The organism is Amycolatopsis thermalba (assembly GCF_023376025.1).
In the GTDB taxonomy this organism is placed as follows: domain Bacteria; phylum Actinomycetota; class Actinomycetes; order Mycobacteriales; family Pseudonocardiaceae; genus Amycolatopsis_E; species Amycolatopsis_E thermalba.
On sequence record NZ_CP091196.1, the window covers coordinates 1 to 57,671 of the forward strand.

At 70.6% G+C, this 57,671-nt stretch carries 50 protein-coding genes and 1 tRNA gene; 17 read left to right on the top strand and 34 right to left on the bottom strand.

The annotated features are described in order from the left end of the window. Positions 1-68: 68 nt before the first annotated feature. Entirely contained in the window at positions 69-1,073 is a 1,005-nt protein-coding gene (gene bagA, locus L1857_RS00005; RefSeq protein ID WP_094005559.1) for an ATPase BagA, read from the top strand. Then, positions 1,073-2,188, top strand: a complete 1,116-nt coding sequence (bagB, locus tag L1857_RS00010) for an ATPase BagB (RefSeq protein ID WP_116110177.1) — start codon at positions 1,073-1,075, stop codon at positions 2,186-2,188. Before bagA ends, bagB begins: the two co-directional genes overlap by 1 nt. Here bagB and L1857_RS00015 read toward each other — a convergent pair. Continuing rightward, positions 2,185-2,475, bottom strand: a complete 291-nt coding sequence (locus L1857_RS00015; protein ID WP_094005557.1) for a WhiB family transcriptional regulator — start codon at positions 2,473-2,475, stop codon at positions 2,185-2,187. The two genes, bagB and L1857_RS00015, sit on opposite strands and share 4 nt — an antisense overlap. Positions 2,476-2,687: 212 nt before the next feature. Between L1857_RS00015 and L1857_RS00020 the strand changes: the two genes are divergently transcribed. Beyond that, positions 2,688-4,853 (top strand): transglycosylase domain-containing protein, encoded by a 2,166-nt coding sequence (locus tag L1857_RS00020; RefSeq protein ID WP_116110176.1) that lies wholly within the window; start codon positions 2,688-2,690, stop codon positions 4,851-4,853. A 41-nt stretch (positions 4,854-4,894) separates the two neighbouring features. Here the strand turns inward: L1857_RS00020 and L1857_RS00025 are convergent, their stop codons facing one another. Next, entirely contained in the window at positions 4,895-5,362 is a 468-nt protein-coding gene (locus L1857_RS00025) for an SH3 domain-containing protein (protein WP_162831007.1), read from the bottom strand. A gap of 311 nt (positions 5,363-5,673) precedes the next feature. Between L1857_RS00025 and L1857_RS00030 the strand changes: the two genes are divergently transcribed. The 4 genes from L1857_RS00030 to L1857_RS00045 all read left to right on the top strand — a co-directional run bounded on the left by L1857_RS00030 (position 5,674) and on the right by L1857_RS00045 (position 11,299). Further along, positions 5,674-9,861, top strand: a complete 4,188-nt coding sequence (locus L1857_RS00030) for a golvesin C-terminal-like domain-containing protein (protein WP_116110175.1) — start codon at positions 5,674-5,676, stop codon at positions 9,859-9,861. Positions 9,862-9,932: 71 nt separating this feature from the next. Next, on the top strand, positions 9,933-10,241 hold the full coding sequence (locus L1857_RS00035; protein ID WP_116110174.1) for a hypothetical protein: 309 nt from the start codon (positions 9,933-9,935) through the stop codon (positions 10,239-10,241). Further along, complete coding sequence (locus tag L1857_RS00040) at positions 10,225-11,196, top strand: metallophosphoesterase (RefSeq protein WP_094005555.1); 972 nt, start codon at positions 10,225-10,227, stop codon at positions 11,194-11,196. The genes L1857_RS00035 and L1857_RS00040 overlap by 17 nt, the downstream gene beginning before the upstream one ends. Before the next feature lie 29 nt (positions 11,197-11,225). Beyond that, positions 11,226-11,299: transfer RNA gene (locus tag L1857_RS00045), tRNA-Pro, on the top strand. Between the two features lie 434 nt (positions 11,300-11,733). Here L1857_RS00045 and L1857_RS00050 read toward each other — a convergent pair. Next, positions 11,734-12,480: a methyltransferase domain-containing protein gene (locus tag L1857_RS00050; RefSeq protein WP_116113089.1), complete on the bottom strand. Its 747-nt coding sequence runs from the start codon at positions 12,478-12,480 to the stop codon at positions 11,734-11,736. Positions 12,481-12,518: 38 nt separating this feature from the next. Here L1857_RS00050 and L1857_RS00055 point away from each other — a divergent pair, with 38 nt between their 5' ends. Then, positions 12,519-14,348: a prolyl oligopeptidase family serine peptidase gene (locus L1857_RS00055; RefSeq protein WP_249464239.1), complete on the top strand. Its 1,830-nt coding sequence runs from the start codon at positions 12,519-12,521 to the stop codon at positions 14,346-14,348. A 48-nt stretch (positions 14,349-14,396) separates the two neighbouring features. Here the strand turns inward: L1857_RS00055 and L1857_RS00060 are convergent, their stop codons facing one another. From L1857_RS00060 to L1857_RS00070, 3 genes are all read right to left on the bottom strand, one after another. Beyond that, entirely contained in the window at positions 14,397-14,873 is a 477-nt protein-coding gene (locus L1857_RS00060; RefSeq protein WP_094005552.1) for a Dps family protein, read from the bottom strand. 31 nt (positions 14,874-14,904) lie between these two features. Beyond that, the gene (locus L1857_RS00065; protein WP_094005551.1) at positions 14,905-15,324 is read right to left on the bottom strand and encodes an organic hydroperoxide resistance protein; all 420 of its coding nucleotides are present in this window, start codon (positions 15,322-15,324) and stop codon (positions 14,905-14,907) included. Between the two features lie 65 nt (positions 15,325-15,389). Further along, on the bottom strand, positions 15,390-15,935 hold the full coding sequence (locus L1857_RS00070) for an NADPH-dependent FMN reductase (RefSeq protein ID WP_094005550.1): 546 nt from the start codon (positions 15,933-15,935) through the stop codon (positions 15,390-15,392). 126 nt (positions 15,936-16,061) lie between these two features. On the opposite strand from L1857_RS00070, the gene L1857_RS00075 reads away from it, so the two are divergent. Further along, a complete protein-coding gene (locus L1857_RS00075) occupies positions 16,062-17,108 on the top strand; it encodes an alpha/beta hydrolase (protein ID WP_094005548.1) in 1,047 nt (348 codons plus the stop codon). 61 nt (positions 17,109-17,169) lie between these two features. On the opposite strand, the gene L1857_RS00080 is transcribed toward L1857_RS00075, so the two are convergent. The 6 genes from L1857_RS00080 to L1857_RS00105 all read right to left on the bottom strand — a co-directional run bounded on the left by L1857_RS00080 (position 17,170) and on the right by L1857_RS00105 (position 23,445). After that, positions 17,170-17,541 carry a hypothetical protein gene (locus tag L1857_RS00080; RefSeq protein WP_346731861.1) on the bottom strand — a complete coding sequence of 124 codons (372 nt, stop codon included), beginning with the start codon at positions 17,539-17,541 and terminating at the stop codon, positions 17,170-17,172. 1,176 nt (positions 17,542-18,717) lie between these two features. Further along, positions 18,718-19,215: a hypothetical protein gene (locus L1857_RS00085; RefSeq protein WP_094006298.1), complete on the bottom strand. Its 498-nt coding sequence runs from the start codon at positions 19,213-19,215 to the stop codon at positions 18,718-18,720. 172 nt (positions 19,216-19,387) lie between these two features. Next, entirely contained in the window at positions 19,388-20,830 is a 1,443-nt protein-coding gene (locus L1857_RS00090; RefSeq protein ID WP_116113102.1) for a catalase, read from the bottom strand. Further along, on the bottom strand, positions 20,827-21,276 hold the full coding sequence (locus L1857_RS00095) for a Fur family transcriptional regulator (protein ID WP_094006300.1): 450 nt from the start codon (positions 21,274-21,276) through the stop codon (positions 20,827-20,829). Before L1857_RS00095 ends, L1857_RS00090 begins: the two co-directional genes overlap by 4 nt. Before the next feature lie 77 nt (positions 21,277-21,353). After that, positions 21,354-21,953: an acyl-CoA-like ligand-binding transcription factor gene (locus tag L1857_RS00100; RefSeq protein ID WP_094006301.1), complete on the bottom strand. Its 600-nt coding sequence runs from the start codon at positions 21,951-21,953 to the stop codon at positions 21,354-21,356. Beyond that, on the bottom strand, positions 21,934-23,445 hold the full coding sequence (locus tag L1857_RS00105; protein ID WP_116113104.1) for a DHA2 family efflux MFS transporter permease subunit: 1,512 nt from the start codon (positions 23,443-23,445) through the stop codon (positions 21,934-21,936). Before L1857_RS00105 ends, L1857_RS00100 begins: the two co-directional genes overlap by 20 nt. 103 nt (positions 23,446-23,548) lie before the next feature. Here L1857_RS00105 and L1857_RS00110 point away from each other — a divergent pair, with 103 nt between their 5' ends. Both L1857_RS00110 and L1857_RS00115 read left to right on the top strand, forming a co-directional pair. After that, on the top strand, positions 23,549-24,736 hold the full coding sequence (locus L1857_RS00110) for an MFS transporter (protein WP_249464241.1): 1,188 nt from the start codon (positions 23,549-23,551) through the stop codon (positions 24,734-24,736). Between the two features lie 59 nt (positions 24,737-24,795). Further along, positions 24,796-25,356 carry a P-loop nucleotide/nucleoside kinase family protein gene (locus tag L1857_RS00115; RefSeq protein ID WP_094006304.1) on the top strand — a complete coding sequence of 187 codons (561 nt, stop codon included), beginning with the start codon at positions 24,796-24,798 and terminating at the stop codon, positions 25,354-25,356. 88 nt (positions 25,357-25,444) lie between these two features. On the opposite strand, the gene L1857_RS00120 is transcribed toward L1857_RS00115, so the two are convergent. The 5 genes from L1857_RS00120 to L1857_RS00140 all read right to left on the bottom strand — a co-directional run bounded on the left by L1857_RS00120 (position 25,445) and on the right by L1857_RS00140 (position 31,732). Further along, a complete protein-coding gene (locus tag L1857_RS00120; protein ID WP_116113108.1) occupies positions 25,445-26,317 on the bottom strand; it encodes an aldo/keto reductase family oxidoreductase in 873 nt (290 codons plus the stop codon). 253 nt (positions 26,318-26,570) lie between these two features. Continuing rightward, positions 26,571-26,924 (bottom strand): hypothetical protein, encoded by a 354-nt coding sequence (locus L1857_RS00125; protein ID WP_167481542.1) that lies wholly within the window; start codon positions 26,922-26,924, stop codon positions 26,571-26,573. Between the two features lie 18 nt (positions 26,925-26,942). Next, positions 26,943-29,273: an SdrD B-like domain-containing protein gene (locus L1857_RS00130; RefSeq protein ID WP_249464243.1), complete on the bottom strand. Its 2,331-nt coding sequence runs from the start codon at positions 29,271-29,273 to the stop codon at positions 26,943-26,945. A gap of 127 nt (positions 29,274-29,400) precedes the next feature. Further along, positions 29,401-30,468: an aspartate-semialdehyde dehydrogenase gene (locus L1857_RS00135; protein ID WP_094006308.1), complete on the bottom strand. Its 1,068-nt coding sequence runs from the start codon at positions 30,466-30,468 to the stop codon at positions 29,401-29,403. A gap of 1 nt (position 30,469) precedes the next feature. Beyond that, a complete protein-coding gene (locus tag L1857_RS00140; RefSeq protein WP_020420288.1) occupies positions 30,470-31,732 on the bottom strand; it encodes an aspartate kinase in 1,263 nt (420 codons plus the stop codon). A 122-nt stretch (positions 31,733-31,854) separates the two neighbouring features. Between L1857_RS00140 and L1857_RS00145 the strand changes: the two genes are divergently transcribed. From L1857_RS00145 to L1857_RS00155, 3 genes are read left to right on the top strand one after another with little or no spacing between them, the layout of a single operon-like run. After that, positions 31,855-33,057 (top strand): hypothetical protein, encoded by a 1,203-nt coding sequence (locus L1857_RS00145; protein ID WP_116113113.1) that lies wholly within the window; start codon positions 31,855-31,857, stop codon positions 33,055-33,057. A gap of 14 nt (positions 33,058-33,071) precedes the next feature. Next, positions 33,072-33,398, top strand: a complete 327-nt coding sequence (locus tag L1857_RS00150; protein WP_116113116.1) for a hypothetical protein — start codon at positions 33,072-33,074, stop codon at positions 33,396-33,398. Positions 33,399-33,406: 8 nt separating this feature from the next. Beyond that, entirely contained in the window at positions 33,407-33,997 is a 591-nt protein-coding gene (locus L1857_RS00155) for a nitroreductase family protein (RefSeq protein WP_116113118.1), read from the top strand. On the opposite strand, the gene L1857_RS00160 is transcribed toward L1857_RS00155, so the two are convergent. The 6 genes from L1857_RS00160 to L1857_RS00185 form a co-directional block, all read right to left on the bottom strand. Beyond that, a complete protein-coding gene (locus L1857_RS00160) occupies positions 33,994-37,011 on the bottom strand; it encodes an AfsR/SARP family transcriptional regulator (protein WP_249464245.1) in 3,018 nt (1,005 codons plus the stop codon). The two genes, L1857_RS00155 and L1857_RS00160, sit on opposite strands and share 4 nt — an antisense overlap. A gap of 272 nt (positions 37,012-37,283) precedes the next feature. Next, complete coding sequence (locus tag L1857_RS00165; protein ID WP_249464247.1) at positions 37,284-38,990, bottom strand: ATP-binding cassette domain-containing protein; 1,707 nt, start codon at positions 38,988-38,990, stop codon at positions 37,284-37,286. Then, positions 38,987-40,636: an ABC transporter ATP-binding protein gene (locus tag L1857_RS00170; protein WP_249464249.1), complete on the bottom strand. Its 1,650-nt coding sequence runs from the start codon at positions 40,634-40,636 to the stop codon at positions 38,987-38,989. The genes L1857_RS00165 and L1857_RS00170 overlap by 4 nt, the downstream gene beginning before the upstream one ends. Before the next feature lie 69 nt (positions 40,637-40,705). Beyond that, positions 40,706-40,855, bottom strand: a complete 150-nt coding sequence (locus L1857_RS00175) for a SapB/AmfS family lanthipeptide (RefSeq protein ID WP_094006314.1) — start codon at positions 40,853-40,855, stop codon at positions 40,706-40,708. A 32-nt stretch (positions 40,856-40,887) separates the two neighbouring features. Then, positions 40,888-43,470 (bottom strand): class III lanthionine synthetase LanKC, encoded by a 2,583-nt coding sequence (gene lanKC, locus L1857_RS00180; protein ID WP_116113130.1) that lies wholly within the window; start codon positions 43,468-43,470, stop codon positions 40,888-40,890. 108 nt (positions 43,471-43,578) lie between these two features. Beyond that, positions 43,579-43,962, bottom strand: a complete 384-nt coding sequence (locus L1857_RS00185; RefSeq protein WP_116113133.1) for a hypothetical protein — start codon at positions 43,960-43,962, stop codon at positions 43,579-43,581. A gap of 225 nt (positions 43,963-44,187) precedes the next feature. Here L1857_RS00185 and leuA point away from each other — a divergent pair, with 225 nt between their 5' ends. Next, positions 44,188-45,963 (top strand): 2-isopropylmalate synthase, encoded by a 1,776-nt coding sequence (gene leuA / locus L1857_RS00190; protein ID WP_116113136.1) that lies wholly within the window; start codon positions 44,188-44,190, stop codon positions 45,961-45,963. Positions 45,964-46,006: 43 nt separating this feature from the next. Here leuA and L1857_RS00195 read toward each other — a convergent pair whose 3' ends face one another. Beyond that, on the bottom strand, positions 46,007-46,492 hold the full coding sequence (locus tag L1857_RS00195; RefSeq protein ID WP_094006318.1) for a carboxymuconolactone decarboxylase family protein: 486 nt from the start codon (positions 46,490-46,492) through the stop codon (positions 46,007-46,009). A 77-nt stretch (positions 46,493-46,569) separates the two neighbouring features. After that, the gene (locus L1857_RS00200; RefSeq protein ID WP_094006319.1) at positions 46,570-47,475 is read right to left on the bottom strand and encodes a LysR family transcriptional regulator; all 906 of its coding nucleotides are present in this window, start codon (positions 47,473-47,475) and stop codon (positions 46,570-46,572) included. Positions 47,476-47,546: 71 nt separating this feature from the next. Between L1857_RS00200 and L1857_RS00205 the strand changes: the two genes are divergently transcribed. Next, positions 47,547-48,446: an EamA family transporter gene (locus L1857_RS00205; protein ID WP_116113141.1), complete on the top strand. Its 900-nt coding sequence runs from the start codon at positions 47,547-47,549 to the stop codon at positions 48,444-48,446. On the opposite strand, the gene L1857_RS00210 is transcribed toward L1857_RS00205, so the two are convergent. From L1857_RS00210 to L1857_RS00250, 9 genes are all read right to left on the bottom strand, one after another. Then, positions 48,410-49,045 (bottom strand): DedA family protein, encoded by a 636-nt coding sequence (locus L1857_RS00210; protein ID WP_094006321.1) that lies wholly within the window; start codon positions 49,043-49,045, stop codon positions 48,410-48,412. The genes L1857_RS00205 and L1857_RS00210 overlap by 37 nt on opposite strands. Before the next feature lie 52 nt (positions 49,046-49,097). Further along, positions 49,098-50,198 (bottom strand): ABC transporter ATP-binding protein, encoded by a 1,101-nt coding sequence (locus L1857_RS00215; RefSeq protein ID WP_116113144.1) that lies wholly within the window; start codon positions 50,196-50,198, stop codon positions 49,098-49,100. Then, positions 50,198-51,193, bottom strand: a complete 996-nt coding sequence (locus tag L1857_RS00220) for an ABC transporter ATP-binding protein (RefSeq protein WP_094006323.1) — start codon at positions 51,191-51,193, stop codon at positions 50,198-50,200. Before L1857_RS00220 ends, L1857_RS00215 begins: the two co-directional genes overlap by 1 nt. A 4-nt stretch (positions 51,194-51,197) precedes the next feature. Beyond that, positions 51,198-52,124, bottom strand: coding sequence for an ABC transporter permease (locus L1857_RS00225; RefSeq protein WP_094006324.1), 927 nt, complete (start codon positions 52,122-52,124; stop codon positions 51,198-51,200). After that, entirely contained in the window at positions 52,121-53,125 is a 1,005-nt protein-coding gene (locus tag L1857_RS00230) for an ABC transporter permease (protein WP_094006325.1), read from the bottom strand. Before L1857_RS00230 ends, L1857_RS00225 begins: the two co-directional genes overlap by 4 nt. A 67-nt stretch (positions 53,126-53,192) precedes the next feature. Beyond that, the gene (locus L1857_RS00235) at positions 53,193-54,857 is read right to left on the bottom strand and encodes an ABC transporter substrate-binding protein (RefSeq protein WP_205413358.1); all 1,665 of its coding nucleotides are present in this window, start codon (positions 54,855-54,857) and stop codon (positions 53,193-53,195) included. 138 nt (positions 54,858-54,995) lie between these two features. Next, complete coding sequence (locus tag L1857_RS00240) at positions 54,996-55,565, bottom strand: uridine kinase family protein (protein ID WP_116113158.1); 570 nt, start codon at positions 55,563-55,565, stop codon at positions 54,996-54,998. 2 nt (positions 55,566-55,567) lie between these two features. Beyond that, positions 55,568-56,164, bottom strand: coding sequence for a recombination mediator RecR (gene recR, locus L1857_RS00245; protein WP_017985548.1), 597 nt, complete (start codon positions 56,162-56,164; stop codon positions 55,568-55,570). A gap of 9 nt (positions 56,165-56,173) precedes the next feature. Continuing rightward, positions 56,174-56,542, bottom strand: a complete 369-nt coding sequence (locus L1857_RS00250; RefSeq protein WP_026153601.1) for a YbaB/EbfC family nucleoid-associated protein — start codon at positions 56,540-56,542, stop codon at positions 56,174-56,176. A 60-nt stretch (positions 56,543-56,602) separates the two neighbouring features. Between L1857_RS00250 and L1857_RS00255 the strand changes: the two genes are divergently transcribed. Further along, positions 56,603-57,406, top strand: a complete 804-nt coding sequence (locus L1857_RS00255; protein WP_116113156.1) for an N-acetylmuramoyl-L-alanine amidase — start codon at positions 56,603-56,605, stop codon at positions 57,404-57,406. Positions 57,407-57,671: the final 265 nt, after the last annotated feature.

Below are 57,671 nucleotides of genomic sequence, written 5' to 3' on the forward strand. Positions count from 1 at the left end.
GTCAATCTAGTGGTGGTGTGAAGCTCTCCTCGCGGCGGCGGCGTGATCGCTGGCTTACGCTGGATCGTGTGAGCACACCCCTGGCCGGATGGACCGACGAGCTCGCCCGCGCCCGGTTGCACTTCGTCACCGGCAAGGGCGGCACCGGCAAGACGACCATGGCCGCGGCACTCGGGATCGCGCTGGCCAGCCACGGGCGGCGCGTGCTGCTGGTCGAGGTCGAGGGCAGGCAGGGGTTCGCCCAGCTCTTCGACACCGAGCCGCTGCCGTACGCCGAGCAGCGGATCGCGGCGGTGCCCGGCGGCGGTGAGCTGCGGGCCCTGCACATCGACGTGGAAGCGGCGCTGCTCGAGTACTTCGAGATGTTCTACAACCTGGGCTTCGCGGGCCGGACGCTGCGGCGGATGGGCGCGATCGAGTTCGCCACCACGCTCGCGCCGGGCCTGCGGGACGTGCTGCTCACCGGCAAGATCAAGGAGTGCGTCGGGCGGACCGGCCCGGACGGCAGGCACGTCTACGACGCCGTCGTGGTCGACGCGCCGCCGACCGGCCGCGTGGTCAAGTTCCTCGACGTCACCAAGGCCCTGACCGACCTGGCGAAGGCCGGCCCGATCCGCGGCCAGGCCGAGGGCGTGGTGCGGCTGCTGCACTCCGAGGAGACGGTCGTGCACCTGGTGACCCTCCTGGAGGAGATGCCGGTGCGCGAGACCGTGGAGGCGGTGGCCGAGCTGGACGGAGCCGACCTCCGGCCGGGCGCGGTGCTGGTCAACCGGGTGCGGCCGCCGCGGCTGCCCGCCCGGTCGGTGACCCCGGCCGCGGACGGGCGGGTGGACGCCTCCCGGGTGCGCAGCGGGCTGGCCTCGGCCGGGCTCGACCTGCCGGACGCCACGATGGACGCCCTGGTCGCGGAGACCGTCGAGCACGCCATCCGGGTCGCCGCCGAGCAGCGGGCGCGGGAGCAGCTCGCCGAGGCGGACCTGCCGACGCTGGAGGTGCCGGAGGAGTCCGGCGGCATCGACCTCGCCGCGCTCTACGACCTCGCCGAGTCGTTGACCGACCAGGGGGTGCGCTGATGACCGAGCGGCTCGACGTCGACGCCCTGATCGACGACCCGAAGACGCGGATCGTCGTGTGCTGCGGCTCGGGCGGGGTGGGCAAGACCACCACCGCCGCCGCGCTCGCGCTGCGCGCCGCCGAACGCGGACGCCAGACGGTGGTGCTCACCATCGACCCGGCGCGGCGGCTCGCGCAGGCGCTCGGGCTGCGGGAGCTGGGCAACCACCCGCGGCAGGTGTCGGTCGCCGGGTTCGAGCCCAAGGGCGAGCTGTGGGCGATGATGCTCGACATGCGGCGCACCTTCGACGACATGGTGCGCACCCACGCCGGGCCGGAACGCGCCGAGGCGCTGCTCGCGAACCCCTTCTACCAGACCATTTCCACGTCGTTCTCCGGCACGCAGGAGTACATGGCGATGGAGAAGCTGAGCCAGCTCGCGGCCACCGACGAGTGGGACCTGATCGTCGTCGACACCCCGCCGAGCCGGTCCGCGCTGGACTTCCTGGACGCGCCGAACCGGCTGTCCAGCGCCCTCGACGGGCGCATGATCCGGCTGCTCACCGGCCCGGCGAAGGCCGGCGGCTGGGGTATCCGCAAGGTGGTCAGCACCGGGTTCTCGATCTTCGCCAAGGCCGTGTCGACGATCATCGGCGGGCAGCTGCTGGCCGACGCGTCCGCGTTCATGCAGGCCTTCGACAGCATGTTCGGCGGGTTCCGGGAACGCGCCCGCAAGACCGCCGAGCTGCTGCGCTCGGAGGGCACGTCGTTCCTGGTGGTGGCCGCGCCGGAGCCGGACGCCCTGCGCGAGGCGAGCTACTTCGTGGAACGGCTGGGCGGTGAGAACATGCCGCTGGCCGGGCTGGTCGCGAACCGCACCCACCCGGTGCTGGCGGACCTGTCGGCCACGGCGGCGCTGTCCGCGGCCGAGAAACTGGAGTCGACCGCCCCGCTGGCCACCGCGGTGCTGCAGCTGCACGCCGACCGGGTGGCCCTGGCCGACCGCGAGAAGCGGCTGCTGGCGCGCTTCACGCGCGCGCATCCCGGAGTCCCCCTGGTCGAGGTGCCCGCGCTCCCCAGCGACGTGCACGACCTCGGCGGACTCCGGGAGATCGGCGACCGCTTGGCGTCCTAGGACGCCGCTTCGGCGAAGTCCTTCCGAGCCGAATCCAGCAGCTCCGACCACGATTCGACCTCGGGACGGCGGCGCAGCAGCGCGCGCCGCTCCCGTTCGGTCATCCCGCCCCAGATGCCGAAGCTGATGCGGTTGTCCAGCGCCTCGGCCAGGCATTCCGTGCGCACCGGGCACCCCATGCAGACCAGTTTGGCCCGGTTCTGGTCCGCTCCCCGCACGAACAGCTCATCCGGATCCGCGTCCCGGCAGAGGGCGCGGACGCGCCAGCTCTGTGGTGTGGATTCCATCCCCCAAGCTCCCCTCGTGATGTGCCTGCTCACCCGGAGCCTCCCCGGCTCCGCACTACGTGAGACGTTGACGGACTGTAGAGGCCGACGGTTCCCGCCGCCAAGAGCCCGATGGAAATTCGTTACCGGAATACGTCGCGGACCCGGCGTTCCCGTGGTATTCAGCGGACGCGGCCCGGCGGGGGAACGCCGGTTCCCACTACGCTGGTGATGTGCGCAAGACGGATGGTCTGTTCAAACTGCTCGGCCTGTGCCTGCTCGCGGGAATCCTCGTCGCCGGGGTGCTGTTCCCCGTGGTCGGCGCCGCCGGGGTCGCGTCGAACAGGGCGAGCGAGACGGTCGACAGCATGTCCGCCGAACTCGCGAACGTGCCGCCGCCGCTGGTCACCACCATCACGGATTCGGCAGGCAACCAAATCGCCACGCTGTACGACCAGTACCGCATCCCGACGGCCGGTGATCAGATCAACGAGGCCATGAAATGGGCGCTGGTCTCCACCGAGGACCGGCGTTTCTACGAGCACCACGGCGTGGACTGGAAGGGCACGCTGCGCGCCGCGCTGAGCAACAGCGCCGGTGGCGACACCCAGGGCGCGTCGACGCTCACCCAGCAGTACGTCAAGAACTACCTCATCAACGTCATCTACCGGGACGACGAGGTGGGCCAGCAGAAGGCCCAGGAGCAGTCGATCGCCCGCAAGCTGAAGGAAGCGCGGATCGCGATCCAGCTCGAGAACCAGATGAGCAAGGACCAGATCCTCACCAGCTACCTCAACGTCGTCGAGTTCTCGCGCAAGATCTACGGCGTCGGGGCGGCCGCGCAGGCCTACTTCAACACCACCGCGGACAAGCTGTCGGTCACCCAGGCCGCGCTGCTCGCCGGCATGGTCAACAACCCGCCGTTCTACGACCCGTGGAGCCACCCGGACCGCGCCACCGAGCGCCGCAACCTGGTGCTGGACCGCATGGTCGACAACCTGAAGCTGTCGAAGGCCGACGCCGAGCGGATGAAGACCGAGCCGCTGGGCGTAGTGCCGGGCGGGCCGTCCAAGCCGGCCGCCAACTGCGTCGGCGCCGGGCCGGAGAACGGGTTCTTCTGCCAGTACGTCGAGGACTACCTGCTCTCGCACGGCATGGACAAGGACGACCTCTACACCGGCGGCTACACCATCCGCACGACGATGGACCAGCGCGCCAACCACGAGGCGAAGATGTCCGCGCAGACCCAGGTCAGCAAGACGCAGAAGAACGTCGCGAACGTGCTGTCGCTGGTGCGGCCCGGCAAGAACCGGCACGAGGTGGTGGCGCTGGCCGCGAACCGCGACTACGGCACGGACGCCAGCGCCGGGCAGACGACCTACGCGTTGCCGTCGGGCGTCTACAACACCGGCGGTGCCGGGTCGAGCTACAAGATCTTCACCTCGGCGGCGGCGATCCAGAACCGGGTGATGGGCATCTACGACACCATCGAGGTGCCGAACTTCTACGTGTCCAACGTGTTCACCGGTGGCGCCCGGGGGCGGTGCCCGCTCGTGGCGCAAGGGACTTATGCGTACTGCCTGGGCAACGCCACCGACTACGAGGGCGGCACCCGGACCATGACGCTGCAGCAGGCGCTGCAGACCTCGCCCAACACCGCGTTCGTCATCCTCGAGGAGCGCACCGGGATGGCCCCGATCGTCGACATGGCGAGCAAGCTCGGCCTGCGCGAGACGATGACCCGCAACATCGGTGGCGGCGAGGTGAAGCCGGAGTCGAAGAACCAGGGTGAGAACAAGACCCAGACCGCGTACTTCGGGCCCACCGACAAATCGCCCGGGCAGGGTTCGTTCACGCTCGGGGTGTCGGCAACCAGCAACCTGGAGATGGCCAACGTCGCGGCGACCATCCTCAGCGGCGGCGTGTGGTGCCCGCCCACACCGATCGCCCAGGTGCAGGACCGCGACGGCAAGCCGATCCCGATCAACGAGCAGCCGTGCGAGCAGGTGATGGACGAGGCCGCCGCCAACAGCCTCGCGCAGGGCATGAGCAAGGACGACCTGCCCGGCGGAACCGCGGCCGCGGCGGCCGGCCAGGTCGGCTGGAACCGGCCGATGATCGGCAAGACCGGTACCACGCAGAGCAACGGCTCGGCGGCTTTCGTCGGCGGCACGCCGCAGCTCGCGGGCGCCGCGATGGTCTTCCGGCCGGAGGGCGGCAGCGGCGGCCTGTGCGATGGCGGCCCCGGCAACGTCTACACCTGTTCCGAAGGCAACATGTTCGGTGGCAAGACGCCCGCGCGGACCTGGTTCGGCGCGGTGAGCAAGATCCTCGGGCCCAACGACCCGATCCTGCCGCTCCCACCGTCCGACCCACGCTACGAGCGCACCGGACGGTGACATGCGTGGGGTGCCTCACGACCGAGGCACCCCACGTGTGGTCAGCAGTGAACAAGACCCCCGATAGGATCATGCCCTGTGTCGAGGTAGTAGCCCGCGATGTAACCGCGCGGCGCCGGCAGGTCTGCCACCTCCAAATCGGTCATGTACCAGATGTTGTCACCGTTGATGTTCTGACCTTCAGTCCAGCACTCCAAAGCGACGCCGAACCCGGCTGGCACGGTCGTGACGATCGCCGAACTGGTGTTCGGTTGTGCGCGCTGGTTGACGTTGGCCAAAGTCACCGTGCACGTATAACCACGCCACACGTTGCACGGGAACAAGGAACTCGCGGCTGAGTTGGTAGATGCTGATGCGACACCAGATCCGAACACCCCACCGATCAAAGCTGCAGCACCGGCTGCCACCGCCGCGATTCTAGCAGCAAATCTTTTCGACAATTTTCCTCCATTAGAAGAGCACCGAAATTTTTCCGACGGCAACAAAAACAACCGGCGGAAGATCAGCAACGAGCCAGCATTAGCTCAGCAAAGTTAAAAATGAGCACGATAGCGTCGGATCACGAAACCTCCCCAGGTCGCTCGCTGATCCAGAACTAGCCCATCACCTGCAGTGAACCGTGTAAATAGTCCAACAGGGTGGACGTAACAACTGAAACGATCACCCTCACGGACTATTGCCTGACGAGCCTCGATGAAGCTCTGATTGATCGACCGCACTGTCGGTCGGCCATCACGGCCGAGTTCTGAGGTTCGAGGGGACAGGCATGCCTTCACGAAGACGCCTTGCCGTTATCACTGTTCTGACAACTATATTCTCAATGTCCGCATTGCCCGCTTATGCGGCTTCTGCGCCAGATCCTGATATAGACATCCCTGCAATACCGCCGAAAGCACCAATCGCCGTCGAGGTGCCCCCCGGGGAGCGTGATACCACGCTAGGCGCCGGCTGGCAGAACTCTAATGACCGGGCCTGGACCACCTCCGGCGACGCCGATGGATTCCACGTGCTCGTCGCGTCCGCCAGCGAAGGCTACCGCTGGCGCACCGCCGCGACCCTGTCCGAGCCGGGCTTCGATACGGACCAATGGATCGGCAACGCGTGCGTCACGGGTTCAGGGGAACGAGCAGTCGTCAGTTACGCACCCCGAACCTTCACGAACAAGGAAGCACTGGCCGAGCGAGGCGCATTCACGGCCATCGTCGATCTTAAGAACGGCGCAGTGAAGAAGCTGCCGGTGCGATCAAGCCTGGCCTACTTTAGCCCCGGTTGCGGCAGCGGCGAAATAGCCGTACTAACGCAGGAAGGCACTGAGTCACTGGCACGCACTCGCCTTATCAAAGTCGAGGCGGATACCGGCTCGACACAGACGCCAATCGAGGTCGCCGGACAGCTCACCTCATCAATCCCAGTGGGTCCGGACATTCTAGCCGCCGACTCCGGTGCACTCGTCCGCGTTTCGAATTCAGGAGAACGAGACGTGCTCAGTTCCACGGTAGGCGTACCTTTCCGCTTGGCAGCGGATGCCGATCATGGAATCGTTTATCTGGAGCACAACGAGGACAACCAGAATCGCGCCACCGTCAAATACTTCCTCAACGGTCGAACCACCACCGTCGCAACGGGCGATCTCACCTCGCTCGACGTTACAAGCAGCCGAGGTGGACAAGTCTTCGTAACAGGAGTGGTCGATCCAAATCCGAGAATAGTCTCGGACGTCAAGGTCCTCGATGCCCCAAAAGGAGCACGAGTGTCAACTGATGGCCAGCTGGCCGTGGAGGAAGTTCAGAAGACTCAGCACGCTGACCCTCGTGAAGGCGTCGATGAAAGGCTATCTGCGCAGCCCCTGGCCGTCACCGCCAGAGTGATCAAGACCGGAAAGCGCATTGAGCACGTCGCCACACTCGATGTCAATACGCTGCTGTCTCCCGAAAAGGCCGCCGAAGGGCGAATGACAAGCCCTTCCCTCGCCAGCAGTGGAGACGTACACGTGCAGTCCGGAGATCCGAACAATCCGGCAGATTTCGCCGAACGGTACTGCTCGGTGCCACGGAACGATCCACACAACCAGGCAATGCAACCCAAGCCACGTCAGGTGGAATGGGCCGTGGACCAAGCTGTTCGAGACTCGCTCGACGTGCTCCGCCCAGCGAACTGGAAAAACCTCGGCATGCCCGCTTACACCCCGCAGGGACTGTTCCCGTCGATTGGCTTGGCCGGCGGTGGCCAAGTTCCAGCGCAGATCATGCTCGGCATCGCCGCCCAAGAATCGAACATGTGGCAGGCGGCGCGATCCGCAGTGCCCGGAGTTACCGCAAACCCGCTGATCGGCAACTACTACGGTATCGACTACTACAACGACTCCGAGTCCGACGACTGGTCGATCAACTGGTCGGACGCTGACTGCGGCTACGGCATCACTCAGGTCACCGATGGGATGCGACTGCAAGGCCGCGAGAAGCCCGGAGAAACGGCACTCCCCTACGACAAGCAACGCGCGGTTGCGCTCGACTTCGCCGCCAACATCGCCGCCGGCCTTCGGATCTTGCAGACCAAATGGAATGAGACACATCAGGCAGGACTCGTGGTCAACAACGGCGACCCATCAAAGATCGAGAACTGGTTCTTCGCAGTGTGGGCGTACAACTCGGGATTCTACCCGAACAACGGCAGCGGAGCCTGGGGCGTCGGCTGGCTCAACAATCCGGTGAACCCGCGTTACCCAGCGAACCGAGACCCATTTCTCGAATTCAGCTACAGCGATGCCGCACACCCTCAGGATTGGCCTTACCCGGAGAAGGTGCTCGGCTGGGCTGGTCACCCCATAGAGTCGATTGAGACTCCGGGAAACGTGGTTGCTGGTTACCGTCCAGCGTGGTGGAATGGCGATGCGACGACAGGGCCTCTCAACCGTCAGGCAGTCAAACCTCCGGTCAACCAATTCTGCGACTCGAGCAACCAGTGTGAACCCGGTGCGCAGCACCTGCCCACCGATCCGGATGTCGTCGGCGAACCCGCAGGGCCGTGCGCTCATCAGAACAGCGCAGGACAGTACGACCTGAAATGCTGGTATCACCAAGCCAGCACGTGGAAGCCCGATTGTAGTTACTCGTGCGGGAACGAGCTGCTCAGGTTCGATCCCGGGTACGCCTACCAGGAGGACGCAACCAGCTACGCGCCCAACTGCACGCTCGCCGGCCTACCCAACGGAGCCCTTGTCATCGACGATGTCGCTGACGACGTGCCCTCCGTGCGTCCTAACTGTGGGCACCCATGGGCCAATGCCGGAACCTTTACGCTGAGCTATAAGTCGGACGCAAGCGGCTACTACCCAGGCAAGGTCGACACGCATCAGATCGGTGGGGGATTTGGGGGTCACTTCTGGTTCACCCACACCCGCAAGCAGTTTGATGAGCTCGGAAAGCTCGAGGTGAACGCCACCTGGCGCCTCAGTCAGGCTCACACAGGCCCGATGCAGGTCCTGGTCGCCCTGCCGGATCACGGTGCGCATACCAATCTGGCCACGTACACCGTGCGGACATCACGTGGCGATCGCCAACGGGTCGTACGTCAACCTGGAGACACAAACCGTTGGGTGTCACTTGGTACCTTCCTGTTTGACGGCGTTCCCGAGGTCAGTGTCACTTCGGTCACGCCGGATGGCAACGGTGAGCAGGACATCGCCTTCGATGCCCTGGCGTTCGTCCCGATCACCGGGACCTTTCACGAAGAGAGCGTCGAGGCCGTCGCCGTCTTCGACGAGGATCAGAACATTGACACCGCAGCCCCGGGCTCCTGGCTCGGAGGTCCTCTGTCGAATCGCCAGGCTCTGTACGACTGGGCGCTGTCTCGAGCCAACGCTGTGCTCGGTATGCCTGACTGCGACTCGACGGTCGGGGACTGTCTCCTCCCAGCGACCAAGCAAGCGGTGCAAGCGTGGCGTGAGCAGGTGCTCGCTGCCGGCACAGATACGGTTACCCATCCCGACGGCAACAGCATCGCCCGATGGATCGGGTTTGCGAACTCGTATCTCGACCGGCCGATGTCAGACCAACGACCGGCAAGCTTCGACGACGATGGCCGGTACAAGATTCGGACCAAAGCAACTGTGTCATTCGTGACCGACAACGTCGGCAAGATCGTTCCAGGCAGCGAATGGACCGTCTACGAGAATCGAACTGGCGACACGCATCTTCCCCAGTTCGTCCTGGACCTCTTACGCGCCCTCGCCGACGACTATCGAGTGTGGGGCGTGACGGAGCCGGATCTGTCGTATCAAATGCCGAACCTCAACGCGCACGATGGCGCCTGGACCAGCGTCGACCCCATGGTCAACGGCGTCCTACCCGGCAGGGCGTACTCCTATTCGGGTAAAGCCCCGGCCTTGACCACGTACGCAGGTGACACGAGCGATGTAGCAGCGGACTGCGTCGCTGCGCTCACCGTCGCTGGTGGCTCGATCGGCTACCGTCCCATGCTGAGCCAGTCGGGACCGGTCGACGCGATGCAGGCCTTCAGCGACAAGCTATACGGCGACTCCCGGATCGCTAGGCCTGTCGCTGATCTGGTCGAAGACATCCGCGAACTGTTCTTCGACAACGGCCCGGCGATCGGCGCCGAATCCAGCTTGTTCAACGCGGCGCCACCGATCTGGCAAGAGCTGAACTTCCGAGCTTGTGCCGACGGTTCGATAAGGCCGGTTTCCGACATACCGATTCTGCGCGCGAGCTGGATGCCAGATCAGTACCTTTACCACAACAGCAAGGCCATGGACGCGGCCGGCAACTACTCGGGTAGCAGCGCGCCTGTTCTGAAGGGCGACTTCAACAATTTCAGCAAGATCCCGCTACCCGGTGACTCGCCCTATAACCAGTGCGGCCCGGCCTCCGGCCGGTACGGGAACCCGTGGAACATAGCCTTGCTCGACCCTCCAGGAGTGGACCCGAGCCCAGCGAGGTTCTGTCTCGACCCGAACCTGGCTTCGGATCCGTCACACAGCAGTCCCTGACTATTCTGAACACCGTTCTGGCCGGACCGCGACGCCGCGGTCCGGCTAGCGTGTTCAACAGAGGTGACCTCGTGTTCCTGAGCCTGCTTCTCTGCATCTTCCTGCCGACCATGGCCGTGTCAATCGGGCTCACGTTCATACCGTGGCGGCCGCTGTGGTTGCGCGCTGGCATCAACGGCGCACAGTTCGTGGTCTCCGTCTACGCGATTGCAGCACTCCCGGTTCGGTCGAACATCGGCTGGGAGTTCTGGGCCTTCTTCCTCGGCCCCGGGACGATCCTCGCGCTGCTGCAAGCGCTCGCGGCGGCCTTCAACGCTCGCGACGCCCGGCGCGAGCGTCGTACCGACCCGTATCCTGGCGATCGTGAGCACGGTCCGTGACAGCCACCAGCTGACAGCCAAACGCCTCGCCGCCGGGACGGTCGCTCTCGGGGCCGCCGCCGTCGGGTACGCCTCCGGCATCGAGCGGCGGCACTACGTGCTCCGCACCGCCGAACTGCCCGTCCTCGCGCCCGGCGCGCGACCCATGCGCGTCCTGCACGTCTCCGACCTGCACATGCTGCCCGGGCAACAGGCCAAGCAACGCTGGGTCGCCGCGCTCGACCGGCTCGAACCCGACCTCGTCGTCAACACCGGCGACAACCTCGCCCACCCCAAGGCCGTCCCCGCCGTCCTGCGCGCCCTCGGCCCCCTCCTGGAGCGGCCCGGCCTGTTCGTCTTCGGCAGCAACGACTACTACGCGCCCAAACCCAAGAACCCCGCCCGCTACCTCATGCCCCGCGGCAAGAAGAAGCGCATCCACGGCAAGAAACTCCCGTGGCGCGACCTCCGCGCGGCCTTCATCGAACACGGCTGGCACGACCTCACCCACGTCCGGCGCACCCTCACCGTCGCCGGGCAGACGGTGTTCGCCGCCGGCCTCGACGACCCCCACCTGCGCCGCGACCGCTACGGCGAGATCGCCGGCCCCGCCGAAGCCGCCACCCTGCGCCTCGGCGTCACCCACTCGCCCGAACCACGCATCCTGGACCCCTTCGCCGCCGACGGCTACGACCTCGTCCTCGCCGGCCACACCCACGGCGGCCAGCTCCGCATCCCCGGCATCGGCGCCCTCGTCACCAACTGTGAGCTGGACCGCAGCCGCGCCCGCGGAGCCTCCCGCTGGGGCGCCCACATGTGGCTCCACGTGTCGGCCGGGCTGGGCACCTCCCCCTACGCCCCCGCCCGCTTCGCCTGCCCACCCGAAGCGACCCTGTTGACCCTGGTCGAACGCGGCCAGACCACGACGAACGCCTCCAAGGCCACCCCCCGCAAAGCCCCCAGCGACATCCGCTAAACTCTTCTTCGACCCGCTAAGCAGTACATCGGGGTGTGGCGCAGCTTGGTAGCGTGCCTCGTTCGGGTCGAGGAGGTCGTGGGTTCAAATCCCGCCACCCCGACGGAAAATCCGGGGATCCCCTGTCCGCCGTAAAGCTGGCGGACGGGGGATTTTCCTTTGTGTTCTCTGGGGGTCGAACCCCCAGACCCCCGCCAGGGGGCAAGCCCCCTGGACCCCCCGCGATTTGCGTGGTGAGTGGGTTGGGTGCCGCGTGTGGCGCGTGTCGCGGGGCGACATCCGCGCCGGGCGTAGCGGAGCAGAGCCGGTTTTCGCCGTCTCCCTAACCGGCGGCCGTGTGAGGTGGTGTCCGCCTCCTCCAACCACACCCCCTCCGGACCCGATCCCCAGCCTTCTTCGGTTGCCGAGTAGCGGGGTCAAGGTACTCTTTCCCGCCTTGACGCCGCTGCTCGGCAACCGAACAATCGAGATCGGGGCGGGTGGGGGTGCCGGGGCGTAGCGGAGCGAAGCCGGCGCTTTCGGATACCCGCGTAGCGGCTACTTGACGGCCAGCAGCTCTACCCAGTACTGCGTGAAGTCGCCGTCGCCGGTGTGCGACCAGGCCCAGGCGGAGCGGGCGGCGGAGGCCAGCTGGTCGCGGTCCAGCGGGGAGGCGCTCAGCGCGGCGTCCAAGCGTGACTCCACGTAACGCGCCAGCTGGCGGTAGCTCATGTCGGCCCGGAAGCGGCCGTGGGTGCGGACGTCCCGGAAACCAGCCGCGGTGACCCACGACGCCACGTGCTTCCCGGCGAACGGGTCGCCGCCCGCCCGGCGGCAGAGCAGGTAGTGGCCCCGCAGAGCGGCAGCGACGTTCGCCGTGCCCGGGCGCAGCCGCGCGCGCGACCAGTCCGAAGTGGACAACGCCAGGATGCCGCCGGACCGCAACACCCGGCGGATTTCGGCAAGGGCATCGGCGGGACGCGCCAAGTGCTCGAACAACGCGTGCGCGAACACCACGTCCACGCTCTCCTCCGCCACCGGCAACGCGTACACGTCCCCGGCCACGAACTCCACTGTGGACGATTCCGGGAACTGGCCCGGCTCCCGGTCCAGCCCCACCACGTTGCCCGGCCCGGCGATCGTCGCGAAGCCCGCCGTGATCGTGCCCGGGCCGCACCCCACGTCGAGCACGCGCATGCCCGGCCGCAGCAGTCGCAACACGTACTCCGCACGGCCGGTTGCGGTGCGTGACGCCATGATCGACAGCGCGTCCTGCGCGAACCCGGGCGCGTATCCCTCCAGCACACGCACACGGTACGGGCACGAGCTGGCAGGATCGAGGGGTGACTACCCAGCACCCGCCCGCGAACATCCCCGACCGCCTCTTCGACGACCCCGAGGCCGAGTCCCGCTGGCGCGCCCGGTTCCACGCCCCGCGCGTGTCGGTGCCGGACTGGTCCCTCGACGCGCCCGACCGCAACATCTACGTCTCCAACGCCAGCGGCGTGTGGGAGGTCTACTCCTGGGACCGCGCCACCGGCGAGCACCGCCAGGTCACCGACCGTCCCAACGGCACCCTGCACGCCACCACCTCCCCCGACGGCAGCGCCATCTGGTGGTTCAACGACACCGACGGCGACGAGTTCGGCACCTGGATGCGCCAGCCGTTCGACGGCGGCCCGGCCGAGCCCGCCCTGCCCGGCGTCCACGCCGGCTACCCGGCCGGGCTCGAGATCGGTCACCGCGTCATCGCCAGCGGCGTCTCCACCGACGACGGCAGCGAGCTGTTCGCCACCCGCGACGGGCAGACCACCCGCTTCTACGCCAGCGAGCAGGACGCCGGCGTCGCCGCGCTGTCCCGCGACGAGTCGCTGCTCGCCATCTCCCACGCCGAGCACGGTGACTCCCGTCACCCCGCGGTCCGCGTCCTGGACACCACGAACTTCGACGCCGTCGCCGACAAGTGGGACGGCGAGGGCAAGGGCCTCACGCCGCTGGAGTTCTCGCCCGTCGCCGGTGACCAGCGGCTGCTCGTGCTGCACGAGCGCCGCGGCCGCGAGGAGCTGCTGGTCTGGGACGTGGCCGCAGGCACCGAGCAGGAGCTGGACCTCGGCCTGCCCGGCGAGGTCGTCGCCACCTGGTATCCGTCGGCCGACGCGCTGCTCGTCGTGCACTTCCACGAGGCCCGCAGCTCCCTGCACCGCTACGACCTGACCACCGGCGAACTGTCCGCTGTGGACACCCCGCCGGGCCGGATCGGCGGCGCCGGGGTGCGCCCCGACGGCACGGTCGAGTACTCCTGGTCCAGCGCCGCGGAGCCCGCCGTCATCCGCGCCCGGGCGACCGACGGTACCGACACCGTCCTGCTCACCCCGCCCGGCGACCCGGCACCCGGTTCCGCGCCGGTCACCGACGCGTTCGTCGAGGGCGCGGGCGGCCGCATCCACGCGCTGGTCGCCCGCCCGCGGAACGCGCCGGACGGACCGCTGCCCACGGTGTTCACCCTGCACGGCGGCCCGCACGCGGCCGACGAGGACCGCTTCTCCGCCTACCGCGCGGTGTGGCTGGACGCCGGGTTCGCCGTCGTCGAGGTCAACTACCGCGGCTCCACCGGCTACGGCTCGGCCTGGCGCGACGCGATCGAGGGCCGCCCCGGCCTGACCGAGCTGGAGGACGTCGCCGCGGTGTACGACTGGGCCGTCTCCAGCGGCCTGAGCGACCCGGCGCGGATGGTCGTCTCCGGCGCCTCCTGGGGCGGCTACCTGACGCTGCTCGCCGTGGGCACCCAGCCCGACCGGTGGGCGGCCGGGGTCGCGAGCGTGCCGGTGGCGGACTACGTCGCCGCCTACGAGGACGAGATGGAGCAGCTGCGCCAGTTCGACCGGGCGCTGTTCGGCGGGTCACCGGAGGACGTGCCCGCGGTGTACCAGGAGTGCTCGCCGATCACCTACGTCGACGCGGTCAAGGCGCCGGTGCTGGTCCTGGCCGGCGACAACGACCCGCGCTGCCCGATCCGGCAGATCGAGAACTACCTGGAGCGGCTGGCCAAGCGCGACCTGCCGTACGAGTTCTACCGCTACGACGCCGGTCACGGCTCGCTGGTGATCGCCGAGACGATCAAGCAGACCGCGGCGGAGGTGCACTTCGCGATGAAGGCGGTCGGGCTGCGCTGACGCGACGAGGGCCCCGGGAACGCTCCCGGGGCCCTCGTCGTGCGCCGGTCAGGCGGTCTGCGCCTGCCACATCCAGTGGGCCTTCTCCAGCTCGTGCGTGATCTCGATGAACAGGTCCTGGGTGACCAGGTCGCTCTTGTCCGTCTCGTCGATGCGCTTGCGCATGCGCTGGATCAGGTCGGCGAGGATGTTCACGATGTTCTCGATCGTGGACTCCACGCTCTGCCAGTTGTCCGGGTAGTCCTTCAGACCCGAGCTTTCCACGACGGTCTTGGCCTTGCCGTTCGGCGAGATGCCGATCGCGTTGGCGCGCTCGGCGACCTCGTCCACGTAGTTGCGCGCGGTGGCCACCAGCTCGTCGAGCTGCAGGTGCACGCTGCGGAAGTTCGACCCGACCACGTTCCAGTGCGCCTGCTTCGCGATCAGCGACAGGTCGACCAGGTCGACCAGCGCGGCCTGCAGCGCGTTACCGGTGATCTCCTTGTCGGCCGGGCTGAGCGGGCTCTTGATGGGTGCGTTCGCCATCGAAAAAATCCTCCTTGTCGACAACTCTTCGTCAGGTCGTCGCGGTGATCTCGACCTGGATGTTTCCCCTGGTGGCGCGCGAGTACGGGCACACCTGGTGCGCCTGCGCCGCGAGTTCACCGGCCTGGTCCTGCTCCAGGCCGGGCAGGTGGGCCACGAGCTTGACGGCCAGCTCCAGGACGCCGGCGACCCGGCCGATCCCGACCTCGGCGGTGACGGCGGAGTCGTCCAGCTCGACGCCGGCCTTGCGCGCCACCAGCCGGACGGCGCTGTGGAAGCAGGCGGCGTACCCGGCCGCGAACAGCTGCTCCGGGTTGGTCATCTCGCCGCCGGGGCCGCCCATCTCCTTGGGCACGGCCAGCCGTTCGTCGATCACGCCGTCCGACGTCGTGACCTCGCCGTTCCGTCCGTCGCCACGGGCGGTCGCGACCGCTGTGTAAACCGGTTCCACCTGGTTCCCCTCCGCCGACGGCAGGTGTCAGCGGGTGGATACCCCGTGAGCCGGTGGACGAATCCTCAGCGGCGGGCGCGGGCGAAGTCCACGACCTGCCGCCCGATCAGCTTGAGCGTGGTCACGGCCTTCTCCTCGGAGGCGCCGCCGACCTCGTCGAACTTGACCTCCGCGGAGTTGATCGACCCGCCGAGTGGCGTCGGCCACCCGCGCAGCGCGTGGGTGATGGTCCGCAGCTGGTCGAGCGTGGTCACCGCGGCCTGCCACCCGAACGCGACGGCGGCCAGCCCGACCGCGCGGCCGTCCAGGTAGGGGCGCTCGTCCGGCCGCAGGTCCTCGACGTAGTCCAGCGCGTTCTTGATCAGCCCGGACAGCGCGCCGTGGTAGCCGGGCGAGACGATGATCAGCCCGTCGGCCCGGCGGATCGCCTCCACGAAGCGGACCGCCTGCGGCGTGCGTTCCTCGATCGCCGAGTCGTAGAACGGCAGCACCAGGTCGTCGCCGGTGAGGGCGAGCGTTTCGGCCCCGGCCTCGGCCGCGCTGCCCAGCGCGATCCGCAGGGCGCGCTCGGACTGTGAGCCCGGGCGCAGGGAGCCGCCGATACCGACCACGTTGACCGCCGCACTAGTCACGAGTTCGAGGCTAACCCCTCCACCTAGGTGGAGGACCAGGATCTGGGACGGAGGCGGCGGTCACACCCTGGTCAGTTTGCCTACTAGTGAGTAACCTCCCGGGTCATGGCGACCTCACTGCGGAGCCGCGCGGAAGCCCTCGCGGCTCAACTGATCTTCGGGCTCCCCGGGGCCGCGCGACGGCTGATCGCCGGACGCCCCATCCGGCTGGACGGCCAGGAACTCGCGCTCGACGCCCAGCTGCTGCTCCGGCTCCAGCAGCTCAACCGGGTCAGCATGAGCGCGGGCACGCCCGAGGTCGCCCGGCAGCGGATCCTCGAGTCCGGCCACCTGGTCAGCGGCAAGCCGATCGAGCCGGTGCGCACGCAGGAGATCGTCATCCCGGCCGAGCACGGCCCGCTGCCGGCGACGCTGTACGTGCCCGAGGGGCTGCCGTCGCCGTCGCCGCTGCTGGTGTTCTTCCACGGCGGCGGCTGGGTGATCGGCAGCCGCGCGAGCCACGACAACACCGCCCGCTACTTCGCCAAGCACGCGGGCGTCCGGGTGCTCTCGGTGGAGTACCGGCTCGCGCCCGAACACCCGTTCCCCGCGGCCACCGACGACGCCCTCGCCGCGTTCGGCTACGCCCACTCCAAGGCCGCCGACCTGGGCGTGGACCCGGACCGGATCGCGGTGGGCGGCGACAGCGCGGGCGGCAACCTCGCGGCGGTGACCGCCCAGGTGACGACCGCGCGCGGCGGCCCGGCCCCGGCGTTCCAGCTGCTGCTCTACCCCGGGGTGGACGCGAGCACGCGGCGCCGGTCGCGGGAGATCTTCGCCAGCGGCTTCTTCCTCACCGACGCCGACATGACGTGGTTCATCGACCACTACGCGCCGACCGGGGTGGACCGCACGGACACCCGGCTGTCGCCGCTGCTCGCCGAGGACTTCACCGGGCTGCCGCCCGCCTACGTCGCCACCGCCGGGTTCGACCCGCTGCGCGACGAGGGCGAGGCGTACGCGGCCAAGCTGCGGGACGCGGGTGTGCCGGTCACGTTGAGCCGTCAGCGCGATCTCATTCACGGTTACGTCAACTTCCTCGGCGTCGGCAGGCGGTTCCGGGAGGCGACCTCGGAGGCGGCGGGCGCACTGCGCCTGGGACTGCGGGCGTAAAAAGACCGGAATCCGATGTGGACGTCCACATCGGATTCCGGCCCCCCTGCCGGATCGCTGGTCAGGCTGCCGGGATCGGCACCGGCACCGGGAGCGGCGGAGCCGAGCCGAGCAGTGAGGCGAGCAGGCTCGTCACGGTCTTCAGCAGGTTCTTGAGCAGGTTGCTGACGAGGTTCAGCGGCGGTGGCAGGTCGGGGATGTCCGGCACCGGCGGCAGCTGGCGGACCTCGCCGGCCTTCGACGGATCGGCCAGGATGCGGCTCGCCTCGGTGGCGTAGTCGTTGCTCGTGGCGGCAGTCTGCTGCGCGTCGGACTGGATGGAGTACTTCTGCCCGGCGGCGAGGTCGCCGAGCACCGGGCTCATCGCGCCGAGCGACCGCTGGGTGGCGGGCACGTCCCCGGCGTAGGCGGCCCTGGCGAGCTGGTCGCGCAACTGGAGAACCTGTTCCGCGGCGGCCTGCGTGCTGGACGTACCCTTCCCCCGGCCGCGGCGACGCCTGCGCCGCCCACCGCCAGCACGCTGCCGGCCACCGCCACCGCGATGACCCTGGCGAACTTGCCTAACATCTCCCTACCTCCTGGCCTCGGTGGACCTGTCAGGCTCATGCGTACCTGGCGTGTTGATCTCCCACCACTCAGCACCCGAAGGTGACGGTTTCCAACCCTCACGTGCCGGATTCGGTTTCTCGCCGTAGCCCCGCATCGGATGAAACTCGAACGGTTCTCGATCGCCCAGCTGATCAAGGTTTTGGGGAGCGGGGGTTGCGCAGCGTGGTCGCGTCACCCGGCGGTACCCCAAACTCACTCGAAGCGCTGCACTGGAGGGTGGGGGGTGGAAGAACAGTGGACAAGTGGGGGTGACGGAAGTGGGGCGGTAGTGGACCTGGCCGCGCGGCAGCCTGCGAACCGGCGGCCGGCAACGGCGGTGGGCCGACTACGGCCCAGGGCCGCGCGGCAGCCCGGCAAACCGCAAGCCGGCAACGCATCAGCACCGACTACCCCCGGGGCCGCGCGGCAGCCCCGCACAACCGGCGGCCGGCAACGCAGCTGCACCGGCTACCCCAACCAGACCTCCCCCGCCCCCGATCCACAGCCGGTCTTTGGTCGCCGATCAGGCGTGTCAAGGTACTCTTTCCCGCCTTGACACGCCTGCTCGGCGACTGAAACACAATCCGGAATCGGGGGCGGGGGTGGTCGGAAGGTGACCGTTCGGCGCCGTGAGGCGCTCTCCGCCCGCAGGGCGGACCGCCCGCAGGGCGGACTCCCCGCCTGCCCAACGTCACCTCTAAAGATCAAAAGATGTCCTCGCCGGACGGGCAGGCTCCGGGATGACGGGGAATGCAGGAACCTCACCTCGGGCAGGTGGTCGCTGGGTGGTCATCCCGTCGCCTTCCGGTTTGTGTGTATCACCTTGAGCCAGGGCCGCAAGGTTGGCAAGGTCGGCCGCCGGAGAGAGCCTGGGTTGCGGCCCTGGCTCAAGGTGATCGTCACGTGTCAGGCGACGGGATGACCACCCAGCTACCTTGGGTTCACTGCACGGCGCTGGCGCGCCGCAAAAGAAAGGCCGGGCTCCGCTGTGGGTGTCCACAGTGGAGCCCGGCCGTTCTGGTCAGGCTGCGGGCACGGTCAACGCCGGCGGCGGGGTGCCCGTCAGCGCGTTCAACAGCTCCGTCAGCTTCTGGATCAGCGTCTTCAGCAGGTCCGCCACGATGTCCAGGGGCGGCGGCGGGTTCTGCAGCGGCGACGTCGACGGCACCTGCTTGACGGTGCTCGCCTGGGACGGGTCGGCGATGATCCGGCTCGTCGTGTCGGCGTCGTTCTTCGCGGAGGCCGCTGTTTCCCGCGTATCCGACTGCACGGTGTACTTCTCGCCCGCGGCGAGGTCGCCCAGCAGCGGGCTCATCTGGCCCAGCGCGCGCTGGGTGCCGGGCACGTCGGCCGAGTAGGCCGAGTCGACCAGCTCGGTGCGCAGCTGCAGCAACTGCTCACCGGCGGCCTGGGTGCTGGACGTGCCCGATCCGTCGGCCGCGGCGACAGCGGCTCCGGTCAACGCCAGAACGCTGCCGGCCACCACCGCGGCCACGATCCGGGCGAAGTTGCCTCTCATTCCCTACCTCCTGGTGTGGGTGACCTGACGCGCAGCGAGAAGTACCAACACCACCGCCGCTCAACCGTCCTGCCACCCGATCCGGGAGTGATCACCACCCATCGGTGTCACAACCGAAAGCGGCCCGGCGAGCCACAAAGGACTCACCGGGCCGCTGCTCCGTGGTGGGAGACTACTTGCCGAACGCTTCGGCGACCTTGTCGCCGAGGGACTTGTCCACGTTGCGCCAGTACTCGAACACGCGCTCCAGCACCGGCTCGGACACGCCCTTCTTGGCGTGGCCGATGATGTTCTGCGCCAGGCGCTCACGCTGCGCGTCGTCCATCACCTTGCGCACCAGGGTGCCCGCCTGGCCGAAGTCGTCGTCCTCGGCGTGCAGCCGGTAAGCCGACCGGATGACCTCGTCGACCACCCCGTAGGAGGACACCGTCTCGCCGGCGTAAGCCGCGTCGGCGTGCGGGCCGCCGAACGAGTTCGGCGCGTACACCGGGTCGCCCGGGTTCTGGTAGCGCATCGCGCCGTCCCGCGAATAGCTGTTCACCGGCGACTTCGGCGCGTTCACCGGCAGCTGCGCGAAGTTCGCGCCGATCCGGTAGCGGTGCGCGTCCGGGTAGGCGAACAGGCGGCCCTGCAGCATCTTGTCCGGCGACGGCCCGATGCCCGGCACCATGTTGGTCGGCGCGAACGCGGCCTGCTCGATCTCCGCGAAGTAGTTCGACGGGTTGCGGTCGAGCACGTACCGGCCGACCTTGATCAGCGGGTAGTCGCCGTGCGGCCACACCTTCGTCAGGTCGAACGGGTTGAACCGGTAGTCCGCGGCCTCCTCGTACGGCATGACCTGGACGTACAGGGTCCAGCTCGGGTGGTCGCCCCGCTCGATCGCGGTCCACAGGTCACGGATGTAGTAGTCGGCGTCCTCACCGGCGATGCGGTCGGCCTCGGCCTGGGTCAGGTAGCCGATGCCCTGGTCGGTCTTGAAGTGGTACTTGACCCAGAACTTCTCGCCGCCCGCGTTCTCCCACAGGTAGGTGTGCGAGCCGAACCCGTCCATCTCGCGCCAGTTCGACGGGATGCCGCGGTCGCCCATCAGCCAGGTGACCTGGTGGGCCGACTCGGGCCGCAGGGTCCAGAAGTCCCACTGGATGTTGTGGTCGCGCAGGTGGTTGTCGGCGCGGCGCTTCTGCGAGTGGATGAAGTCCGGGAACTTGATCGGGTCCCGGATGAAGAACACCGGCGTGTTGTTGCCGACCAGGTCGTAGTTGCCCTGCGTGGTGTAGAACTTCACGGCGAACCCACGCGGGTCGCGCCAGGTGTCGGGCGAGCCGTTCTCGCCGGCCACCGACGAGAAGCGGATGACGCTCTCGGTGCGGGTGCCCGGCTGGAACAGCGCGGCCTTGGTGAACTGGCTGACGTCCTCGGTGACCTCGAGGAAACCGAACGCACCGCCGCCCTTCGCGTGCACCACGCGCTCCGGGACGCGCTCGCGGTTGAAGTGCGCGTTCTTCTCGATGAGGTAGTGGTCCTGCAGCAGGATCGGGCCGTTGGCGCCCAGGGTCAGCGAATCGTTGTCGCTGGCCACCGGGATGCCCACGTTGTTGGTGGTCGGCTTGGTCACGCCGAGCCCTCCTTCTCGTGGTGGGTGGTGGAACAGGCGGGGCACAGGCCCCAGAAGACGACCTCCGCCTCCTCGACGACGAACCCGGCGGTGTTCGAGGGTTGCAGGCAGGGCGCGGCGCCGTGGACGCAGTCGACGTCCTCGGCCCGGCCGCAGCCGCGGCAGACGAGGTGGTGGTGGTTGTCCCCGGTACGTCTCTCGAACCGGGCCGGATGGCCGGCCGGTTCGATGCGCCGCACCAGTTCGGCGTTCGTGCAGGCACCCAGGACGTCGTAGACCGCCTGGGTGGACACGGAACCGAGCACGTCCCGCACACCGGCCGCGACCTGGTCGGCGGTCGCGTGGGGATGCCCGGCGAGCCACTCGAGAACGGCGACGCGCGGAGCGGTGATCCGCAGGCCGGCGGCCTTGAGCTGGTCCCGCACGGGGCTCGACTGGTGAGGCATCGCAACCAAGCTTGCCCGTTAATCTGGAATGAGTCAAGAAAACTGCCCGGGCGGGTGAGTGACGTTCCCCGCCCGGCCTACAGCGGCAGCCCGTCCTCCAGCAGGGTGACCGCCCTGTCGACCACGCCGGCCAGGTTCTCCGGAGCGTCGGCCGCGCTGAAGTATGCCGCGAAGACCACGCCGACCACCGCTCCGGCCCACACCCGCACGGAGAAGTCACCGGGGTCCCGGCCCACTCGCTCGGCCGCCGCCTCGGCGAGCATGGACACCCCGGCCGCGATCTGCTCCAACATCCGGTTCCGCAACTCGGGGACGGCGAACACCAGCCGCTGCCGGGCACGCTCCAGTTCGGACTCTTCGGCATCCAGCCGCGTGAACACCTCGGCGCACGCGGCCCGCACCGCCTGCAGCGGCGTCAGCTCCGCCGGCTGCGCCACGAAGGCCCGCATCAGCACCGGGTCGAGGCGGTCGTAGAGGACCGTGTCCTCCTTGGTCGGGAAGTAGCGGAAGAAGGTGCTCTGCGAAACCTCGGCGGCCGCGGCGATCTGCTCGATCGTGGTCTCCGCGTAGCCCTGCGCCGCGAACAACCTCAGCGCGTGCCCCTGGATCGCGGCCCGCGTCCGCGCCTTCTTCCGCTCCCGCAACCCGACCGGCTGCTCATCCCGCGACGACCTCATGCCCCGATTCTGCCCCGGCCACGTCCTGCGCCTGCCGCGGCAGGAACAGCGCGGCCAGCACCGCACCCACCAGGGCGAAGCCGGCGCACACCCACAGCGCCGCGGCCATGCCGGACACGAACGACTCGCGCACCGAGCCGAGCAGCGCGGGCACACGCGCCGCGACCTCCACCCCGGCCGCGGCACTGCTCCGGACCGCCGACGCCGCCTCGCCGGGCAGCCCGCTCACGTCGACCCGCGTGCGGTAGGCGGCGTTCAGCACCGTCCCGAGGATCGCAACCCCGAAGGTGCCGCCGACCTGCCGCACGGCCTGCAGTACACCGCCGCCGACCCCGCCGCGTCCTGGACTCAACGCACCCATCGCGACGTCCATCGACGGCGGCAGCGCGAACCCCAGCCCCACGCCGACCAGCGACACCCACACCGCCGGGAAGCCGTACCCGTCGCCGGCGCCGGTGGCCGTGCCGGTGACCAGCCCGGCCGTCATCACCACGAACCCGGCGCTCACCAGGACCCCCGCCCCCAGCCGGGGCCGCAGCCACTCCGCGGTCCGCACGCCGACGAGCAGACCGCCGACCACCGGCAGCAACCGCAACCCGGTCCCCAGCGCGTCGGTCGCCTGCACCGCCTGGAAGTACTGCGGCAGCACGAACAACGCGCCCATCATCGTGAAGGACGCCAGCGTCGCGAGCACGGCACCCCAGCGGAATCCGGGCGAGGCGAACAGCTTCAGGTCCAGCAACGGCTGGTCCACCCGAGCCTGGTGGACGACGAACCCGGCCAGCAGCACCAGCCCGCCGGCGACCGGCCCGAGCGCGGCGGCCGACCCCCAGCCTCGGTCGCCGGCCTCGACCAGTCCGTAGGTCAGCGCGGCCAGGCTCACGCTGGACAGGACGACACCCGGGAGGTCGACGCGCCGGGCGCGGTCGCCGGGCAGGTTCGGCACCAGCCAGGCCAGCAGCACCAGGCCGGCGAGCACCGCGGGCACGTTGAGCAGGAAGACCGAGCCCCACCAGAAGTTGTCCAGCAGCCACCCGCCGACCACCGGTCCGAGCGGGATGCCGACCGCCATCGCCGCCGCCCACACGGCGATCGCCCGCGCCCGGTCGGCACCCGGGAACAGCACGTTGAGCACCGACATCGACAGCGGCACCAGTGCCGCCGCGCCCAGACCGAGGAACGCCCGCGCCGCGATCAGCATCTCGGCCGTGCCGGCGTAGGCGCAGGCCACCGAGGCCAGGCCGAAGAGCGCGAGACCGCCGAGCAGGAACCGCTTGGTGCCGAACTTGTCCCCGAGCAGGCCGGCCGGCAACAGTCCGGCGGCGAGCACCAGCGTGTACGCGTTCGAGAACCACTGCAGCTCGCTCGTGGACGCCTGCAGGTCAACGGCCAGGGTCGGCAGGGCGACCGACAGGACCGTCACGTCGAGCCCGAAGGCCAGCAACGCCACTGCGAGCGCACCCAGCGCCCACCACCGCTTCACGCCGTCCATCGCCCCTCCAAACTGAAAGTCACTGTTTTTTGATAGTAGCTGTCAGTTTGCGTGCGTAGCAAGCGGCGGAAATGGAGTTGCACGGGCGTGCCAAAGTGGGAACATGTCCCTCCAGCCGTATCGCCAGGTCCTCGCCGTGCCCGGGGTCCGCATGGCGATGCTGCTGTTCTTCTTCACGCGCCTGCCGATGACCGCGACCGGCATCACGCTGACCCTGCACGTCGTCAGCGACCTGGGCCGCGGGTACGGCGAAGCGGGGCTGGTCGGGACCGCGACGATGCTCGGCAGCGCGCTCGGCGCCCCGCTCGTCGGGCGGATGATCGACCGCTACGGGCTGCGCCCGGTCACCTCGGTCTGCGGCCTGACCTCGGCGGCGTTCTGGCTGGCCACCCCGCACCTGCCGTACACGGCGCTGCTCGTGGCCGCGCTGCCGGCGGGCGCGCTCGTGCTGCCGGCCAGCTCGATCGCCCGCCAGGTGCTGACCGCGCTGGTGCCGCCGGAGTCCCGACGCTCGGCGTACTCGCTCGACTCGATCCTGCTGGAGACGACCTTCATGGTCGGCCCGAGCGCGGGCATCGCGGTCTCGACGCAGCTGTCGTCGACGCTCGCGCTGAGCGGGATCGGGGGCTGCTTCGCCCTCGGCACCGTGGCGCTGTGCTGGTTCAACCCGCCGATCCGGCACGAGGCCGAGGTGGTCAGCGCGGCGCGGCCGCCCATGCGGGAGTGGCTCACGCCGCGGCTGGTCGGCGCCCTGCTGGTCGCGTCGGGCGCGCTGTTCTGCCTGATCGGCACGGAACTGGCGACGCTCGCCGCGCTGCGCGCCACCGGCGAGGTGGGCTGGACCGGCGTGGTGATCGCCGTGATGTGCGTCGCGTCCGCGGTCGGTGGCATCGTCCACGGCGCGGTGCGGAAATCGCTTTCCCAAACCCGGCTCATGGTGCTGCTGACCGTGCTCGTGATCCCGGTCGGGCTGGCCAGCGGGCTGCCGTGGTGGCTGCTCGCGATCGCCCTGGTGCCGACCAACCTGGCCTGCGCGCCGACCCTCGCCTCGACCGCCGAGGAGGTCACCGGCCTCGCGCCGCCGCGGGTGCGCGGCGAGGCGATGGGCCTGCTCGACGCGGCCACCCGGCTCGGGATGGCCGCCGGCAGCCCGGTGGTGGGGTTCGTGATCGACCACACCACACCCGGGTGGGGCTTCGCGGCGGCGGGCCTGTTCGGGCTCGGATTCGCCGTGGTCGCGTTCGGGCTGCGCCGCCGGTCAGCCCGGGTGCCGGCTGTGGCGTCGCTGTGAACGACCGGTTTGACCGGTAAGTGAGGAACGCGGGCGGTGTGATCACGCGTTGGCCCGGTATGAACAGCACAGCCGGCGCCACCCTGGAGATGACGATCGAACCGCGGGCGCTGCTGGTGATCGCCGGGCTGCCCGGTTCGGGCAAGAGCACCCTGCTGCGCAGCACGCAGGCCAGCCGCCCGGTCGAGGTGCTCGATTCCGACCAGATGCGCGACCGGCTGGCCGCCGCCCTGCCGCCGGGCACGCCGTACCGCCGCTACCGCCCGGCGGTGCACGTCCTGCACCGGGTGCGGGTGATGTTCGCGGCCATCCGCACCCCCGGGCCGGTCGTGGTGCACGACCCGGCGACCGGCGCGGCGACCCGGGCGTGGCTGATGCTGACCGGGCTGGTCACCGGACGGCGACGGCACCTGCTGTGGGTGGACTGCACCCCGCAGGAGGCGCTGGCCGGGCAACGCGCGCGCGGCCGGGTGCTGCGGAAGGCGTCCTTCTGCCGCCACGTGCGCCGCCTGCCCCGGGTGCGCGCGCTGCTGCTCGACGGCCGGCCCCGCGGCTGGAACGAAACCACGGTCATCGACCGGGAAACGGCCGGCCGGGGCCTCCACCTCGTGGTGCGCTGAGCGCGAGTCCCACGCTCCGTCGCGCGAGTCCCACGCTCAGGCACGCGAGTTCCACGCTCAGGCACGCGAGTTCCGCGTTCGCGGTGGGTCAGCCGATCGCGTCCAGTTCGCCGATGGCGTCCGCCGGGAGCTCCAGTGACGCGGCGGCCACGTTCTCCCGCAGGTGGGCCACCGACGACGTGCCGGGGATCAGCAGGATGTTCGGCGAGCGCTGCAACAGCCAGGCCAGCGCGACGGCCATCGGCGTCGCGCCGAGTCGGGCGGCCACCGAGTCCAGCACCTGCGACTGCAGCGGCGAGAACCCGCCGAGCGGGAAGTACGGCACGTACGCGATGCCCTGCGCGGCCAGCGACTCGACGAGCTCGTCGTCCTCGCGGTGGGCCACGTTGTAGGCGTTCTGCACGCACACGACCGGCGCGATCGACTGCGCCTCGGCGACCTGCTCGGCGTTGACCGTGCTGATGCCGAGGTGCTTGATCAGGCCCTCCTGCTGCATCTCGACCAGCGCGGTGAACGGTTCGGCGATCGAACCCGGCACCGCGGAGTGGCCGTCGTCCCCGCCGCCGACGCGCAGGTTGACCACGTCGAGCGCGTCCACGCCGAGGTTGCGCAGGTTGTCGTGCACCTGGGCACGCAGCTGCTCGGGCGAGCGCTGGTGCACCCAGGCGCCCTGGTCGTCGCGCACCGCGCCGACCTTGGTCACCACCACGATCCCGTCGTAGGGGTGCAGCGCCTCGCGGATGATCTGGTTCGTGACGTGCGGGCCGTAGAAGTCGGCGGTGTCGATGTGGTTGACACCCAGCTCGACGGCCTCGCGCAGGACCGCGACGGCGGCGTCGCGGTCGGCGGGCGGCCCGAACACCCCGGGGCCGGCCAGCTGCATCGCGCCGTAACCCATGCGCCCGACGGTGAGCCCGCCGGTGAGGGTGAACGTCCCGCCGGCCAGTGTGTTCGCTGTCATGGAAATCCCTTCTCGACTGCTTGGGCTCCACGATCCGCCGCGCGCCGGGGAACAGGCAGAGCCCCCGCGATCCTAGGAGTCCCGGGGACAGGAAGCCGACGCCCGGGGCAGCGCGAGCCCCTGCGCGTGGGACTCACGCGCCGGAGCGCGGGACTCGCGCGCCCGAGCGTGGGACTCGCGGGCGTGAGTGTGGGACTCGCGGGCGTGAGTGTGGGACTCGCGTGGCGGAGTGTGGGACTCGCGGGGGGTGTGCTTATGTGCAGGCCTGGCGGAGGCGCTCCAGGTTCGCGGTGTTGGTCTGGACCCAGTCGTTGATGTCGCTGATGCCCTGGCTCTTGCGCTGCTCCAGCGCGACGTAGGAGTCGGCGATCGCGAAGAGGTTCTGCTGCAGCGTCTGGTCCGTCACCTGGTTCCCGAGGTTCCGCAGCTCCTCGGCCTTCTGCTGCGCCTGGGCCGCCACCTCCTCGGCCGAGGCGTACGGGTTCAGGTTCGCCAGCCCGAGCGCCTGCGAGCACGCGCTCACCCGGTCCGCCGTCTCCGCGGCCTCCGCACAACCGGCCAGCACGACCGCCATCCCGACAACTCCGAGCACCCGCAGAATTCTCATACCGCCCAAACTACCGAATCACGGTTCCTGCCCGGCGGCCTTCCACCAGCGCACCCCGACGACCAGGCCGATCGCGGCCACGACACCGAACAGCACCCACCCGACCGGGAACCCGCCGCCGCTGACGGACTCCTGCGCCGCGGGCACCACCGCCGGGGTGCCGCTGACCAGGCCGAACCGCGCGGACAGGTCCTCCCGCGGCTTCGGGCCGACGTCGACCGGCCCCGAGCAGCCCGGCTCATCGCTACCGACGAGCCGGAGATCGGGCAGGTCGGTCAGGTCGAAGCACACGCGGAACGAACCGTCCGGCAGATCGTCCAGCAGGTACGAACCGTCCGCGGCGGTGCGCGTCACCGCGACCGGGCGCCCTTCGGCGTCCTTCATCGTCACCGCGACGCCCGCCGCGCCAGGCTCGCCCGCGTCCGGCTCGCCGTTGCCGTTGCGGTCCAGCCAGAGCAGGTCGCCGAGCCGGTTGCGGGCGGGCGCCAGCCCGACGCCGACGCTGCCGTCCCGATGGCCGACCCCGACCACGACCGGCGGGGCGCACCCGCTCACCAGGTCCACATCGGAATCCTTTGTGGACTCCCCAGCACGCGGCCTGGTGAACTGGTACCCGGCCACCGGCGCCGGGAGCGCGCCGCGGTCCACGCACACCTGGTAGGTGCCGTCCGGGATCCCGGTGAACCGGAACTGCCCGTCCGCGCCGGTCGTCGTCGTGGCCTCCTCGCCGCCGTCGGCGCGGAGCAGCTTGACCGGCACCCCGCTCGGGCCCGATTCGGTGTCGTCGGCGATGCCGTTGCGGTTCGTGTCCGCCCACACCCGCTCACCGATGCGGTTGACCGGCGCGGCCAGCCCCGCGTTGAGCGCGGTGTCCTCGCGCTTGCCGAGGCCGAGGGTCACCGCGGAGGTGCACCCGGTGGCCGGGTCGGCGCCGGAGACCGCGCTCTTCTCCACCGGGGTGAAGTCGGCGGCCGACGGCGGCAGGTTGGCCAGGTCGAAGCACACCGCGAACGCGCCGGACGGCAGGTCGTCGAAGGCGTACTTCCCGTCCGGGCCGGTGGTGGTCATGGCGAACTGGGTGCCGTCCTCGGCGCGCAGCTTGACCGGCACCCCGGCGATCCCCGGTTCGATCGCGCCGGGCCGCCCGTCACCGTCGACGTCCTGCCAGACCAGTGCGGCGATCCGGTTGACCGGCGGGGCGAGGCCGGCGTCCATCGTGAGGTCCTGGGTGCGGTCCGGCTTCAGCTCGGTCGGCGCGGTGCAGCCGGTGGCCGGGTCGGGCGCGGAGTCCTGGCCCGGACTGCCGGCTCGCTGCCGGGTGAGCTGGTAGTCGCCGTACTGCGGCGGGAGCTTCGCGGTGTCGAAGCAGACCTGGTAGCTGCCGTCAGGCAGGTGCGAGAACTGGTACTGGCCGTGCGGGCCGGTGCTGGTCCCGGCGACCGGGGTGCCGTCGGCCTTCTGCAGCCGCACGCCGACGTCGGCGATCCCCGGCTCGCCCGGATCCTGCAGGCCGTTGCGGTTGCTGTCGGCCCACACCAGGTCGCCCACCCGGTTGAGCCCGCCGACCACGCCCGCGTCGACGGTGTGGTCCACCGCGCCGGGCGGTCCGATCGCGACTCGCACGGACCCGTCCGCCGGGTCCACATCGGAATCCAGCGACTGGTCGCCCGCGTGCGGCACGGTCCACTTCAGACCCTCGACGGGCGGGGATCCGGGCAGCGGTCCGGTGTCGACGCCGCTGAAGTCGAACTTGAGCGTGTAGCAGCTGTGGGGCTGCAGGCCCTCGGCCGGGCCGAACAGGTAGCGCCCGGCGCGGTCGGTGGTCTTCTCCGCCAGCGGCGCGCCACCGCCGTCACAGCCCAGGAGCTGGACCCGCACGCCGGGCAGCGGGGGCTCGTCGCCGTCCTGGATGCCGTCGCCGTCGGTGTCGAACCACGTGCGGTCGCCCAGCTGGACCGGACCGTCCATACCGCCGACGCCCATCGTCAGTGTGACGGCCTTACCGCCGCCGACGTCGACGAACTCGGTCAGGCTGGCCCGGCTCTGGTCCTCGACGGCCGGCTTGACGTCGGGCATCGACGCCGGGATGGCGGCGTCCACGCGGTACTTGCCGCCGGACAGCGGGGTGGTGGCGAGCTGGACCGACCCGTCCGGCCCGGTGACGCCGCTGACGCTCGCGCCGCTCGGGTCGGTGGCCACGACGAGGATGCCGCCGACCCCGGTCTCACCCCGCACGACCCGCACGGTGAGCGGGCCGTCGGTGTCGTCCGCGGTCGCCACGAGCAGGGGCGTGCTCAACCCGAGCACCGCCGCCGCGCACACCAACGCGGCCAGGACATGCCTTGCCAACGCGAGCTCCCCGACTTCTCCCTGCCACTGACTGGGCCCACCCTAGAAGCGCGTTCACGTCAGGCCAGGGAGAAGTCGGCTCCCCATCGGGTGATTTCGGGGAGATCAGAGCAACGCTGAGTGTCGGTCAGCCGAACTCGGGGGCCAGCTGCTCGGCGATCTCGTAGGTGTTCAGCGCCGCGCCCTTGCGCAGGTTGTCGCCGCACACGAAGAAGTCGAGCGTGTTCGGGAAGTCCAGCGCCTGCCGCACCCGTCCGACGTACGTCGGGTCGCCGCCGACCACCTCGGCCGGGCTGGGGAACTTGCCGTTCTCCGGGTCGTCGACCAGCACGATCGTGGGCTGGGCGTCGAACACCTTGTGCGCGGCCTCCACGGTGACCTCGCGCGCGAAGGTGGCGTGCACCGCGAGCGAGTGCGTGGTGACCACCGGGACGCGCACGCAGGTAGCGGACACCTTCAGGTCCGGGATGCCGAGGATCTTGCGCGACTCGTTGCGGACCTTCAGCTCCTCGGAGAACCAGCCGTCCCCCTTGTACGAACCGGCGGCGGGAACGACGTTCAAGGCCAGCGGCGTGCCGGCGAACGGGCTGTCCGCCAGCGGCAGACCGGCCGACTCCAGCTCGGCGCGCACGTCCCCGGCGGTCGAGCCGAGGCCCTTGCCGGACACCGCGGCCAGCTCGGCCTGCAGCCGGTCGATGCCGGGCTGGCCGGCCCCGGAGGCCGCCTGGTAGGAGGCGACCACCAGTTCGGTCAGGCCGAACTCGCGGTGCAGCGCGCCCAGCGCCGCCATCATCGACAGCGTCGTGCAGTTCGGGTTGGCGATGATGCCGCGCGGCCGCTGCCGCACCTTGTCCGAGTTGACCTCGGGCACCACCAGCGGCACCTCGTCGTCCATCCGGAACGCGCCGGAGTTGTCGACCGCGATCGCGCCGCGCTCGGCCGCGATCGGCGCCCACTCGGCGGACACCTCGTCCGGCACGTCGAACATCGCGACGTCCACGCCGTCGAAGGCCTCCGGGGACAGCGCGATGACGGTCAGTTCCTCGCCCCGCACCGTGATCTTCTTGCCCGCCGACCGCGGCGAGGCGATCAGCCGGATCTCACCCCACGGCACGCTCGGGCGCCCGTTGATGATGTCGATCATGACGGTGCCGACCGCGCCGGTGGCACCGACGAGAGCCAACGTTGGAGCCATTTCAGCGACCACTCCCTGCGTAAACGACGGCTTCCTCGTCGCCGCCCAGTTCGAAGGCCTCGTGGATCGCGCGCACCGCGTCGTCCAGCTGCGCGTCGCGGATCAGGACCGAGATCCGGATCTCCGAGGTGTTGATGATTTCGATGTTGACGCCGACCTTGGCCAGCGCCTCACAGAAGGTCGCGGTGACGCCGGGGTGCGAGCGCATGCCGGCGCCCACCAGCGAGACCTTGCCGACCTGGTCGTCGTAGAGCACGGAGTCGAACTCCAGCTCGCCCTTCAGCTTCTCCAGCTCGGCGACGGCCTTCGGGCCGTTGGCCTTGGACAGCGTGAAGGTGATGTCGGTGCGGCCCGCGGTGTTGGAGACGTTCTGCAGCACCATGTCGATGTCGATCTCGGCGTCGGCGATGACCCGGAAGATCCGCCCCGCGGCGCCGGCGTGGTCCGGCACCCCGGTGACGGTGACCTTGGCCTCCGACCGGTCGTGCGCCACACCGGTGATCAACGCTTGTTCCACGGGGATCTCCTCAATCGAACCGGCCACGGTGGTGCCCGGCTTGTCGCTGTAGGACGAACGGACCCGGATCGGCACGCCGTAGCGGCGGGCGTACTCGACCGAGCGCAGGTGGAGGATCTTCGAACCGCTCGCGGCGAGTTCGAGCATCTCCTCGTACGGGATGGTGTCGAGCTTACGCGCGTTGGGCACGATCCGTGGGTCGGCGGTGTACACGCCGTCCACATCGGAGTAGATCTCGCACGCGTCCGCGTTGAGCGCCGCGGCCAGCGCCACCGCGGTGGTGTCCGAACCGCCGCGGCCGAGCGTGGTGATGTCCTTGGTGTCCTGCGCGACGCCCTGGAAGCCGGCGACCAGCGCGATGTAGCCCTGGTCGAGCGCCTCGGTGACCCGGCTGGGTGTCACGTCGATGATGCGCGCGTTGCCGTGCACGCCCGTCGTGACCACGCCCGCCTGGGACCCGGTGAACGACCACGCTTCGAAACCGTGTGCCGAAATCGCCATCGCGACAAGCGCGTTGGAAATGCGCTCCCCAGCGGTGAGCAGCATGTCCATCTCTCGTTCGGGCGGCACCGGGTTGACCTGCTGGGCCAGGTCGAGCAACTCGTCGGTGGTGTCGCCCATGGCGGAGCACACGACGACCACGTCGTTGCCCGCCTTCTTGGTGGCCACGATCCGTTCGGCCACGCGCTTGATGCGATCAGCGCTCTCCAGCGACGAACCGCCGTATTTCTGGACCACGAGCGCCACTTGTCTGCCGACCTCCTATTTCGCACCTTTCGGAGCAGCCTACCGGGGGTTACGGCCCGGGCCACCCCGTTATGTGGCTCCGGCCACTGCCCCGGCGTGGGTTCGTGGGAAAATCTCCAACCGTGCAGGCGAGCAGCCAAACCGTTCGGAAACCGGACCAAGCGGCCCCTGGCCTGCTGCTGGACCTGGAAGAGCGGATCTGGAGACGCCGGGCGCTCCTGCTGCCCGCCGCCGTCTACCTCGGTGTCCGGGCTCTCGGTGTTGTGGTGCTCACGGTGTTCGCCGCGCTGCACGAAACGAGCCTGCTGTCTAGGATCGCCGCCTGGGACGGCGAGTGGTACCTGAAGATTGCCGCGTCCGGCTACGAACTCGGGCCGGTTCCCGATGCGCTCGGGCACCCCAATCCGCACACGCCGCGGGCCTTCTTCCCGGCCTACCCGTTCCTGATCCGGATCCTGGCGCCCGCGTTCGGGTTTCCCGCGGCGGCGCTGGTCGTGTCGCTGGTCGCCGGGCTCGCCGCCGCCTACGGCCTGGCACGGCTGGGCCGTCTCGTGCGCGGCGGTTCGCGCCGGGCCGGCTACCTCCTGGTCGCCCTGTTCGCGGCGACGCCGATGAGCGTGGTGCTGACCATGGCTTACACGGAGGCGCTGTTCTGCGCGCTGGCCGTGTGGACGCTGGTCGCGGTGCTGGAGCGGCGGTGGGAGTTCGCCGGGGTGTGCTGCCTGGGCGCCGGGCTGGTGCGGTCGACGGCGCTGGCGCTGGTCGTCGCGGTGGTCGTGGCGGCTCTGTGCGCGCTGGCCCGGCGGGCGGACGGCGGCCGTCCGTTGGTGGCGCTGGCGCTGGCGCCGGCGGGGTTGTTCGGTTACCTGTGGTGGACCGGTCTGCGGGTGCGGCCGGAGTCCGGTTTCGAGGCGCAGCTGAGCACGTGGTCCGACCTGGAGTGGCAGGGGTGGCGGACGCGGTTCGACGGCGGGGTGTCGACGATCCGGTTCGTGGCCGAGGTGGTGACGCGCAGCGACTCGGCGATGAGCGTGCTGACGGTGGCGGTGATCTTCGGTGCGCTGGCCGGTTTGGCGTTGCTGGCGCGGCGCGAGACGGTGCTGGTGGTGTACGCGGCCGGGGTGGCGGTGATGGTCCTCGGATCGAGCAGCCTGATGCACGCGAAACCGCGGTTGTTGTTGCCGGCGTTCACGTTGCTGGTCCCGGCGGCGCTGGCACTGGTGAAGCGCCGGACGGCCACGGTGTGGTGGGTGTGCTCCGGCGTGGCGCTGGCGAGCGCGTGGTTCGGCGCGTACGCGCTGACGGTCTGGAAGTATGCGATCTGATGCGAGGAGAAACCATGCCTTCCGAGGCCGACAGCTTCGTCACCATCCTGGAACCGGCGCTCAACGGCGGCAAGCCCATTCTCCGGTTCGTCAATACGCCGGAGCGGGACGCCGCCGCGATCGTGGCGTTCTGGTGCAAGACCGGGTACGTCCACGTCCGCTACTGGCACGACGGGACCGGCACGGTCATCAACTTCGGGCTGGTCACCTGGGCTCAGACGAGCCAGGGCAGCAAGTTCCGTGGCGTCGGACTTCCCACGACCGCGACGGCGGTCACCCTGTCCGCTGCCGACATCGCGGCAGCTCACGCGGCGCTGGCCCGTCAAGGCGACCGGACGTAGGCGACCCGATGGACAAGCCAGCCGATTCCAGCGTGCCCCTGACCGACGTCATCGCGCGGCGGTGGAGTCCGCGGGCGCTCGACGAGACGCGCGAGGTGAGCTGGGGTCAGCTGCGCGCGCTGCTGGAGGCCGCGCGGTGGGCGCCGTCCTTCGGGAACACCCAGCCGGCGCGCTTTCTGGCCGGCCGGCGGGGTGACGCGACCTTCCGGCAGATCCTCGGCACGCTCACCGAGCGGAACCAGGCCTGGGCGCACCGCGCGGGCGCGCTGCTGATCGGGATCATGGTGTCCCGCAACGAAAAGGGCCCGATCCCCTACGCCGAGTACGGGCTCGGGCTCGCCGCGCAGAACCTCGTGCTCCAGGCCGTCGCGGAGGGGCTCGTCGCGCACCAAATGGCCGGGTTCGACGCCGACGCCGTCCGCGAGCGGTTCGCGGTGCCCGGCGACGCCGTCCCCCGGGTCGCGATCGCCGTCGGGCACGCCGGTGATCCCGCTGTGCTCGAGGTGGACAAGCTGATCGAGCGCGAACGAGCGCCCCGGAAACGGCTGCCGCTGGGCGAGCTCGCCTACACCGGCGAGTGGTGCGCGCCCGCGTTCTAGGCCGGGTACGACCGGAGCCGGCCGAGCGGCGACGAGTGCGGCGCGATGCCCATCTCCTTCATCCGCGCGTGGTAGATCCGCTCGTACCGGCGGGCCTCGCCGAGACGCCCGGCGTCGCGCAGCGTGGCGATCAGCATCAGGTACGCCTCCTCGTCGTAGACGTCCTTCGCCAGCAGCCGCAGCGTGTACCGCACCGCTCCGTCGACGTCCCCGGCCTGCCGCAACCGGGAGGCGAGCGCGCGAAGCACCGCGAAGTGCGTCGCCCGGACCTCCTCCGCCAGCAGCGGCGCCCACTCCTGGTACGGCTCGTCCTCCAGGACCTCCCCGGTGCAGGCGGCCGCCGCCGCGGTCAGCCGGGCCGTCGCGTCGGCCTGTCCGGCGCGGTCGGCCCGCAGCGCCGCCTCCGCCCCGGTGAGGAACTCCTCGAGGTCGACCCGCACCCGGGACCGGTCGAGCCACACCGCGCCGCCGTCGCTCGCCAGCGGGCCGCCGGCCGACTGGCCCTGCCGCAACACGTCCCGGACCAGGGACAACAGGACCGACAACCGGTTGCCCGCCTTCACCGGGTCGGCCTCCGGCCACAGCAGCTCCATCAGCTGTTCGCGCGGCACCGGGCGGCGGCGGGTGACCAGGATCTTCAGCAGATCCCGCGCCTTGCGCGACTGCCAGGCCGTCTTCGGCACCGGCGTGCCGTCCACCACCACCTGGAAGGCGCCGAGGGCGCGGATGAACACCGCCGGCCCGGACGGGCGCGAAGCCGCCAGCGGTCCCGCCGCCCGGCGCCCCCCGATGTCGACGCCCGCCGCCCGCAGGGTTTCCTCGGCCAGGCACACGTCGGCGTCCGGCACCGGGGCCCCGACGCGCGCGGCCACCACCCGCGTCACCGCCTCCTCCAGGCGGCACCCGTGCTCGTGCCAGAGGTCCACCGCCTCGTCCAGCAGGTCCGCCCGGGCGGCCGGGTCCGCGGACGCGAGCACGCCGAGCGTGATCGCCTCGGCCAGCCCGGGGCCGTCCCGCCGGAGCCGCGCGGCCTTGGCCGCCCGCGACGCGTCGGCGGCGGCCCGCTCCCGGTCCTGGGCCAGGAGCGCGACCCAGCCGCTCGTCAGCCGTGCCGGGATCTCCAGCAGCCCTTCGCGCAACCCGAGAGCGCGGTCCGCGAGGGTGCGGGCCGCGGCGAGGTCGTCGGCGGCGCGGACGCGGGCGAGCCCGATCAACGCGTGCCCCAGGGCGAACAGGTCGTGGTGCGGTTGCGCCACCACGAGCGCTTCCTCGTAGTCCGCGGTGGCGCGGACCAGCTGCCCGCGCGTGCGGTGCAGGTCGCCGAGCACGCACAGCGGCCAGGCCAGGAACCGGGAACCCAGGCGCTGGAAGGTGTCCACGGCCGTGCCGAGATCGGCCGCCGCCTCGTCCAGGGCGCCGAGGCTGAGGTACGCCCGCGCGCGGACGGTGTGCGCGTGCCCGGTGAGGAACGGGCACCCGCACTGCTCGCTCGTCCGCAGCGCCAGTTTGGCCTCGGCGAGCGCCTGCCGCGGTGACCCCATGTCGCACGCGTGGAAGGCGTGGCAGACCCGGATCCAGCCGACCTGCAGGAGATCGCCGGCCGCCTGCGCGCTGTGCAACGCGTTGAGGCACTGCACGTCGGCCTCGCGGCGGTCCGGCTCGGCGGCCGCGAGCATCGCCAGCACCTGGTGGATCGCCGCCCGCGCGCCGGGGGTGCCCGACCGAACGGCCGCGGCTTCCGCCCGCGCCATCGCCTGCCTCGCCCGAGCGGTCTCGCCGACCATCCGGCACGTCGTCGCCAGCAGGGCCAGTGCCCTGGCCTCGTCCTGGGTGTCCTCGTCGCCCAGCCGGGTCCGGCCCAGCACGTCGAGTGTGTTGCCGAACTCGCCCTGGGTGAAGGCGAGCATGCCGATGCGCCAGCCGAGCGCGGCGTCGAGTTCCTCGTGGAACCGGCTCGCGCGGCGGAAACTCTCCATGGCCGCCGCCCAGTGGCCCGCGGTCCGCTGTGCCTCACCGACCACCTGGTGGATGCGGGGGTCGTCGAGGAACTCGGTGGGCAGCCCGGCGGCCTCCAGTACCGCGTCGCCGTGGCCGCTCACCACCAGGGCGTCGCCGTGCTCGACCAGCAACGCGGCACAGGCGGAGTGCGCGCCCGCCGACGCGAGGTGCCGCAGCGCGTCGGCGGGCGCCCCCTCGCTGAGGTAGCGCCGCCCGGCTTCGAGGTGCAGCTCGACGCGTTCCCGTGTGGAGAGCACGGCCTCGTGGGAGAAGTAGTGCGCCAGGGGACGGATCAGCGACCAGCGGAGCGCGTCGCCCGCGGCGCGCGTCACCAGCCCGCGCCGGGTCAGCTCGGTCAGCAGGCGTTCCTGCTCCGGCCCCGGAGTGCGGATCTCGCCGAGGACGGCGAGCCGGCGCAGCGTCGCGCGGGCGGCCGGCGACTCCTGGCCGAGCACCTCCTCGGTGAGGAACCCGTGGAACCGCTCGCCGGGCGCGGTCAGCCGCCGCAGCACCGCGGCACGCTGACCGGGCGCGACGTCGCGCATCATCTCCACCACCGCCCGCACCGCGACCGGCCAGCCCGCGGTGCACTGGTGGATCAGGGCGGCCAGCCCGGGCGGATCGTCCCCCACGGTCGCCTGGACCAGCGCGTGGATCTCGGCCGGGCGGACGGCCAGGTGCGTCGCGTCGATCTCCGCCACCATCCCCCGGCCGCGGAGCCGGGCGAGCGAGAACGGCAGTTCCGCGCGCGACAACAGCAACACGTGCAACCAGTCCGGCGCGTTCTGGCAAATCGTTTCGAGAACCGCGACGGAATCGTTTTCCGCACTCACCGCCTGAACGTCGTCGACGACCAGGAACAGCTCCCCGGCGCCCGGACGCCGCAACCGCGCCGGGTCCCCGGCGATCGGGCGGAGCAACCGGTCGTGCTCCCCGGCCCCGACCCACACCGCCTGCCGGGACTCCGCCCACTCCGCCACGGCGCTGGTCTTTCCCCAGCCGGCGGCGCCGGTCACGACCACCACTCGCCGGGTCGATGCCTCATCGAGCAGCCCACGCGCCCGGCCGGGTCTCCCCCCTGCTGTCACGGCTGGTCCTCCCTCTGCCCGGCCACGAACCACCGCCGAATTCGCCAGGATCACATCCGTGGAATTCTCCGGATAATCCGAGATCGAAAACGAATGGCGCCGGACGATTCTATTCTCCGGAGCGGGCCGGAATCAAATCGACGAGCGATTTTCTCGCCCGGAGCCCGGGTGGAAATACACTCGCAGGACGCACCCGGTTTTCAATTCACCGGGACCGGCGGCTCGGCGTGCCAGTACCCGAGCAGTTCCCGGTACAGCGGCGAGACCGACCGCAGCGCCACCGGATCGCCGGCGACCGCCTCGGTCCCGTCGAGAACCAGAACCCGCTTGGCGCGCAAGGCGGAACTCACCCGGTGCGCGATGACCACCACCGTGCCGCCGCGGGCCGCGAACGCCTCTTCGGCACGCCGCTCGGCGACCGGATCCAGGTGGCAGGTCGCCTCGTCGAGGATCACGACAGGCGCGTCGGAAAGGTACGCGCGAACGAGGGCGATCAACTGCCGTTCCCCGGCCGACAACTCGGCGGGAACCAATCCGGCCGGGTATCCGCCGAGGCGGGTCACCAGATTTTCCGCGCCGACTTCCGCCACCGCCCGGTTCACCTGGGACTCCTCGGCCGACGGGCGCAAATAGACCAGGTTGTCCCACACCGTGCCGCTGAACACGTACGCCTCCTGCGGGATCAGCACCCGCAGCCGGGCCAGCCGGGCCGGGGGCAGGCCGGTGACGGGCGCGCCGCCGACCCGGATCGAACCGGAGCCGGGCCGCAGCAGGCCGCACACCAGGCCGGCCAGGGTGGACTTGCCGATGCCGCTCGGCCCGACGATCGCCAGGTGGTCCCCCTCGGGCACGGTCAGGTCGAGGCCGTCGAGCACCGGCTCGGCGTGCGGCCCGTAGGCGAACGTGACGCCGTCGAGGGTGATGTCGTGCCCGGACGGCGTGCCGGAGCCGAGCGGGGCGGGTCGCTCGGGCGGCGCGGTGGCGTCGAGGATGCGGCCCAGCGTCACCACGAACTGCAGCCCGCTGCTGCCGACGCCGGTGACCAGCGTCTGCAGGGCCGGGTTGAGGCCCATCAGGATGTAGGTCAGGCCGCCCATGATCGCGCCGGCGGTGAGCCCGCGGCCCACCAGCCACGGCGCGGCGAGCAACAGGACGACCAACGGCAGCCACACCCCGACCGCGAAGCAGAGCGTGCGCAGCACCGCGACCCAGGCGAGCGCGCGCTCGGCGGCCGCCTGGTCTTCCACCTGCTCCGCGGCCAGCGCGGCCGCGTGCCCCTCGGTGCCCGTCGCGACCGCGTCCCGGGTGGCGGACAGCACGGCGTTCGCCGTGTCGCCCACCCGCTCCTCGGCCAGCACGGTCGCCCGCTCCCGCGCGGCGGCCAGCCCCAGGGTGGCGACGAACGCGCCGAACCCCAGCGCGAACGGCGGCAGGATCAGCACCACGATCACCGGATCGATGGACAGCAGTCCCAGCACGACGCCGGCCACGGTGACCGCGAACCCCCGGGTCACCACGATGAGCCCGGCGAAGGAGTCGCGCACGATCTCCACCTGGCGCGTCACCCGCGCCAGCGCCCCGTCGTCCCGGCGGCCGGCCACGGCGTGGGCCAGCGCTCCGCCGACCACCCGGCGGAGGAGGTCGTCGCGGAACGGTTCGACCAGATCGCCCAGCCTGCGGAACACCTGGCGCGATCCCCACGCCCCGAGGCAGGCCGCGAGCAGGAACGCGCCCAGCCAGGCCAGCCCGGTCCAGGGCCGCCCCGCGAGGAACCCGTCGTCCATCGCCTTCGCGATGGCCAGTCCGGAGAGCGCCGTGGGCAGCGCCTCCGGGATCGACCACGCGAGGAGCGCGAGCAGGGGCCGGCGGCGCAGCGCCCGGATCCCGAACCGGATCTCCCGTTTCATCCGAACGCCTCCCGGTAGGCCGCGTCCTGCCAGAGCCGGTGGTGGGGCGCGACGGCCCGCACGCGGCCACCGTCGAGCCACACCACGCAGTCGGCCCGGGCGGCGGTCGACACGCGGTGGGTGACGATCAGGCGGGTGCGGTCGCCGTCGCCGGTCAGGGTGCGGCTGATCTGCATTTCGGTGACCATGTCGAGGCTGGACGTCGCGTCGTCCAGCACGAGCAGTCGCCGCGCGTGCCAGGCCCGGGCCAGGCCGAGGCGCTGGGCCTCGCCGCCGGACATCGGCGCGTCGGCCAGCGGGGTGTCGTAGCCCTCCGGATAGCGGCTCACGAACTCGTGCGCGTGGGTGGCCCGGGCGGCGGTCATGAGCTCCGCCCGGTCCCGTCCCGGCCCGATCGCGTCCGCCACGGTCGCCCCGACCAGCACCGGGCGCTCGAACGCGGCGCACACCGCCGTGCGCAACGCCGCGTGGCTCAGCTCCCCCAGGGGAACGCCGTCGAGCCGCACCTCTCCCTCGTCCGGGTCGCGCAGGCGCGCGGCGAGCGCCGCGAGCACGGACTTGCCGGCGCCGGAGCGGCCGACCACCGCCACGGTCGCGCCACCGGGCACGGTCAGGTCGACGTCGTCGAGCAGGGTGGTCCCGTCCGACCGGACGGTGACGTGGCGGAACTCCAGCCGGCCGGTGCCCTCGGGCAACCCGCGCGAGCCGTGACCGACCGCGGGCACGGTGAGCACCTCGGCGGCGCGGGCGGCACCGGCCCGCGCCCTGGCGAGCTGGCCGAACACCCCGGCGAGCCCGCCGAGCCCCGCGCCGAGCACCGCGTACCGGCTGGCCGCGAACAGGTCCCCGGCGGTGATCCGGCCGTCCACCAGCGCGAGCCCGCCGACCGCGAGGACGGCGACCAGGACGAGCGGGCCCGCGACGGCGCCCTGGGCGGCGGCGCGGGACAGCACCTGCCAGGTCTGCCTGCCGTGGCCGTGGAGTTCGGGAAGCGGTTCGAGCACCCGGCTCTCCTCCCGCCCGGCCGTGCCGGCGGCCGCGATGGTCCGCGCACCCGCCAGCGACTCCGCGAGCCGGGCCGCGATCCGGCCCTGCGTCCGCTGGTAGGCGGTGAAGACGGCGGTGCTGCGGATGGTGAACGCGCGCAGCACCGCGGCGACCACCGCGAGCCCGGCGACGAACGCGACCGCCAGCCACGGGTCGATGACGACCAGCAGCACCAGGCTCCCGGCCGGCGGCAGCACGGCGGCGACCACGGTCACCACGGCGGGCCCGGCCTGGGCGGCGTCGACGGCGTTGCCGGAGATCCGGCTCACCAGGTCACCGGTGTCGAAGCGGCGGGCGCGGTCCGGCCCCATCCGGAGAACCTGCCGCACCAGGCGGTTCCGCAGCCACGCGGTCGTGCTCGCGACGCAGGCGATGCCCGCGGAGGCGTCGATCAGGTCGGCGAGGATGCCCACCACGACCAGGGCGGCCGCCAGCACCAGCCAGCGGCCGCTGTCGTCCCCGGCCACGATCGCGTCGACCGCACGCCCGAGCACGGCGGGCAACGCCAGCGTGCTCAGGGTGCCGGCCAGCGCGGCGAAACCGATCACCGGCAGCCATGCGCCCCCTCGCCGCACGATCGCACCGAAGGTCGTGGACACGTAGTCTCCTCCTCAAGGCCGCGGTCCCGGACGAACGCCAGTCGTCCGGGACCGCGGCTGCACCCGGGGTCAGTGGCAGATCAGGACGCTCAGGCCACTGGTGCCGCCACAGAGGGTGACGCTCAGGTTGCTCGGGCAGCTCTTGCCGCTCGCGCTGCTGCCGCCACCGCCGTGCTCCGGGGCCGCGCTTTCCATGCCTTGCAGATCGAGAAGGGCCATTTCTCCTCCTTGGAGAGTGGGTTGGACGGGGATCACCCTGCCGCGCCGACTGCCGGCGCGGAGGTCTGCGGGGCCCGGGCGGGCGCGAGCAGCGGCAGGTGGACCGGCGGATCGGCCAGCGCCGACCCCAGCGCCAGGAGCACCCCGGCGGTGCCGGTGGCGAGGTCCATCGACAGGCGCAGCAGTCCGGTGCCGGGGAAGGCCGTGCCGCCGCCGAAGGGCAGCGCGTGCCAGGCCAGCGCGCGCACCTGCCGGGCGACCGGCGGGTCGCGCGGCGGGTCGGGCGAGCGCCCGGCGAGGTAGAGCAGGATCCCGGCGCGACCGGAGAACAGGCCGGGCAGGATGTACATCGGCGACTGGGCGGCCAGCCGGATGCGGCGGTTCGCCTCGGCGAATTCGGCGTCGTCCCGGCGCGCGAGGAACTCGTCGAGGACCAGGCCGATGCCGACGCTGCCGACATCGAGGTAGGGCATCGTGCGCCAGCCCTCATCGACCTCCATCGCGCCGCTGTCGCGGACGACGCACTGCCTCAGGTCCTGCCGGAGCGCGATCGCGGCGCGGTCGAGCAGGCCGGTGTCCCCGGTGTCGTCGTAGGCCCGCAGGAGCAGCAGCGCCTTGCCCGCGCCGCCGCGCATCAGGCCGGCGAAGGAGCCGTCCCGGCCGCTGACCCGCGGACCGTCGACGGCGTCGCCGACCCGGTCGGCGACCAGTTCCACCGCCCGGTGCGCGGCCTGCCGCAGGGTGGGGTCGCCGGTGCGGCCGGCGAAGTGCAGGAGGTTCAGGCCGGCTCCGGCCAGCCCGCCGCCCAGGTCCGGGCCGAGTGCGGCCCAGTTCTCGCGCAGGCAGATGTCCAGGACGTCCAGCGCCTCCTGCCGGTACCCGAGGTGGTCCAGGGCGAAGGCAGCGCCGTGCAGCCCGTCGAACAGGCCGAGCCGGGTGCCGCTCGCCGGGTTGGTCGCCCGGTCGACGAGCCACTTCGCGAAGGCGGGGCTGGGGTCCGCGCCGGTGGCGGACAGCGCGTAAAGCACCCCGGCGGCGCCGTGGGCCAGGCCGATGCCGCCGGTGGCGAACTGCTCGGGATCGCCGGGGAAGAGCCGGTCGTCGCGCTCGGGGGTCGCGCTCGCCACGATCGCGCGGGCCAGGTCGTCGCGCAGCCGCGGCCAGTCCGCCGGGTCCGGTTCGATCCGCGGGTGCGGCAGGTGCGGGGTCCCCGGTGGCACGATCACGTCGATCGCCTCGGTGAGGTGGTGCCGCGGCACCGGGAAGTGCTCGGCGATGATCTCCGCGAACTGCCGCGCCTTCACCCGGTGCAGGCCGAACAGGTAGGTCATCGGCAGGAACAGCGCCAGCCGCAGGCACGCGAGCGCGTAGCGGTCGATGTCGAATCCGGTGACGCTGCGCGGCGCGGCGAACCCCTGGTTGCCCAGGCCCGGCCGGACCGCGTCCTCGACCGGGGCGGCCACCTCGAAGTCGAGCAGCCGGATCGTGTCGTCCACCCGCACCATGACGTTGAACAGGTGCAGATCGCCGTAGACGATCCCGCGCTCGTGCACCGCGCGCATCGTCTCCTCGATCTGCCGCTGGATCCCCATCGCCCAGTCGGTGAACGCGCGGTAGTCCGCGGGTCCGGCGCTCGGGTCGATGAGCGGGTACCGCCGGACGATCGCCTTGCCCAGCACGTCGCCCTCGACGTACTCCATCACCAGGAACCGGTGCTCACCGAGCCAGAACAGGTCGTGCACGGCGGGGATCCCGGGGATGCCGGCCAGCCGCCGCAGGACGTCGTGCTCGTGCTCGACGCGCCGCACCGCGTCGTTGCCCCACGCGTCGAGTCCCGCGTGCGGGCGGCCCTCCTTGAGGACCACCTGGGCGCCGGTGCGGTTGTCCCGGCCGACGTAGATCCCGCCGCCGTTGGAGAAGTGCACGACCCGCTCGATCGTGTAGGGCAGGCCGGCGACGGTGACCGCGTTGCGGGCTTCCAGGTGCGGGGCGAGGAAATCGGGGAGCGTCACCCACGGCGGCACGTGGAACACCGGTCCGCGCCGGTCCGGGACCAGCCGGCCGTCGGCGTCCGCGATCGCCGGCACCACATCGCCGTTGTCGGTGACCATGTACCGGTTGACGAACGCGCCGTAGCGCACGAACAGCGGGCCGCGCCCCCAGCGCAGGTCGCTCAGGATGTAGGGGTTCGGTTCGCCGTCGAGCGTCTCGCCGAGTTCACGCAGGATCGTCTCGCACGTGCCGAGATCCGGCGGGTAGATCGTCACCAGCTTGCCGCTGTAGCCGCGGGGCGCGTACTTCGAGACCCGGGCGGTCAGCGCGGCCGGCGAGCGCAGGAACTTGAACTCGATCCGCCGCGGCACGCAGTAGTCCCACACCGCGTCGAGGATCTTCCCGGCGTTTCCCGGCGTGGCGGAGACGTGGATCTTCCACCCTTGGGCGGGCAGGTCGGTGGCGCCCGGGTCGAGCACGAACCAGTCGTCCTGCTCGTACCGGCGCCAGCCGTCGGGCAGGGCCCGGTACGCGGTGGCGAAGGACGGGCCGGCGGTGCGCTCGGAGTGCATGGCGTCGTAGAACGACGAGTCGGCCATGCAGAATCGCTCGTACTCGTCCATGCCACCTCGCTTGGTCGCCACGGCACCGCCGGGCACAAGCTAGGTGGCTGGTCTTCCGGTGGCCTTAACCTCCGCTTAGGGTCGGCTTCGGCTCAACCCGAACGAAATTCACACCGAGCTGCCGCCGAGGCGGCGGACGATCCGGGTGACGATGGACGAGACCACGAGCCAGAAGAGCGCCGCGATGCCGTAGTTCACCAGGACGCGCAGCTTCTCGTCGGTGGGCTCGAACAGGTCCTTGAAGCCCAGCGCCAGACCGTCGGACCAGTCGCGGACGAACGAGACGATCCCGTTGTCCGGGTTGGCGCCGCCGACCACGAAGATCACGTGCAGCACCAGGATGAGCGCGAAGATCAGGCCGACCCAGCGGACGATCCCCGCGATGAGCCCCACGGTCTGGTCCTTCACGCGCCCCCACGGCACCTGCCGCTTGGGGCGCGGCGGCGCGTCTTCGTCGACGTCGCTCTTGCGCTTCTCGGCGTGCTCGGCCATGCCGCAGAGTTTCCCACGCCCGGCCGCACTTGGCTACCTGCCAGTAACCGAGGGGGTATCGACCGGGTCACTTTTCAACATCATCACGACCGGGCTACAGTGGATCCGTGGCGCGTGCTCTCCTGCTTCGCTGCCGCGACGGGGCCTGATCCGGACCGGCCCCCCGTCGCGGGGCTTCGTCACGCCGCCGGTCGCCCGATCACCCGGCAGGAGAGTTTCCCAGCAATGACCAGCTCCGATCCCACCGTGAGCCGCATCCGCAAGCCGTCGCGTCCGGCCCCCGCCGACCAGCCCGCGTGGAACCCGCAGCGCGGCAGTTCCATGCCGGTGCACCGCTACCAGCCCTGGTACAAGCTGGTGGAGAACATCGAGCTGCCCGACCGCACCTGGCCGGACAAGCGCATCGAGCGCGCCCCGCTGTGGTGCGCGGTGGACCTGCGTGACGGCAACCAGGCCCTGATCGACCCCATGTCGCCGGCCCGCAAGCGCAAGTTCTTCGAGCTGCTCGTACGCATGGGCTACAAGGAGATCGAGGTCGGGTTCCCGGCGGCGAGCCAGACCGACTTCGACTTCGTCCGCGAGATCATCGAGGACGGCGCGATCCCCGAGGACGTGCGCATCCAGGTGCTGACCCAGTGCCGTCCCGAGCTGATCGAGCGCACCTTCCAGTCGCTGGAGGGCGCGCCGCAGGCGATCGTGCACATCTACAACTCGACCTCGATCCTGCAGCGCCGCGTGGTGTTCCGCGAAGAGCGCGAGGGCATCAAGAAGATCGCGCTGCAGGCCGCCGACCTGGTGGTGGAGTACGCGCAGAAGTACTCCGACACCGACTTCCGCTTCCAGTACTCGCCGGAGTCCTACACCGGCACCGAGCTGTCCTACGCGGCCGAGGTGTGCAACGCGGTCACCGACATCTGGCAGCCCACCCCGGAGCGGCCGGTCATCCTGAACCTGCCGGCCACCGTGGAGATGGCGACGCCGAACGTCTACGCTGACTCGATCGAGTGGATGGGCCGCAACCTGGACCGCCGCGACGCGGTGATCCTGTCACTGCACCCGCACAACGACCGCGGCACCGGCATCGCCGCCGCCGAGCTGGGTTACCAGGCCGGGGCGGACCGCATCGAGGGCTGCCTGTTCGGCAACGGCGAGCGGACCGGCAACGTGGACCTGGTCGCGCTGGGCATGAACATGTTCAGCCAGGGCATCGACCCGCAGATCGACTTCTCCGACATCGACGAGATCAAGCGCACGGTCGAGTACTGCAACCAGCTGCCCGTGCACGAGCGCACCCCGTGGGGCGGTGACCTGGTGTTCACCGCGTTCTCCGGCAGCCACCAGGACGCGATCAACAAGGGCTTCGACGCGCTGCACCGCGCCGCGGAGAAGGCCGGGGTGCCGGTGGACGAGTTCCCGTGGGAGGTGCCGTACCTGCCCATCGACCCGAAGGACGTCGGCCGCAGCTACGAGGCCGTCATCCGGGTCAACTCGCAGTCGGGCAAGGGCGGCGTCGCCTACATCATGAAGACCGAGCACCAGCTCGACCTGCCGCGCCGGCTGCAGATCGAGTTCTCGCAGGTCATCCAGCGCTACACGGACAGCGAGGGCGGCGAGGTCGACCCGCGCACGATGTGGGACGCGTTCGCGAAGGAGTACCTGGAGCCGCAGTCGCCGCTGCAGCTGATCAGCCAGCACGTCACCGCGAACGGCGACTACCAGCTGCGCGCGACGGTGCGGGTGGACGGCGAGGAGCAGGAGATCACCGGCTCCGGAAACGGCCCGATCGCCGCGTTCTTCGACGCGCTGTCCACCGTCGGGTACGACCTGAGGCTGCTGGACTACAGCGAACACACCCTCACCCCGGGCGACGACGCCCGCGCGGCCTCGTACATCGAATGCGCCATCGGGGACAAGGTGTTCTGGGGCATCGGCATCGACCCGTCCATCGTGACGGCGTCGCTGCGGGCGGTCGTCTCCGCGGTGAACCGAGCCCACCGCTGACGCGAAGGCCGGCCGCTCCCCCGGAGCGGCCGGCCTTCTGCGTTCAGTTCGCCGCGGCGGAGAACATTCCCGGCTGGTACGAGCCGCCCTGGTTGCGAACGATCACGTTCATCCGGTTGGCCGCGTTGATCACCGCGACCAGGGTGACGAGCGCGGCGGTCTGGTCGTCGTCGTAGTGCTTGCGCACCTGCGCCCACGTCTCGTCCGACACGCCCTGGTGCGCGTCGGCCAGGCGGGTGCCCTCCTCGGCCAGCGCCAGCGCCGCCCGCTCGGCCTCGGTGAACACCGTCGCCTCGCGCCAGACCGCGACCAGGTTGAGCCGCGTCGCGGTCTCCCCGGCGGCCGCGGCCTCCTTGGTGTGCATGTCGACGCACGGCGCGCACCCGTTGATCTGGCTGGCCCGCAACGACACCAGCTCCTGCGTGGACTGCGGCAACTCCGTCGAGTGCAGCACCGCAGCCACCCCCGCGAACCGCTTCGCCAGCTTCACGCCGGTCTCGTTGGCCATCAGGTTGAACCGGGTTTCCATCACTTCGTCCTCCTCGTGGTCGCTCCTGCTTCGACCACAAGGCACCGGCCATGCCCCGGATGTGACAGTGACGGTCGTCACGTGGTCACCGCGGCCGCCTCGGCGTGCAGCAGCTCCAGCACCGTGGCGACCGGCGGGCGCGTCCCGGCGCCGGTGCGCAGGACGGCCTCGATCAGCCGCGCCGCGCGGATGCCGGCCAGCGGCCGCCGCACGATCCGCCGCGACCACGTCCCGGCCAGCGTGTAGCGCGGCAGCAACGCGATGCCGTGTCCGGCCGCGACCAGCGCCTCGGTGATCCGGAAGTCGTTGATCCGCTGCTTGACCCGCGGCCGCACCCCCGTGCGCACCGCCAGCGACCGCAGCACGTCGTCGACCGGGAAGCCGACGTCCACCGAGATCCACTGCTCCCCGGCCAGCTCGGTGAGGTCCACGCGGCGGCGCCGGGCGAGCCGGTGGCCGAGCGGCAGCGCGACGTCCAACGGCTCGCGCAGCAGGTGCACCACGTCGAGCCGGGCGGACGGGAACGGTTCCGCGTGCTCGTCCCGGTGGGTGACGACGATGTCGAAGTCGGCGACCAGCTCCGGCACCTCGGCCGGCGTCATGTCGACGTCGCGCACCTCCACGTCCAGGCCCTCGACCTCGGCGAACCGGTGCAGCAGCCCGGGCAGCAGCATCAGCGCGGCGGACGGGAAGATCGCCACCCGCACCCGGCCGCGCGGCAGGCTGCGGAACACGTCCATCTCGGCCTCGGCGCGGTCCATCGCGGCGATGACCTCGTCCGCGCGCACCACCAGCGCCCGGCCCGCGTCGGTGAGCCGCAGCCCGCGCCCGGCCGGTTCGGTGAGCACCAGCCCGACCTCCGCCTGCAGCGCCCGGAGCTGCTGCGACACCGCCGACGGCGTGCAGTGCAGCGCCTTCGCCGCGGCCGTCACGCTGCCGCGATCGGCGAACTCGCGCAGCACCCGAAGCCGCCCGACATCCATGAAGCAACACTACACAGTAGATGCAAACAATCTCGATTGTACTTCAAAGTTGTGGCGGGCAAGCTGGGTGAGTGCCTACTCGCGACCGTCTCCTCGCCCTGTTCGTCGTCGTCCTGTGGGGCCTCAACTTCATCGCGATGCACCCGATGCTCGACCACTTCCCGCCGCTCTTCGCGGGGGCGCTGCGCTTCGCGGTGATCGCGGTCCCGACGATCCTGTTCATCCCGCGGCCGAAGGTGAAGCTGCGCTGGCTGCTCGGCTTCGGGCTCGGGTTCGGCACCGGGCAGTTCGCGTTCCTGTTCCTCGCGCTGACCCACGGCATGCCGACCGGCCTGGCGTCGCTGGTGTTGCAGGCCTCGGCGCCGTTCACCGTCCTGCTCGGCGGGATCTTCCTGCGCGAACCGCTGTCCGCCCGCCAGCTGACCGGCATCCTGGCCGCGGTCGCCGGCATGGGCGTGATCGCCTGGCACCGCGCGGAGAACGCCGTGCTCATGCCGGTCGTGCTCACCCTGCTCGGCGCGCTGTGCTGGGCCGCGGGCAACCTCTGCTCCCGCCAAGCCAGGCCGGAGAACCCGATCCACTTCACGCTGTGGATGTCGGTGATCCCGCCGATCCCGATGTTCGCCCTGTCCACGATCTTCGAGGGCCCGGCCGTGCAGTGGCACTCGCTGGCGACGCTCGGCACCGGCGAGGGCCTGCTCGGCCTGGCCGGGTTCAGCTACGTCGTGCTGGTCGGCACGGTCCTCGGGTCGAGCGTCTGGACCGTGCTCATGCGCCGCAACCCGGCCAACGTGGTCGCGCCGTTCTCACTGCTCGTGCCGGTCGTCGGGATGTCCGCGGCGTTCTTCGTGCTCGACGAGACCCCGGCGCTGGTCGAGGTGCTGGCCGGCCTGGTCGTGGTGGCCGGTGTGCTGTTCGGCTCGCTGCCCAGACGTCAGCGCTCGGCCGAGGCGCTGCTCGTCTCCTCGTGACGGCGGCCCATCCGCTTCTTGATCACCAGGCTGATGACCACGCCCAGCACGACGGCGATCGCCAGCCCGAGGTAGGAGAACCGGGACAGCCACTTCTCCGCGACCACGCCGAGCGAGTACACCAGCGCCGTCGTGCCGCCCGCCCAGACGATCCCGCCGAGCGCGTTGGCGAGCAGGAACCGCGGGTAGTGCATGTGCAGCGACCCGGCGAGCGGACCGCACAGAATGCGCAGAATAGCGACGAAACGGCCGAAGAAAACCGCCCACATCCCCCGTTTCCGGAACATTCGCTCAGCGGCGGCCACATGCGACGGACCGAAATGCCGGGGGAATTTCCGCCCGGCCCAGTCGAACAGGCGACGGCCGCCCTTCCGCCCGATGAGGTAACCGATGCTGTCCCCGGCGATGGCGCCCCCGCTGCCGAGGGCACCGATCAGCCAGGGGTTCAGGCCGTCGTGGTGCGAGGCCAGGAGAGCCGCGCTGACCAGCACGATCTCTCCCGGCAACGGGATGCCCAGGCTTTCGCAGCCGATCACCAGCCCGACCGCGAGGTAGACGGCCAGCGGCGGAATGGTCTCCAGCCACGCGTCGATGTGCACGAAAAAAGCCCCCTCGGGTACCCCGGCGGAATTGCCGCCAGGGTACCCCTGGTCAGGGCTCCAGCATTTCGGCCACGGAAGCGGCCTGCGGAACCGCCGCATCGGGTGATGTTTGCGCCGCGACCAATTCCGGTTTCACCTCGTGCGGGGTGATCCGGCCGGCCTGGATGTCCTCCGCCCAGTGGCAGGCGACCCGGTGCCCGGCGCCGAGTTCCCGCAGCGCGGGCCGCTCGGTGTCGCACTTGGTCTCCTGCCGCCACGGGCAGCGGGTGTGGAACCGGCAGCCCGACGGCGGATTGGCGGGCGAGGGCAGGTCTCCGGCCAGCAGGATCTGCTCCCGGCTGTCCTCGACGACCGGGTCCGGCACCGGGATCGCCGACAGCAGCGCCCGCGTGTACGGGTGCAGCGGCTCGGCGTACAGGGTCTCCGAGTCGGTCTCCTCGACCAGCGAGCCCAGGTACATCACGCCGATCCGGTCGGAGATGTGCCGGACGACCGCCAGGTCGTGGGCGATCACCAGGTAGGTCAGGCCCAGCGAGTCCTGCAGCTCCTCCAGCAGGTTGATCACCTGCGCCTGCACGGACACGTCCAGCGCGGACACCGGCTCGTCGGCGACGATCAGGTCCGGCTCCACCGCCAGCGCCCGCGCGATGCCGATGCGCTGGCGCTGCCCGCCGGAGAACTCGTGCGGGTACTTCCGCAGCGAACTCTCCGGCAGGCCGACCGCGTTGAGCAGCTCACGCAACCGCTTGCGCGTGCTGTCCCGGTCCCGGTCCAGGCCGTGCGCCCGCATGCCCTCGATGAGGATCGACTCGACCGACTGCCGCGGGTCGAGGCTGGACAGCGGGTCCTGGAACACCATCTGCATCCGCCGCCGCATCTTCCGCAGCGACTCGCCCTTGAGCGTGGACAGGTCGGTCCCGTCGAACACGGCGCGCCCACCGGTCGGCTCCACCAGCCGCAGCAGGCTGCGGCCCAGCGTCGTCTTGCCGCAGCCGGACTCGCCGACCAGGCCGTAGGTCTCGCCGCGCTGGATCTCCAGGTCGACCCCGTCGACGGCGTAGACGTGCCCGACCGTGCGGTCCAGCACCAGACCCCGCTTGATCGGGAAGTGCACCTGCAGGCCTTCCACGCGCACCAGCGGTTCGGACATCAACGCACCCCCTCGCCCGCCGGGACCGGACGGCCCACCGGATTGTGGCACCGCAACATCCCGTCCGCGTCGGGTTCGAGCTCCGGCGTGACCTCCCGGCACAGGTCGAGCGCGTTCGGGCAGCGGGGCGCGAACGCGCACCCCTGCGACCACGGGATGTTGTCGGCGACCGACCCCTTGATCGGCACCAGCTTCTCGCCGCGCGGCGCGTCCAGCCGCGGGATCGACGCGAGCAGCCCGTGCGTGTAGGGGTGCCGGGCGGAGGCGAACAACGCGTGCCGCTCCGCCCGCTCGACCACCCGGCCGCCGTACATGACGTTGACCTCGTCGCACAGCCCGGCGACCACGCCGAGGTCGTGCGTGATCATGATCAGCGCGGTGCCGGTGTCGCGCACCAGTTCGGACAGCAGCGCCAGGATCTGCGCCTGGATCGTCACGTCCAGCGCGGTGGTCGGCTCGTCGGCGATCAGCAGCCGCGGACGGCAGGCCAGCGCGATCGCGATGAGCGCGCGCTGGCGCATCCCGCCGGAGAGCTGGTGCGGGTACTCCGACAGCCGCCGGTTCGGGTCCGGGATGCCGACGCGGTCCAGCAGGTCCGCGGCCTCGACCCGGGCCTGCTTGCGGTCCATCTTGCGGTGCCGTTCCAGCACCTCGGTGATCTGCAGACCGATCGGGATCACCGGGTTCAGCGACGACAGCGGGTCCTGGAACACCATGCCGAGGTCGCGGCCGCGCCGGTCGCGCAGCTGCCGGTCGGACAGCCGCAACAGGTCCGTGTCCTCGAACCGGACCTCGCCGGTCACCTTCGCGCCGCGTTTGGGCAGCAGGCCCATGATCGCCAGCGCGGTCACCGACTTGCCGCTGCCGGACTCGCCGACCAGACCGACCGTGCGGCCCGGCTCGACGTCGAAACTGACCCCGTCCACCGCGGTGAACGGCCGGGTTCCCTTGCGGGAGAAGACGACCGACAGGTCGCGTACTTGCAGGAGACTCAACGCGCTACCGCCTGTTCTTCGGGTCGAGCGCCTCGCGCAGCGACTCGCCGAGCAGCGTGAACCCCAGCGCCACCACCACGATCGCGATGGCCGGGTAGAACGCCAGGCTCGGCTTGACGTCCAGCAGGTTCTGGGCCTGGGCCAGCATCAGCCCCCACTCGGCACGACTGGGATCGTTGTCCCCCAGGCCGAGGAACGACAGCGCCGCCACGTCGATGATCGACGTCGCCAGCGTCAGCGTGGCCTGCACGACCACCGGCCCGAGCGCGTTCGGCAGCATGTGCCGGAACACGATCGTGCTGCGCCGGACACCCAGCGCGGTCGCCGCCAGCACGTGGTCGCTGGATCTCTGCGACAGCATCGCCCCGCGCAGCAGCCGCGCGAAGACCGGCACGCTCACCACCGCGACCGCGATGATGACCGTCCACTGTGTCCCTTGCGAGAACAACGCGGCCACCGAGATCGCCAGCAGCAGCGAGGGGATCGCGAGCAGGATGTCGGTGAACCGCATCAGCAGCGTGTCCACCCAGCCGCCCAGCGCACCGGCCAGACCGCCGATGACCATGCCGACCGCCAGCCCGATCAGGGTGGCGACGACACCGACGATCAGCGTCTGCTGCGCGCCGACCAGCAGGCGGGAGAAGAAGTCGTACCCGCGGTGGTCGCTGCCGAGCACGAACCCGTCCATCGGACCGGGGATGAAGTCCGGCCGCAGGTTCAGGCGCAGCTCGTCGTAGGGGATGTAGGGGTTCTTCGGTGCCAGGAACGGGGACAGGATCGCCAGCAGCACGAACAGGACCGTGATGACCGCGCCGGTGATCGCCACCGGGCTGCGCGACATCCGCCGGACCGCGTCCTTGGCGAGGCTGGTGCCCCCGGATTCGGCGAGGTCGTCGAGGCGTTCGGCCTTGCGCCGCAACATGGAGGTCATCGCACCCGCACCCTCGGATCGATGATCGCATACGAGATGTCGACCAGGAGGTTCACGATGACGTACACCGCGGCGGCCAGCAGCAGCAACGCCTGCAGCCGCGGGTAGTCGCGGCGTTCGATGCCCTGCGCCAGCAGCGCGCCCACGCCGTTCCAGTTGAACACCTTCTCGGTGAGCACGGCCCCGGCGAGCAGCAGACCGGTCTGCAGACCGATCGTCGTCGACACCGGCAGGAGCGCGTTGCGCAGCACGTGCCGCTGGCGGATCGTCGCCGTGGTCAGGCCCTTGGACTCCGCGGTGCGCACGAAGTCCTCCTGCTGCACGTCCAGCACCGAGGCGCGGGTGATCCGCACGATCACCGCGAACGGGATGCTGGCCAGCGCGATCGCGGGCAGGATCAGGTGCTTGATCGCGTCCCAGGTGGCGTCCAGCTCACCGGTGAGCAGCCCGTCCAGGGTGAAGAACCCGGTGATGTGCGTGGCGTCGATGGTGACGTCCTGGCGCCCGGACGGCGGCAGGATGCCCAGCTTCTGCGCGAACACGTACTTGAGCAGCACACCGAAGAAGAACACCGGCACCGCGACACCGACCAGCGTGGTGAGGACGGTGGCGTTGTCCAGCAACCGGCCCCGGTGACGCGCGGCGAGGTAGCCCATCGGAATACCGAACCCGACCGCGAGGACCAGCGCGGCCAGCGACAGTTCGACGGTCGCGGGGAAGGCACGGGCGATCTCGGCGAGCACGGTGTCGCCGCTGATCAGGGACGAGCCGAAGTCACCGGTGAGAACGCGGCCGAGGAACTTGAAGTACTGGACGAAGATCGGTTGATCCAGGCCCAGCACGGAGTTCAGGGACGCGATCTTCTCCGGCGTCGCCTTGTCGCCGAGCAACGCGGTGGCGGGGCCACCGGGCAGCAGGCGGAGCCAGGCGAAGACCAGGATGGAGAGCACGAGGAGCGTCGGGATCGCTTGCAGCAACCGACGAATCACGAATCGGAGCATGTGATTGCCTCAGCACCGCGCCACGGCGGGAAAGCGCGGCGCGCTTCCCCGCCGTCGGCAGCGGAACTCAGCCCTTGGTGACCGTGTAGAAGCGCTCGTCGGTCAGCGGGGTCGGGATCAGGCCCTGGACGTCGGACCGGACCACGATCGCCGGCGGGGACGACGAGATCGGGATCGCCGGGACGTACTGCGAGATCAGCACACCGGCGCTCTCGTAGGCCGCCTTCTTGGTCTCCGGCGTCGTCTGGGCGTCGGCGTGGGACAGCGCGTCGAAGATCTGCGGGTTGTCGAACCCGAACTCCGGCTTGGTGCGCCCGAAGAACGTGCCGACGAAGTTGCCCGCGTCGGCGTAGTCACCGGTCCAGCCGAGCAGGTGCAGGTCGTGCTTGCCCGCCTTCTGCACGGAGTCCTTGTACCCGCCGTTCCACGGCTCCTGCACCACGTTGACCTTGATGCCGGCCGCCTTCAGGTCGTCGGTGATCGCCGCGGCGATGTCCACCGGGTTCGGCATGTAGGGCCGGGTGACCTCGGTCGGGACGTAGAAGTTCAGCGTCAGGTCGGTCGCGCCGGCCTCGGCCAGCAGCTGCCGGGCGGTGTCGACGTTGTAGCTGTGCTTCTCCACCGCGGTGGTGTAGCCGGGCACGTTGTTCGGCAGGAACTGGTCCTGCGCGTAGGCACCCTGCGGCAGCCGGTTCCGGACCAGCTGGTCCTTGTTGATCGCGAACTCGATCGCCTTGCGGACCCGCACGTCCTGCAGCTTCGGGTTGTTCTTCTGGTTGATGCCCAGGTACAGGATGTTGAACGCGGGCCGGATCAGGACCTGGTCACCGGCCTGCTTGAGCGAGTTGTAGTCCGCCGGGCTCGGGTAGTCGTAGCCGTCGATGGTGCCGGCCGCGAGCTCCTGCTTGCGGGCGTTCTCGTCCGGGATGATCTTGAAGATCAGCTTGGCTGTCTTGGCCTTCTCGCCCCAGTAGTCCTCGTTGCGGACCAGGGTGATCGTGTTGTTGGCCTTGTCGAAGCTCTCGAACTTGTACGGCCCGGTGCCGGTCGGGTGAGCGGTGGCGTACTCGGAGTAGGTGAACGCCTCCCCGCTCTGCGTGACGGTGTCGGCGTTGTACTTCTTCAGCGCGTCCGGGCTGGACATGGACAGCGAGGTCAGGCCGAACGCGTCCGGGAAGGCGCCCTTGGCCTTGTTGAGGTTGAGGACGGCGGTGTGCTCGTCCTTGGCCTCGCAGTTCTTGTAGACCGGGTCGCCGCTGATGTCGCCCTCGTTGGTGGCGAAGCCCTCGAAGACGTCGCCGTAGTAGATCATCTGGCTCTGGGCGGCGGCGCCCTTCATGTTGTACCAGCGGTCGAAGTTGAAGCAGACCGCCGCGGCGTTGAAGGGGGTGCCGTCGTGGAACTTGACGCCCTGGCGCAGGGTGAACGTCCAGGTCGTGTTGTTGTTGCTGGGCGTCCAGGCGGTGGCCAGGCCGCCCTGCAGCTCGGTGGTGCCCGGCTTGTAGGTGACCAGGGTGTCGTACATCTGGCGCGCGGGGCGGAAACTCTCGCCGTCGTCGTTGAAGAGCGGATCGAAGTTCTTCGGGGCACCGGCCGCGCCGAAGATGAAGGTGTCGCTGGCGCTGTCACCCGAGCCGCGCTCGGAAGCGCAGGCTGCTGTCGTGACCGCGAGGGCGCCGGCAAGCCCGATCAGGGCTATGCGGCGCAACCCAACTGCCCGCGTGGGGAGCATGGTGGCACTCCTAGGAGAAAGTTCGGGTACGTGATCGACGACCCTAGTCCGCATGGTGGGATTTCGTTAAGCGCGTGAGGTTACGATCGCGCTACGTAAGACCGGACGGACGCTCACATTTGGCTTACGAGGTTACGTTCAGTGGTCACTTTGCGTGAGAGCGGACGAAAGTACTAGGCCGTTCGGGTGTACGTGTTCGGAAGTAAGGTCAACGGCGAACCAACCACACTCGAACTTCTGCCACGCGGTCAGCGGGCCGCGGATGCCCTCCCCGTCCCGGGAGACTGCCCGTTCGAGCCGAGTTTCCGGGTCCGGTCCGGGGACCCAGCACAGGGCGGACAGGCGGGGCCGGATCGAGGCACGGCCGGCGGACACGCCCTCCAGGACGACTACGTCGACCGGGTGAACCGCGCGGACCGGTCCGGGGCGCGGCTCGCCGGTGGTCCAGTCCAGTGGTCGGTAGGTGGCGGGGCGGCCCGCGGCGAGCGGATCGAGGACCTCGGCGACGAGCCGCGGCCACCAGGCGACCGGGTCGTCCCAGGTGGCGTAGTGGTCGGTGGCGACGAGCGCGGTTTTCGCGCCGCGCGCGCGGAAGGTTTCGACGAGTTTCCCGGCGAAGGTGGTCTTGCCGGCGCCGGAGGGGCCGTCGACGGCGACCAGCCGGACCCGCCCATAGCGGTGCGGGCCGGCCAGTACGTCGTCGACCAGCGTCAAAGGGCGCGGCGGCCGGAGAGGGCGCGGCCGAGGGTCAGCTCGTCGGCGAATTCGAGGTCGCCGCCCATGGGCAGGCCGGACGCCAGCCGGGTGACGGTCAGGCCGGGGAAGTCCCGCAGCATCCGCACCAGGTAGGTCGCGGTGGCCTCGCCCTCGGTGTTCGGGTCGGTCGCGATGATCACCTCGGTGACCTGTTCCGCGCCGAGCCGGGCCAGCAGCTCGCGGATGCGCAGCTGGTCCGGGCCGATGCCGGACAGCGGGTCGAGCGCGCCGCCCAGCACGTGGTAGCGGCCCTTGAACTCGCGGGTGCGCTCGACCGCGAGCACGTCCTTGGGTTCCTCGACCACGCAGATCAGCGACGTGTCGCGCCGGGCGTCCCGGCAGATGCGGCACTGCTGCTGTTCGGAGACGTTGCCGCAGATCTCGCAGAACTGCACGCCCTCGCGGACCTTGCCGAGCACGTCCTGCAGCCGGGCGATGTCCGCCGGGTCGGCGGCGAGCAGGTGGAACGCGATCCGCTGCGCGCTCTTCGGACCGATGCCGGGCAGGTGTCCCAGCTCGTCGATCAGGTCCTGGACTACCCCTTCGTACAACGGGGCCCGCTACTTCAGGCCGGGCAGACCGAGTCCGCCGAGGTCGGGCATGCCGCCACCGCCGCCGAGGGCGCCGGCGACCGGGCCGAGCTTCTCCTCGGTGAGCTTCTGCGCGCTGCTCATCGCGTCGCGCACCGCGGCGACCACCAGGTCGGCGAGCGTCTCGGTGTCCTCCGGGTCGACCGCCTTGGGGTCGATCTGCAGGGACTTCAGCTCCATGCCGCCGGTGACGGTCGCCTTGACCAGGCCGCCGCCGGACGTGCCGGTCACCTCGGTGCGGGCGAGCTCCTCCTGCGCGGCGACGAGCTGCTGCTGCATCTGCTGCGCCTGCTGCAGGATGGCCTGCATGTCGGGCATTCCACCGCCGGGTTGCACCATGATCCCCGTTTCGTCGTCCTGTCCTGTGGGTCCCAGCGTAGCTCGGCCGGCTGTGGGACCGTGTTCGCCGTGCGCAGTCTGGTGGGGTTGGTGCTGAGCGGGGTGCTGCTGGTCGCGGGGTGCTCGTCGCCCGGGCCGGTGCCGTCCGGGGTGGCCCGGGTGTCGTCCGGTGCTTCGCCGGTGTCGTCGTCGGCCGCGCGTGAGCCGGTGACGGTGGTGCTGGACCCCGGGCACAACGGCGGCAACGCGCGGCGGCCGGACGTGATCAACGCGCCGGTGCCGGCCGGACGCGGCAGGACGAAACCGTGCAACACGACGGGCACCGCGACCGACCGGGGGTATGCGGAGCACGCGTTCAACTGGGATGTCGCGCAGCGGGTGGGTGCGTTGTTGACGGCGCGGGGGGTGCGGGTGATCTACACGCGCCCGGACGATTCCGGGGTCGGCCCGTGCGTGGACGAACGAGCGGCGGTCGGCAACCGCGCCGGCGCGGCCGCGGTGGTGTCGATCCACGCGGACGGCTCGACGGTGGCCGGGGCCCGGGGGTTCCACGTCGCGTACTCGAGCCCACCGCTGAACGAGGCGCAGGGCGGGCCGTCGGTGGCGCTGGCGGAGGCCGTGCGCGCGGGACTGTCGTCGGGCGGTTTCCCGGTGTCGAACTACCTGGGCGCGGAGGGCTTGGCACCTCGCGACGACCTCGCCGGGTTGAACCTCTCGGAGCGGCCGGCGGTCCTGGTGGAGTGCGGAAACATGCGAAACCCGGCGGAGGCCGCTGTGTTGTCCAGTGTGGACGGCCGACAGCGGTACGCGGCGGGAATCGCCGCCGGGGTGGTGTCGTTCCTGAGGCAGCACGGAGGTTTCTGACCGCACCCCCAAACGCAGAACTCACGCCCCCAAGCGCAGAACTCACGCCCCCGAGGGTGGGACTCGCCCGCCCGAGCGTGGAACTCGCGGGGCGCGCGAGTCCCACCTTCCCGCGCGCGAGTCCCACGCTCCGGTGCGCGAGTCCCACGCTCCGGTGCGCGAGTTCCACGTTCCGGCGCGCGAGTTCTGCGCTCGCGCTGTCCAGTTCCACTCCACTGCGCCGCGTTCGGCGCGGTGGCGGGGATCTTCGTACTGGGCGGAGGTG

Coding starts and splice junctions, on each gene's coding strand:
- bagB (WP_116110177.1), top strand. CDS start 1,073: ATGACCGAGCGGCTCGACGTCGACGCCCTGATCGACGACCCGAAGACG.
- L1857_RS00015 (WP_094005557.1), bottom strand. CDS start 2,475: ATGGAATCCACACCACAGAGCTGGCGCGTCCGCGCCCTCTGCCGGGAC.
- L1857_RS00030 (WP_116110175.1), top strand. CDS start 5,674: ATGTCCGCATTGCCCGCTTATGCGGCTTCTGCGCCAGATCCTGATATA.
- L1857_RS00060 (WP_094005552.1), bottom strand. CDS start 14,873: ATGGCGAACGCACCCATCAAGAGCCCGCTCAGCCCGGCCGACAAGGAG.
- L1857_RS00075 (WP_094005548.1), top strand. CDS start 16,062: ATGGCGACCTCACTGCGGAGCCGCGCGGAAGCCCTCGCGGCTCAACTG.
- L1857_RS00085 (WP_094006298.1), bottom strand. CDS start 19,215: ATGAGAGGCAACTTCGCCCGGATCGTGGCCGCGGTGGTGGCCGGCAGC.
- L1857_RS00095 (WP_094006300.1), bottom strand. CDS start 21,276: ATGCCTCACCAGTCGAGCCCCGTGCGGGACCAGCTCAAGGCCGCCGGC.
- L1857_RS00100 (WP_094006301.1), bottom strand. CDS start 21,953: ATGAGGTCGTCGCGGGATGAGCAGCCGGTCGGGTTGCGGGAGCGGAAG.
- L1857_RS00105 (WP_116113104.1), bottom strand. CDS start 23,445: ATGGACGGCGTGAAGCGGTGGTGGGCGCTGGGTGCGCTCGCAGTGGCG.
- L1857_RS00110 (WP_249464241.1), top strand. CDS start 23,549: ATGTCCCTCCAGCCGTATCGCCAGGTCCTCGCCGTGCCCGGGGTCCGC.
- L1857_RS00115 (WP_094006304.1), top strand. CDS start 24,796: ATGAACAGCACAGCCGGCGCCACCCTGGAGATGACGATCGAACCGCGG.
- L1857_RS00120 (WP_116113108.1), bottom strand. CDS start 26,317: ATGACAGCGAACACACTGGCCGGCGGGACGTTCACCCTCACCGGCGGG.
- L1857_RS00125 (WP_167481542.1), bottom strand. CDS start 26,924: ATGAGAATTCTGCGGGTGCTCGGAGTTGTCGGGATGGCGGTCGTGCTG.
- L1857_RS00135 (WP_094006308.1), bottom strand. CDS start 30,468: ATGGCTCCAACGTTGGCTCTCGTCGGTGCCACCGGCGCGGTCGGCACC.
- L1857_RS00150 (WP_116113116.1), top strand. CDS start 33,072: ATGCCTTCCGAGGCCGACAGCTTCGTCACCATCCTGGAACCGGCGCTC.
- L1857_RS00155 (WP_116113118.1), top strand. CDS start 33,407: ATGGACAAGCCAGCCGATTCCAGCGTGCCCCTGACCGACGTCATCGCG.
- L1857_RS00165 (WP_249464247.1), bottom strand. CDS start 38,990: ATGAAACGGGAGATCCGGTTCGGGATCCGGGCGCTGCGCCGCCGGCCC.
- L1857_RS00175 (WP_094006314.1), bottom strand. CDS start 40,855: ATGGCCCTTCTCGATCTGCAAGGCATGGAAAGCGCGGCCCCGGAGCAC.
- lanKC (WP_116113130.1), bottom strand. CDS start 43,470: ATGGACGAGTACGAGCGATTCTGCATGGCCGACTCGTCGTTCTACGAC.
- L1857_RS00185 (WP_116113133.1), bottom strand. CDS start 43,962: ATGGCCGAGCACGCCGAGAAGCGCAAGAGCGACGTCGACGAAGACGCG.
- leuA (WP_116113136.1), top strand. CDS start 44,188: ATGACCAGCTCCGATCCCACCGTGAGCCGCATCCGCAAGCCGTCGCGT.
- L1857_RS00195 (WP_094006318.1), bottom strand. CDS start 46,492: ATGGAAACCCGGTTCAACCTGATGGCCAACGAGACCGGCGTGAAGCTG.
- L1857_RS00200 (WP_094006319.1), bottom strand. CDS start 47,475: ATGGATGTCGGGCGGCTTCGGGTGCTGCGCGAGTTCGCCGATCGCGGC.
- L1857_RS00215 (WP_116113144.1), bottom strand. CDS start 50,198: ATGTCCGAACCGCTGGTGCGCGTGGAAGGCCTGCAGGTGCACTTCCCG.
- L1857_RS00225 (WP_094006324.1), bottom strand. CDS start 52,124: ATGACCTCCATGTTGCGGCGCAAGGCCGAACGCCTCGACGACCTCGCC.
- L1857_RS00230 (WP_094006325.1), bottom strand. CDS start 53,125: ATGCTCCGATTCGTGATTCGTCGGTTGCTGCAAGCGATCCCGACGCTC.
- L1857_RS00235 (WP_205413358.1), bottom strand. CDS start 54,857: ATGCTCCCCACGCGGGCAGTTGGGTTGCGCCGCATAGCCCTGATCGGG.
- L1857_RS00250 (WP_026153601.1), bottom strand. CDS start 56,542: ATGGTGCAACCCGGCGGTGGAATGCCCGACATGCAGGCCATCCTGCAG.